The sequence below is a fragment of the Alteribacter keqinensis genome, assembly GCF_003710255.1.
Lineage (GTDB): Bacteria > Bacillota > Bacilli > Bacillales > Salisediminibacteriaceae > Alteribacter > Alteribacter keqinensis.
Genome location: NZ_RHIB01000003.1, coordinates 230,686 through 288,356, shown reverse-complemented (window position 1 = coordinate 288,356; position 57,671 = coordinate 230,686). Strand labels below are relative to the sequence as shown.

The following is a 57,671-nucleotide window of genomic DNA, read 5'->3' as shown; positions in this document are numbered from 1 at the left end:
TTTATACAAGCGGCATTGATCCGTTGCTTTTGTAAAAACGGCGGCCATTCCAGGGGAAGTTCGGTCCAGCTTTCTCCCTGATCGGCAGAACGGTAGATACCCCGGTTACAGACGGCGTAAAAAGCCCCCGGTTCTCCCGTATGGGTAAGGAGGTGCGGAACGGTTGTCCCCTCCTCTTCCGGAAGACCATCAGCGATTCGTTCCCACGGGCTTGTTCCTTCTTTTCTGAACAGGCGGTACCGTGCTGTGTCCGGCACATACGCCGTCCCAGGTCCTTCCGCTCCCGCCGCAATCACCACGTTGTGATCGGAAGGATCTGTCGCTGCCTGGACCAGATACGTAAAGTCGCCGAGCCCTTGATTATCCGTTGACCAGGTCCGGCCGGCATCCTGGCTTACGGCGAACCCTCCTCCGGCTGCTTCATAGATGACATCTTTTTCAATCGGATGGAGGACGATATCATGCACGTCGAACTGGGAGCCCTCTTTGCGATCCTCAAACGTATCTCCGCTATCAACCGAACGCATCACCCCGCCAAGTTCAATTCCAGCGAGTATCAAACCCGGCTCATGATAGTTTGTTGCTATGGCTTGGACGTGGTGGGTTTCCGGACGTGGCGGAAAGCTCCATTCAGATTTTGAAGGCAGCTCCGTTAAGGCAGGCATCCGTTTCCATGTTTCCCCTCCGTCAGCCGACCGGTACAACTCACTCGGCTCGGTGCCGGCATATAAAGTTCCGTACGTCCCCCCACCTTGCAGCGGAGCTACGTGAAGTGCCGTTACCCGTTCGTGCAAAACATCCTCTCCAATTCTCTCGAAGGTCTCTCCTCCGTTTTCAGACCGGTACAAACCGTGGTCAAACGTTCCTGCAAATATCGCTCCACTGTATGGATCCACAGCGAGAGACTGGATGTCCCCCTTCTCAAGGTCCACATCGTTTACACTCCAGGAATCCCCTTCACCTACTACATGTACAATGGATCCGTGTGATGAAAAATAGATGTTCACCATTGGCTTCGCCTCCACTTTGTTTATGAAAAACTAAAATAGCTGCACAATTAAAATAAAGATTACTAATAAGACAATATAAAACACGATAGCAACCGCGTCGCTTCCTTTCGGCTGATCCTTCTCTTTTGACACTCCATGCTCCTTCAGAAGCGCTTCGTACTTTCTCTGAAACAAATAAACGATAACGAAAAGACCGGCTGCTATGACAGCCAGATACACGACACGGTCCACAAGAGGGCCCCCCTGCACTACCTGCATGGTCACAAGAAACGCCGGTGATACCCAAAGGCCCAGAACACTGTATTTACGAAGACGGTTCACCGTCTTGCGCATGTCGTCTGTAACCGATGAATGTTTTGCAAAAATGCGGTAAATGAAAAGCAGTACCGAAAGTCCCGCCACCCCCATAGATAGCATATATGGCCACCCACCGGGATAACCTGCGGGAATGATGGCAAGCACCAGCCCGACCTGAAATAAATAATCAAACCGATTCTGTTTTCCTTCTTGAGGTGTATGAGACATTGCGACTCTCCTAACTCTATTCTCTTTTTCCAGGTAAATGAAACACCTCCACCAGCTTACCACGCTCTTTTTACGGAAACAAAACGGAGATGGTTTTTGATTTTTCATGAATCCGGCAGCCTTTAGCATGAATCTTTTCTTTATATCATGAAGTTCCCACCACTTTTCCTGAATCTATTCTTTTTTCCCTGAATCTACTGTTTTTTTCCTCAATCCACTGCTATTTTTCCGGAATCTATTTCTTTTTTCCTCAATCCACTGCTATTTTCCCGAAAATCCATTCTTAATTTTCCTCAATCCTCCACCTTATTCCCTGAATTCCCCAACACCCACCTGCACTCCCTCCTTCGCACAGAAAAAGCCGCCCCATCCCGGAGCGGCAGCCTGACTCTTACTCACGCAGTTTCATATCTTCCCTTTTCTTTACATCCTCCTCGTTAACCTCACCTTCTTCAAAGTACTCATCCTGATCATAAAAGCCTTCCATCTGCCCTTTTGACAGTTCCACTTCTTCTGCATTCCTCAGTTGTATCAGGTAGTCGTGTACCTCATCAAGCTCAGCCTGATCGAGATGATCAACGATTCTGTGAAGCTCTTGTTTATTCATGTCACTCATCCTTTACAAAACGTTGTACAGCTTCTTTTCCCAATTACCGCATCTTTCAATCCCCTCTTCTATCCATTGGAGGATTTCAAAACCTTCATCTAGAATGAAAGAAAAGAGACCTAAGACTTTAAAGGAGGCATCAGCCATGACCACCGATTTTTCAGAAAAGAAAGCAGTTGAACTCGACAGACAAGACCCCCTCTCCAAATACAAATCAGAGTTTTATATAAATGAAGATACCATTTACATGAACGGCAACTCCCTCGGCCTTCTTTCCAAACGGGCCGAACAGGCACTCTACACCTCACTTGAGGACTGGAAGAATCAAGGGATTGACGGCTGGATGAACGGGGAAGAACCGTGGTTTTATTTCTCCGAAAAGCTCGGCCGAAAAACCGCCCCCCTTATCGGGGCCAAGCCTGAGGAAGTAATCGTGACCGGATCCATTACCGTGAATATTCACCAGCTTGTATCAACCTTTTACAAACCAACAAACAAGAAGACGAAAATACTCGCCGATGCGATCACATTTCCATCAGACATCTACGCCCTGAAAAGCCAGCTTAAACGAAACGGCTTTGAACCCGCTGAACACCTTATCCAGGTAGAAAGCGAAGACGGACAGACGCTGAATGAAGATTCGATTATCGAAGCGATGACTGATGACGTCGCTCTTATTCTGCTTCCATCTGTTCTTTACAGAAGCGGTCAGGTTCTGGACATGAAGCGTCTCACAGAGGAAGCCCGTAAGCGCGGCATCATCATCGGGTTTGACCTAGCTCACTCGATCGGTGCACTGCCGCACGACCTCCATGCCTGGGGCGTAGACTTTGCCATGTGGTGCAATTACAAGTACATGAACAACGGCCCTGGCGGTGTGGGCGGTCTCTACGTCCACGAGCGTCACTTCGGCACTGAGCCGGGGCTTGCCGGCTGGTTTGGATCGGATAAAGACAAGCAATTTGATATGGCTCATACGTTTACCCCGGCTCCTGATGCCGGTGCCTATCAGATCGGCACCCCCCACGTGCTGAGCACAGCTCCTCTTCTCGGTTCTCTTGAAATGTTCCTTGAAGTGGGAATCGACTTGGTAAGGGAAAAATCATTGTCACTGACCGATTACTTTATTACACTTGCGGACCAAAAGCTTGAAGGGCTGGGTTTTACCCTTGAAAACCCTCGAGAGCCTCACCGCCGGGGCGGGCACATATGTTTGAGACATGAAGAAGCTGCAAGCATATGTAAAGCCTTGAAAGCCAAGGGTATCGTCCCGGATTTCAGATCACCAGACGCCATCCGTCTTGCACCTGTCGCTTTTTATACAAGCTATCACGATGTTTGGCAAACTGTTGAAACCCTTGCTTCTATTATCAAAAACAAAGATCACAAAACGTATTCCAACAAACGGAACGTGATTGCATAAAAAAAAGTCCGGCCAATCAGATTTCTGACAGGCCGGACTTTTTGATTATACGTCTAACGTTCACTGTCGCCGCCTCGGTCCCGGTGGGCAAGGTCATCGGTTACGCTAACGTCAGCAGCTTTTGTTTTTGAATCCTGCTCGTGGGGTCCGTCTTCCCCTTCATCTTTAGCATGCTCCATCTTTTCCGTATCTACAAGTTTCTCAAGGTATTCGTGAACAGCTTCCACCTGCTCTTCTGATAATTCATCAATCATTGTACGAACTTCTTCTTTTGTTGCTGCCATGTATAACATCCTCCTTGTTTCCATTGGGTTCAATAAAAGTGTTATACAGGGTATTCCCTTCTGCAGTGGAATTAATCTTTCTTTTACTGGTAAATTCTTTTTTTGGTCACAAAGTAGTACACAAGATACAAGCCGAGAATCGCTGCTGCCGCCCAGGCCGAAACGGCAATGGCCGGGTATTCTCCCTGCCTTTCAACGCCAATACCGATAAAGGCCCAGACAAGAACAAAGGAATAAAACGGATCACGGTTTGTGGCTGTAAACCAGATTCCAAGAGCCAGAGCCACAATCAGGAGCAGGATCGTCCACGTCACGTTTGAAAGAAACAGCCCTTCCTCAAAACCGAGGCTGTTAAAAACAACGCCTACATTCACGATCGTCGCTACCGAAACCCATCCCAGATAAACAGAGAACGGCAGGCGCATAAAAAAAGTCGTATGAGGGGTGAGCATAATCACCCTGTAGATAATGATCAGGCTGATAAGCAGACCAATCATAGCTACCATTGTCAGGAGAAAGTATTCGTAGTGAAACAACAAAAGCCACGCTACGTTAAAAAAGCAGCTGATAACAAACCAGTACCCAATGTTTGCATACGCTTCCTCATCGGCAGGCCGGGCAAAAAACTGACGGAAGACCCAGATGATCACGAGGAGATAGATCACACTCCATATGGAAAAAACATATCCTGCCGGAGTGAACAAGACATTTAACCTGTCTGAAATTTCCCCTGCCGTCTGACCGTTTATAGGCAGCGTATTGGAGAGCACATTTACAACAATCACAATAACGAGGGCAAAGACGTTCGTCCATTTGAGAATCTTTGATTGCTGGTAGTTCATCGTTTTTCCCCTTTCGCGTATTATGTTTTTACCCGAATAAAGAAAAATAAAAAGTTCCTGTAGTCATACGTTATTCTGGGTGCATGTCATCATATGCATAACATAATGTTCAAAGAAAGAAGCATGCACCGGGGCATGCTTATAATCCATTATTCATTTTCCATTTGGGCCGATTCCTCTGTTGATCCGGACGCTTTTTTCTTTGGTCCGGACGCTTCACCGTTCATCGAACGCCGTTGCCTGTTTTCTTTTTTTAGTTTCACAATGTAATGGTATACTTTACCTAATTCACGATCATCCAGATGATCGAGCATCAAACGGATTTCTTCTTTAGTATAGTACAAAATTGGCCTCCTTCCATGGCCTCGTCAACCTGGATCTTTAATTAAACGATTAGTATGCTGTACCCTCCAAAATAGAAAAACAAACCCTTCTCATCCATCATTATCCTTTAATCCAAAAGACAACCAGCTCAAAGTAATACCTCTCCTTTCCCTGCTCCCTGCTTTACTTTGCCGCTAAAAAAACATAAATACCCGAGGTTCAGACAGTGGAAATGCCGTTTCAAATACAGCAGTGAGGGAACGTGAGTAGTTAGAAGCATTTCTATAGGAGGGGTCGTTTTGAAACGAGAAGAAACACAGGCACTTATCGAAGACGTAATGGACGTACTATCAGATGAAAGCGGATTCCTCGGTATCCGCGAAGAAGAGAAGCGTACAGAAGTATGCGCTTCGGCGAAGGAAATATTGAAAACAACAGATAAGATCATTAAAAGCTACATCCGGGTCTCCCGTGAAAAAAACGGCATTGTAAGAATCCCCGCATACCGGGTCCAGCACAACAACATCAGCGGCTTTTATAAAGGGGGAATCCGCTTTAACGAAAACGTGAGCGAGTCCGAAGTGGAAAACCTGGCTATTCTTATGACAATTAAAAATGCCCTTCACCGCCTGCCTTTCGGGGGGGCCAAAGGCGGGGTTCACATCAATCCAAAAGAATATTCCGATCGGGAACTGAACCTGATCGCAAAAAAGTATGTCCAGCGATTTAAGCCGGACCTCGGACCGAATCACGATATTCCTGCACCGGATCTTGGCACAAACGAACGAATCATTGACTGGATGGTTGGCGAATACAAAACCATCCACCCCGGAGAAACGTATCTCGGTTCTTTTACGGGTAAAAGTGTGGAAAACGGGGGTGCCAAAGGGCGGCGCGAAGCTACCGGAAAAGGCACCTATCTAAGCTACCAGTGGCTTCTTAACGACTGGTTTAATGACCTTGCGGATAAAAATGAAGTGGAACGGACCGGGCAGTGGCGTACTCTTGAGTACATTCACGAAGAATACACGGAAAAAGGGCATATCGATATTGCCATTCAGGGTTTCGGCAATGTAGGAAGCGTGGCAGCCAGAGAAGCGTTTGAAGATGAAAAACTCACCCACCACGTTGTAGCCGTCTCAGACCGGGAGGTGACTCTTTACAGTCAGGACGGCCTCAACATTGAAGTCCTCGATGCGTTCGGCTACAGTCACAACCGCCTTCCCAACACCCGGGAGGAACTTACAGATCTCGGCATTAAAGCGGATATTTACGAAGCAGCCGATGTGCTGACTTTAAGTTCGGATGTGCTTATTCTTGCAGCTGTGGAAGACCAGATTCACCGGGACAACATGAAAGCAATCCCTGCCCGGATTCTTGTCGAAGGAGCGAACGCACCTTTATCCCAGGAAGCGGATCAGTACTTTGAAGAGACAGGGAAAATCGTGATCCCTGATATTCTTGTAAACGCGGGCGGGGTAATCGTGTCCTATCTTGAGTGGAAGCAAAGCAAAATAACGGAGCATTACAGTGAAGACGAAATCATTGATGAAATGGCAGCCCAGATGACGGAGACGTTTAAGCGTGTGTACGATACGTATTTTTACTCTGAGGGCGAAACCATGCGTTTTGGCTGCTTCTACCTTGCGTTGGAACGGCTCACGAGCCTTCTTTATAAGCACGGCAAGCTGTTTTAGGTGTAATGATAAAAACCGGGCCCCTTTATGGAGGCCCGGTTTTTTATGAAGAACTTTTTCGGTTTTATGGAGAACTTTGGGCTGTTTATGCAGAATTTCAGACGATTTATGGAGAACTTCCGGGCGTTTATGCAGAATTTCAAGCCACTTAAAGAGAATTCGTCACCATTCGACGACCCTCTGATTCCATCCCCTAAACCTGCAGAAGCTCCTGAATATCATCCTTATTCAGAGACGTAATCGACGTCTCCCCTGTCTGAATCACTTTGTCCATCAGCTCCCGCTTCTGATCCTGAAGCTGGTGGATTTTCTCCTCGATCGTTCCCGCAGTTACAAGCTTCACCACCTGAACCACCTTCTTCTGACCGAAACGGTGGACCCGGTCCGCCGCCTGCTCTTCCACAGCCGGATTCCACCACGAATCAAACAAAATGACTGTATCCCCACCGGTGAGGTTGAGCCCGGTACCTCCTGCTTTTAACGAAATTAAGAACAGCGGCTTACCACCGGCGTTATACTCTTCCGTCATGGCAACCCGGTCACTGGACGGCGTCTTTCCATCAAGGTAGTGATACTTCCAGCCATGCTTTTCAAGCTCCAGCCTGATCATGGCGAGCATCTTCGTAAATTGGGAAAAGATCACGACCCGTTTCCCTGAAGGGACAGCTTCCTTCAGATACTCCATCAGGCGATCAAGTTTACCCGAGTTTCCGGTGTAATTTTCCATAAACAGCTTCGGGTGGCAGCAGATCTGCCGCAGCCTCGTAAGGCCTGCCAGAATTTTCATCCGGTTCTCCTGGAACGAGTCTTCCCGGATCGCCGTCTTCACTTCATTTTTAAGCATCTGCAGCTGAGCGAGGTAAACGGCTTTCTGGCTGTCACTGAGCTCCGTGAACTGGACGTTCTCAATTTTATCCGGCAAATCGGAAAGCACGTCTTCTTTCACCCGGCGAAGGACAAAAGGCCGCACGCGTTTAGCTACGTCGGTTTCCTTCATTTCTTTAAATGCCTTCTTGCTCCGGAACAGCCCCGGCAGTACGACTTCAAAGATTGAATAAAGCTCATCCAGTGAATTTTCAATCGGAGTTCCGCTCAATGCAAACGCCTGGCTTGCCCGGATGGCTTTCACCGCCCTCGCCGTCTGGGTCCAGTCATTTTTAACATACTGGGCTTCGTCAAGAATAAACACCGAAAACACCGTTTTTATGTAGTGCTCCGTATCCCGCCGCAACAGCGGATACGAGGTGATCACAACGTCTGCTTCCTTCGCCCCTTCCAACAGGCTCAGACGCTCGGCTGAGGGTCCAGAAATCACCGCCGTGCTGAGTGACGGGGCAAACCGCTGAATTTCCTTTTGCCAGTTGTACACGAGACTCGATGGACATACGATCAGCGCCTGGCCTTCTTTTCCGTCCGCTTTTTCCGACAAAAGATACGCGATCGTCTGAATTGTTTTTCCAAGTCCCATATCATCGGCTAAAATACCGCCAAACCCATAAGTGCCGAGGGTTTTCAGCCAGCCGAATCCGACCTTTTGATACTCCCGCATGGTCGCATTCAGCGTTTTTGGAACGGTCGTATCCACTTCTTCAGGATGATAAATCCGCTCCAGCAGTTCCCGGAACCGTTTGCCTCGCTTGATGGATTCCGCCCCGGCCTCATCAAGCAAAAAAGCCTGCATGAGAGGCACCTGGCTCTGTCGAGCGTAGCCATCCATCGGCGTCGGCATCTGCTCCAGAACTTGCTTCATGTTCGCGAAGCGCTCATCCTGGAGGTTCATGTAAGCACCGTTCGAAAGCTTATAGTACTTCCTGTTTTCAGCAAGAGCCGTAAGCATGGCCTCAATTTCCCCGCCTTCAATTCCTTCAAACTGAAAAGTAATATCAAGCAGGTTCATTCGTTCATTTTTTTCCACATGAATTTTCGGATCATCCACCGGTGTATGAATAAACCGTTGGACCTCGGAGGTGGTGTACACTTCCATCATCTCCGAAAGTACCGGCAATTCCACTAACAGAAAATCGAGCACATCCTCCCACACTTCCAGATAAAGCTCTTTGCCGTTGTACTTGAAGGGCAGGCTCTCGATCTGCGATAACAGAAGCATCTCTTTTTCCACATCCCGGACGACAATCTCTTCACTGTCCGGCTGTTCAAGGTCGAATGGGGATAACGTCATGTCCCCGTAGACAAATTCGAGACGGGCTGTCGCCATGTCATCCACCATATCCACATACAGCTTTCCTGTAAGGGGTTCTGCTTTGATGAGCTGCTTTACGTCCGGGGCTACATCCACAGTTCCGACAGCCATAAGCTGAGGCAGCACAACGGAGGAGAAATCCATCATCTGCTCTTTCGGCACTGTCACCTCTTCAATATCCGCAAACTGACGGTCAATCGTGAGGAGCGTCCGCTTCTCTTCATCGGTAATAAAATAAAATGTCCCATCGAAAAACGCCACATTGTACTTTTCCCCGATTACCATCAGCTTCTCCTTGCTCGTAAACCGAAGCTGGTACTGCTGCCTCTCTTCATCCAAATACTGGAGGGTAAAATGAAGGGGGAGCTTCTCCGGATTGTACTCCACATCAAGTCCTGTGAAGTGATCCCCCGCCCCCATGTTCGTTTCTACCTTCACATCACACACCTTCAGTGCCTCAAGTGTGTCCTTTAAAAAAGAATTGGGAATCTGCATCCGCCGTTTGTCGTCATTTAAACCTGAGTTCCGGTAACCGAAAGACAGGATCTCCTCTTCCACGTGAAAGATTCTTGATAGCTGTCTGAACACACGAAGGTCCTCGTCCTTAAACGAGTAGTCGGACGGGTGGTATGTAAACAGCTTTGAAAACCGTACAGCATCGGACTGCTCCATGGCGAAAAGAAATTCCTTTATGTCTTTTACAACGTAGCGCCGTTTCGGCCCGATTTTCATTTCAAGGTCAATCGCCCCGCTATACGTCCCCCATGAGCTCGTAAGGTTCAGGGTAAACTCTACCTGGAGCTGCTCTTTTTCACTGAATGACTCCTTTTTCCGGTCGTAAACCTGATTGAAGCTTTCAATCAGACTTTTCGCATGATCCTTTCTTCCAACCGTGGCACCTGTCACCGGGGTAAGCCTGCCTCTCTTGTTCTTTCCCGCTTCGTGAAGGATCTGGAGTAAAAAGGCCGATAAATGTTTACAAAGACCCGGATAGGTATCAAAAGCCTGGCACGTGCACCTTGCGCTTGCAATGTCTATATTTCCATTGTTCACATCTACCATCACATCGTAATCGTCCATCCCGATGACGGTAGCTTCATAAACTTCTGCAACACTGGAAAAGGAAAGGTCCTCTACCGCACCATCTTCAAAGTAACGCCGGCCTCTTGAAAAAACGGTAGCTGAGCTTGAAGCATCTTTAATTCGGTCTTCCGTTAATCCTCTAAACACGGTTATCCTCTCCTGCCTGCTGGACAATCAAATTCTATGGATTTTCACTTTCATTGTAGGCTTATTCGTTCTTGAAAATACAGGATAACTCCCGGTTCCTTTCCTCATACTAAACACCAGGACAAAGGCTAAGTTTAAATTCCTTGTTTTTTCGGGAATAGTAAGACAACCCCACAAAAGAGCAGAGGTGAAAGCCATGAGTATCATCATCCGAAGAATAGTGCGCCTTTTCCTGTTCAGCTTTCTTATGAAATTAGCATCCCGCTTTATCGGGCGTGCTGTAAACCGCATGACAGGAACCGCAAAACGATAATGGATAGAAGGAAGGGTCCCCCTCATAACGGGGTGCCCTTTTTTATTACGCTTTTGTCGGAACGCGGCTCTTCAGGGGACGTTTTTTTGTCCGCACACCTCAGCGGGGAAGAACCTTTTGTTACTTACTTTTTAGCAGCATCAATTTCTTCCACGAGCAGAGACAGCTCTTCCCACCGCTCCATCGCCTGTTCAAGTTCTTCTTCTGCTTTTTGCTGTGCGGCATAAAGTTCCTGTACTTTTACAGAGTCACTGCCCGCGCTTACAATTCCTTCCTGAACCGTCTCAATCTTTTCTTCCAGTTTTGCAATGCGGTCTTCAATCGTATTCCACTCCTGCTGTTCCTTATAGGAAAGTTTCTTTGTTTTTTTACCGGCAGAAACAGGCTGTTCCGCCTTTGTCTCAACGGCCGGTTTCTCAAATGCCTGTTTTGCCTCAGCAAGTGACCCGTGCTCTGCCATGTAATCTGAATAATGGCCGAAAAAACGATCTACGTGACCCCGTCCTTTAAACATAAGAAGGCGGTCTACGACACGGTCAAGAAAATAACGGTCGTGGGAAACGGTAATGACCACTCCAGGGAACTGATCGAGGTAATCTTCCAGTATGCTCAACGTCTGGGTATCCAGGTCATTCGTCGGCTCATCAAGAAACAGAACGTTTGGCTCCCCCATCAGCACTCGCAAAAGATACAGACGACGCCTCTCTCCTCCAGACAGTCTCCGGATCACATTCCACTGCATTGGCCGCGGAAACATAAAACGCTCCAGCATCTGTTCAGCAGTAATCACGTCCCCGTCTGCAGTGTGGACAATTTCTGCCGCTTCTTTAATATATTCGATGACTCTCAGGTTTTCGTCCATTTCCTGATGATCCTGTGTATAATAGCCAATCTTCACCGTCTCACCCGTTTCCACATGACCTCCATCCGGCGCAAGGCGACCGGCTATGATATTTAACAGGGTTGATTTTCCCGTTCCATTCGGTCCGATGATGCCAAGACGCTCTCCCGGCACCACGAGATAGTCAAGGTCCGCAAACAACGTCTTTCCTCCCAGATGTTTTGTGACACCTTGGAGTTCAATGACCTTTTTCCCAAGACGGTTTGCCCCGATGGCAAAGTCAAGGTCCCGCTTCTCCCGGTCAAAAGATTCTTCCTGCATGGCTTCGGCCCGCTGGATCCGGGCTTTCTGCTTCGTTGTTCTCGCTTTTGCCCCCCGCTTCAGCCAGGCAAGCTCCCGGCGCAGAATGTTCTGGTGCTTGGCTTCCTGTATTTCCGACTGTGCTTCCCGCTCGGCTCTTTTTTCCAGGTACGTCTCATAATTTCCTTCATATGCGTACAGACTCCCGTGATCGAGTTCGAAGATATGATTGGTAACCCGGTTTAAAAAGTACCGGTCGTGAGTCACAAGAATAATCGCCCCTTTATACTGGGCAAGAAACTGCTCAAGCCATTCAATCGTTGCATTATCAAGATGGTTCGTCGGCTCATCCAATATAAGAATATCCGCCGGCTGAATCAGGGCTTTCGCAATAGCAACCCGCTTCTTCTGGCCTCCGGATAAATGTTGAATCTGCTTCGTGAAATCCGTAATCCCAAGCTTTGTAAGAACGGTTTTAGCGACAGTACTGGCTTCCCAAGCTTCATTTTCCTCCATACGTTCCTGCTGCCTCATCACTTGTGCCTGAAGCTTCTCACTTGATGGATCTTTTTCAAGCTCATGGGAAGCCTTCTCATAATCACGCATGACCCGCATAATGGTTGAATCCCCGTAATAGATTTGTTCAAGTACCGTTCGTTCAGGATCGAGTTCAGGCTCCTGAGGCAGGTATTCAATATGAAAGTCGTTGGCATGGTCCATCCTGCCCCCCTCTGAGCTCTCAATCCCGGCCAGTACTTTCAAAAGCGTTGACTTCCCTGTCCCATTTACACCTAAAAGGCCGATTCGCTGCCCTTTTTTAATGGAAAAAGAAAGGTTGTCAAACAACACTTTTTCACCATATGTTTTTGTTAATCCGTCCACAGATAAAATCGTCATCGGTTTACCCCTTTGAAGTCGTTATCATAATCATCCCTTTATTGTAGCTCATTTTTTGCCGGTTTGAAAAATCTTTTTTAAAACATTTACTTTGCCCTATTCTCAACCCTTACATTATTTAGTAGTATGGTAACTATCATAATTATTCGGAAGTATTACATATTCTCACACAACCTTTATTTTTCACTGCCAGGAGGATACCTATGAAGAGGTTACAAATCTATATGATCCTGATCGCCCTCCTGACCATTGCAGGATGCACAGCACAACCAATGGAGAGTAAAGAATCGTTCTTTAAGGACAGACAACTTGAGGAAGCTGTCAGAGATGCTCTCGGCCAGCCGGAAGGCGATCTCACAGAAACAGGTCTCAGCCAGATAAGGACCCTCCATGCTTTTGAGCGTGACATTAAAAGTCTCGAGGGGATCGATGTCCTTACGTCTCTGGAAGAACTGATCATATTTGGAAACGAAATCGAAGACATCACTCCTCTCCTCGATCTCCCGAGTATTGAGAGTGTGGATATTGAAAACAACCCTCTGAACCTTTCTGTAGGCACAGAGTCATACAGCGTTGTAAGAACCCTCATCGACAATGATGTGTTTGTTTTTATTGACGAGGAACGTTTCGCCCTCGATATGGAGCCTTCCCGCGGGATCTTTTACGAAGTTACCCACGGGGAAAAAACAGTTTACCTTCTTGGATCGATTCACATTGGGTCAGAAGAGCTTTATCCGCTCAATGATGAGATTGAAGAGGCATTTGAATCCTCATCCGCCGCTGCATTCGAAATTGACTTTAATGAACTCTCTGATGAGCGCATGATGGAACTGGCCACAGAAGCAGGAATGCTGGGTCCCGGCGAGGAGCTTCAGGATTACATTACAGAAGAAGAATTCAAACGACTGGCCTTCCTTCTCCGTCCGTTTGGTGTATCAAGCGATGACCTGTCACAATTCAAACCATGGTACGTTCAGGAATTCCTTTTATCCATCGTCTCCATGACGGCCGGATACTCTCCTGAGCTTGGGATTGACATGCACTTTCTCGAACGGGCATCTGATGATGGAAAAGAAATCATCGGCCTTGAAACGGCAGAAAGCCAATTGGCCGTCCAGGAAACACTCACCCTCGATACCCAGGGAGAAATGCTGAGTGAAACCCTCGAAGAGTATGATGAACTCGGAGATGAACTGCTGGAACTCATGGCCATGTGGCGTCTCGGTGACCACGAGTCCCTTACCGAACTCCGTTACGCAGAAGACGATGCACCGGAAGACTATCAGGAATACATCCGCATGCTTACAGATGACCGCGACCGGGCAATGACCGATAAAATTTCAGAGTTCCTCGAAAGCGGTGAACACGACACTTACTTTGTCGTTGTGGGCGCCATCCACCTCCTCGGGGAAAACAGCATCACAGACCTCCTTGAGCAAAGAGGATACGATGTTGAATTAGGTCTCGATCCACAGGAGACGGAAGAGGAAGCAGTATAAAAAAATGGAACCGCACTCTCAAACAGGGAGTGCGTTTTTTGTGTTGGACGTATCTACTTTTAGCTAAACGACTAAAAAAACAGACGAAACTGTTAATTGGGGTGATGAAGCCGTTAATGGGGCGGTGCAACCCGGTAATTGTGGCGCCGAAGCCGTTAACAGGCCGGGAGAAACTGTTAATGTGCGAGATGCAGTCCTCTAGCAGCCCGGCAGTGGTGCGATATCATCTAAACGTAAAATGTCGTCTTGGAAGTGTAAAAAACGGTGCTCTAACTGTAAAATAGCCGGAGCCAAGTGTAAAATAGCACGAGCTAAGTGCAAAAATGATGGATGTAAGTGTAAAAAGCGCAAAACTTAAGCCGCCGGGAGTAGTGAATCCCGGCGGCTTCGTTTAGCAGCCTTCTTTTTTACACTTAGCTGCCATCATTTTACGGTTAGCATCTCTCTTTTTACGGTTAGCATCTCTCTTTTCACACTTATTTCATCGTATTTTACGGTTACCCTCCACATCACCGTATTAAGCTGTCCCCGCGAAAAAACCGCCTCCCTCACTCTGAGGAAAGCGGCTTTATCTCTTTTAACTGTATAATTACACGACTTTTTGAACCAAGTCCACTACTCTTCTTTCTTCTTCCCCAGCTTCAGCTTGCTCAAATCCACATCACGGCTCTTGATATCATTCGGGTCAAGGCCATTACCGAGAGATCCGTATGCCGCAGCCCTCGTCGGGTCCACAAGCTGATCCTGCTCAAAGTAAACCCGTGGTGTTTTCCACAGCGCAATCATTGCCTTACTCATCGGCATTTCGTGATAGCGATCCGGCCACATATCTTTAATGCGGCGCTTCACAATCGGGTAATACTTCGGATTCATACCCGGGAACAGGTGATGCTCCGTGTGGTACGAAAAGTTAAAGTGAAGCACATCCACCCACTTCGGCACCGTGACCGTCAGGCTGTTCGCAAGAGGATCATTAACCGGCACAAGGGGATTCAGGCGGTGATTTGTTGAAATATACGCCATGACAATAAAGTTAGCAATCAATAGGGGCAGCAGGAATGCAAAGATCCACTTAACCGGCCCGATCCACAACAGAAGTCCGATCCATGTCGCCCAAGGAAGGATAAACTGGACCCACACCTTGACCTGCTTTTCTTTATTAAAGTCCTTAATATACGTGACAAACATATGTGAAGAATGAAGGGTAAATGTAAACGCCAGAGCGATAAAGCCCGACAGTGCCCGGATCGTAAACGGAATGCGGTACATCCAGCGCAGGAAACGGCTTTTCGCCAGCTTATTCACCGACGGCCATGCATCAGGGTCCTTATGCTCATCCTGTGTGTGGTGATGGTGCTCCATATTATGCCATTTCTTCCACAGTTCCGGACCGGTTGTCAGAGGCCAGAATGCCACAGCGCCGAGGAAATTACGGAGCCACCGCTTTCTCACAACCGTGCCATGGAGAATTTCATGGCCTAAAAAGCCAAGGGAAGCAAAGCTTGAACCAAGTACCCCTGCAATCAGAAATTTAAGCCAGATATTTAAGTCAAAAAACGCAATGGAGAAAATACCTCCAAGAGCAATCACAGCATAAATCAATCCGCCCCACAATCGTCCAGGTACAGCCTTAAACGCCTTTTTTGGCATATGCGGCGATACCCTCGCAGCATACCATCCGAATGAATGAAACTCGGCTTGTTCTGCGGGCTTATTATTTTCCATATAAACTCACTCCCCAGTGTAAATTTCAATTTTCCGATATTTCGTACTAAACCTGATCTAAACGCTTTCCTTAATCCTACCAAAGGAAAAGGTGCAAATGCAATGGTTTTTTATTACCAGGTACTAAAACTTGGTCTTAGTTTACCATGCCTCACTCTCTATTGATATGAGCATAAAGGAGCGATTAGGATTTATACTAAATGGCGGAGGTGAAGACGATGGATAAAAACAAACAGCCTTATGCCACACACAAAGAAGATGAAACGGAACAGTACCCGAAAACAAGTGTCAAAGACGCCCACTACCGGGGAGATTCCGCTGATGAACTGAGTGCACTTGAAGAAGCAAACCACGACATAGCCGCAAAAGAACTGGGCCAGCAGAACGAAAACGGAGCAGGGAACTAATATCCAACCAAAAGATGATGTCTCAATAGGTAAGTAGATTGGCAATGGCTGACGCACGCTGCTCGCCCCGCAGGAGAAACACACTCCTGCCATACTCTTTAAAAAGGGCAGCGGCTCCCCTGCTCCAAATATTTACACAAAAGGGAAAAACCAACCTTTGGGTCAACATCACAAAAAGCCTCTCTTTGGAATAAAAAGAGAGGCCGCTTTCATATCATTATTTTATTGAATTTCCCACCGGGGCTGTGCTACAATAAATGCACTTGTGTAGTTTATTACCATTTAGTTAAAATTTATCCAATTATAGTTTACTACACTTCCTCTATTGAAGTCAACTATTTTTAAAGGAGTGGTCTTGTGAGCAGCGAAAACGAGCAGCGGCTTACCGAACAAACCCGCGTCGACCGGGTCGTGAACACGATTGAACAAAAACAAAAGGTGCTCAAAGAAACCTCCACCGAATTAAAAAAAGACATTATTGATGTACGAAAAAGCTTCTGGGACGACGTTACCGTCAACCTGGACGACCCTGATGATGTAATTGAAACCCAGGCCAGCCTTAAACAGCAGGCTGAATTTTTATCTGAACGGGAACGCAGTCACGGACAGCAGTCCGAACGCATGAAAACCCTCGAGGATCTCAGGGATTCTCCTTATTTTGGCCGGATCGACTTTCAGGAAAACGGAGAACCGCAAGCAGAACCCATCTACATCGGGATCTCCTCCCTCATGGACGAAAACGATGAGGACTTCTTGATATACGACTGGCGCGCACCCATTTCAAGCATGTACTATAACTATTCCCCCGGACCGGCGGAATACGAAACGATGGACGGCACCATCGAAGGGGAAATAACCCTCAAGCGCCAGTTCATTATACGAAACGGCCAGATCAAAGGTCTCTTCAACACAGGTGTGACCATCGGGGACAAACTGCTCCAAAACCTGTTGGGCAGCGAATCAAGCCCCCAGATGCGAACCATCGTCTCCACCATTCAAAAAGAACAAAACAAAATCATCCGCAACGAGCGAAGCCGCTACCTCGTTGTGCAGGGCGTGGCCGGCAGCGGTAAAACGAGTGCCGCCATGCAGCGCGTCGCCTACCTGCTTTACGCACACCGGGAGTCTCTCACCTCCGAAAACATGGTCCTTTTCTCCCCAAACCCCCTGTTCAACAGCTACGTGGCAACCGTACTGCCTGAACTGGGTGAAGAAAACATGTGGCAGACCACCTATAACGAATACGTGCAAAAAGAGCTCGGTGCCACCTTCCGCGTAGAAGATCCCTTTGAGCAGATGGAATGGTTTCTTGAAGCTTCTGAAACAAGCGCTGACCAATACCGCAACGAGGCCGTGCAGAGAAAATCGTCACTGGCCTTCAAAGACCTTATCGACAAGTATGTAAAAAGCCTTGAAACGGACGGCATCCACTTCCAAAACGTCCGGTTCCGTGGTGAAACGCTCATCGATAAAAACGACATCCAGACGTATTTCTATTCTCTCGACGGCTCCATCTCCATTCCAAACCGGATGGATCTCACATATGAGTGGCTCATGCAGAAAATCAAAGCTGTTCAGCGCACAGAATGGGAAAAGCTCTGGGTGGAAGAAGAAATCCAGCTCATGGACAAAGAGGACTACCTGGAAGGCTTCAGAAAGCTTGAAAAGGACAAGGAGTTCAGCGGCGCTACATTCGATGACTTTGACCGCGAGCGAGAATGGCTGAGCAAACGCGTTGTCAAAAAACGTCTTCTTCCGTTGAAGCAAAAAATCAAAAAACTCGCCTTCGTAAACGTCGTGAAAACATACAGAGATTTTTATACCGAGCTCAAAAACGATCCTGATTGGGAAGCGATCGCTGAAGCGACGATCGAAAACATCCATAAGAAGAAGCTTCTGTGGGAAGATGCAACAGCGTACCTGTATTTTCTTGACCGCCTTAAAGGACGCCGGCCCCTTACCCATATCAGGCATGTGTTTATTGATGAAGCCCAGGACTACTCGCCGTTTCAGTTTGCCTATTTAAAGGATCTCTTCCCTCAGGCCAAAATGACGCTTCTCGGTGATGTGCACCAGTCCATCTACCTTCACGCCATCACGAACCCGACGCCCATCAGTGAGGGGCAGGAAGAAAAAGCAGAGCGAATCACCCTGATGCGCAGCTACCGCTCCACACAGCCGATCGTCACGTTTACGTCCCAGCTCATTGAAGGCGGCGAAGAAATCATCCCCTTTACAAGGGATGGAGAAAAACCCGCCTACATTGAAACGTCTTCCCAGCAGGAAATGCAAAAACGTACGCTCAAGCTTGTGAAAAATCTGTTCACAAAACAGCACGAAACTGTGGCAGTAATTTGCAAAACATCAAGGGAAAGTGAAGCCGTAAGCGCCTATTTAAGTGAGCACTTTGAATACGTACAGCTCATCGGCAAAGAGACACACACTTACAAAAAAGGCCTCGTTGTCATCCCGGCCTACCTTGCCAAAGGAATTGAGTTCGATGCCGTCATTCTCTACAACGCATCACACACCCATTACGCCAAAGAGTCCGAGCGCAACCTGTTCTATACCGCCTGCACCCGGGCCATGCACGAGCTTTACATCATCTCAAACGGCGGTATGAGCCCCCTGATGAAGCGAGTCGACCGGAACACCTACGAAACTATCTAATAAAGGCTGTCTCATAAGGTCGATCATTGCCTTAAGAGACAGCCTCTTACTCTATTGTTTCCTCTCCATTCAATTCCATCTAGAATCCGGACAAACTTCTGGCATATTCAAGAGGCTTTGTTAACACTTTGATCTGCAGCTCTGGATCATGATCTTGATAAGCTAAAATTAAATGGTTATGAAGAGCATTCATTTCGAGAATCCATATATTTCTCTCACTGTCTATGATAACATCCAGCCCCACGTCACCGAGATGTCCCAATTTGTCTTCTACTGCTTCACACGCCTCAATGCACCGTTCTACCATTCTTGAATATAAAGCCTCTGCCTCCTTTTTACTGAGGTTTAAGCTCATTTTCATTACTTCAGTACCAGAGGAAATGAGGGAAACATGATTCGTAACGATGACTCCCCTTTTTCCAACCTTGGCCACAACACCGGTTTCTGTCCAGTTTCTATTTCTCCCCTTTTGAATAATGACCCGGTAATCAACCGGCTTACCTTCATACATTAAGGGAACGCTTTGTTGAATCAGGTATCTTCTTTTCATCTTTTTTTCGTTAAAGATCGCCAGAACTTCTCCTATTTCCTCACATTCATGTTTAATTCCTTTACTCTCTGACAGCACGTAGCCAGCAGAAGTTTTATCCAGCTTAAAGCACCCTTTTCCCAAGTTCCCGTTTATAGGTTTTAAATAGACAGATTGATATTTATTAAGCATCTCCGTTACTTTTTCCTGCGTTGAGAAAAACATCGTGTCCGGGGTGTGGGCATAGCCGGCACTTACCAGTTTTTTATACAGCTTCCACTTGTTCATCCTTTTAGAGTTAAATATCATTACATTAAAAGATTTCCGGAGCTTTCTCAATGTTTTTTTCGCTGCCCCCGTCCTGCGGTAAACGACACTCGGTATCGGAAACACCGCCTCTTTCCAAACGTCTTCTCTTTTATCGTAATAAAGTCCGGATATCGTTTTATTGTTGAAATCAATGGCATTCTCACAAAATAAAAACACGAGACCGCCTTCTCTCATATAGCTCTGTACCGGCTCCTTCCACACAGACTCAAATCCCCGCTTTGTATGCATAGCTATTCTTCTTTCCGAAACAAGTACTCCTGTCACAGGCCCTATATGAAAGTCTTCTCCTGCAAGTTTCACCTCGTACGAGAAGGTATCCGGAATGCCTCCTCCAGGTAAAAGTGATGCTGATAAAACAACATGATTCTTTTTTACCGCATCCGTTGGCTCGACTGCCACAATGATTGAAAAAGCCCCAATATGGAGGGCCACCTCACTACCTGTAAAGGTCATTTGCTCATAATTCTCTCTTGCTAAAAGTACACAATTATTACGAAGTGTTGAATCCCAGATTATATACAACGTTATCTACTCCTCTCTACTCTATACAATGCCCGTACAAATAAAACGAAACTGTCATATGTGGAGGTGAAAACTGAGAGAGAAAAATAGGCAGAACATAATATAATAAACTTTTTCACCAGGCGGAAGCCGATGAAAAATCCCTATTCAGAAAACATAGCAATCTCTATCTGACGACACTTCTTTAAACACAGGGTTTAACGTTTTTCAGGCATAAAAAAAACAGCAGGACCTCCCCGGGCCTGCCGCTTCTTGTTTATTTTCGTTTGACATCTACCAGGCGTCCACGATTGAGCTGCTGCTGCCTAAGCTCAACACCCGCTTCTTTCGCCGCCCGTTTTAAATCACGCTCTTCCCTCGGCTGTACTAGAGAAATCACCGTTCCATCCTGTTTGTTCCGGCCCGTCCGCCCGGAGCGGTGAATGTACTGCTTCGCGTCACGCGGCACATCCATTTGAATTACATGGGTCAGCTCCTGAATATCAAGTCCCCGGGCTGCTAGATCCGTTGCCACCATCAGTGACGTGTCACCTGAACGGAACCGCTTGATCGCCTGCTCACGCTCCTGCTTTTTTGTCTCTCCGTGCAGCACACTTACATCTATCTTTTTAAAATGAAGCTTCTCACCGATTACGTTCACTTCCCCGATGTCGTTCACAAAGGCCAAGGCTTTAATCGACTGGTTTTTCACGAGGCTGTTCACTACTTCGATCTTTTCCCGTGCTTCACATACCACATACACATGCTCCACGTTCCCCGTTGCAATCTGGTCTTTTCCAACACGGACAACTTCAGGCTCACTCATCAGTATAGCCGCTTTTTTTTCCACCTGCTCAGGCACTGTGGCTGAAAACAGAAGCAGCTGACGGTCTTTCAGCGTTGACTTGATGATCTGCTCAATTGTTTTTTCATGCTCAGGAATGAGGAGCTGGTCTCCTTCATCAAGAACAACGGTTCTCACTTCGTGCATCTTCAGCTTTTTGATCTTGATCAGCTCGGCCAGACGTCCCGGCGTTCCTGCGATGATTTGCGGCTTCTTTTTCAGCTTCTCCAGCTGGCGTTTCGTGTTTGCCCCGCCGATAAATGACGCAGACTTGATGCCGCTTCCCTGAGACCAATTCTGAATCTGTTCCAGTATTTGCATCACCAGTTCCTGTGAGGATGCTAAAATAACCGCCTGCACGTCCTTCTTTTCTGGGTCGATTTGATGTAAAATCGGCAAGAGGTAGGCTAACGTTTTGCCCGTCCCGGTCGGCGATTCGGCGATCATATCTTTTTTCTCCAGAACAAGAGGTGCTGCCACTTCTTGAATCCGGGTCGGTTCAGTAAAGCCTGCTTTTTCCCAGGCAGTTTGAATAAACGGTTTTAAGTTGCTTGTATAATCGCTCATATTGTTCTCCTTTATGTTTCATCTACCCCTGAGTGTACCCTACCAGAGGGCATAGAGTAAAGAAGAGGACAGCTGTGGATGTATTAAGCTCCTTTTTTAAAATTGTTAGCTATACAAAGTATTGATGTGGCTGCTGCCTCCATGCCTTTCGCTTTCCGCGGGGGCGCCGGTGAGCCTCCGGGTGCTACGCACTCCGGGGTCTCACCCTGCCACCTGCTCCCGCAGGAGGCTCAGGCATTCCGACTGCACCACCTTCTCTGAAAAGGCGACTTCAAAGTACAGATTAGGAACAAAAAAGGTTCCGCCTACATTCCACCGACAATTGAAACCTTTTAACTATCTACCAAAAAATTGTTTTCAAAACAAAAATCCAGTCCTATCGGCTGGTAATGTTTCGTTGATTGAAGCGAATGCGTGACACTCCTGCGGGAGGAGCGGGTTCCAGGGAGACCCCGCAAGCGTGCAGCGCTGAGGAGGCTCCCGACCCGCCCGCGGAAAGTGCAATGAGCGGAAATCAACACGTAACTCTTCTGAGAAAAGTGACTTTTTCAGTGCATCGGCAGTTCTGAAGAGGCTCGGCGCCAGGCCGCGGAAAGCGAAAGGCATGCAGGCAGTACCAACAATCTTTAATAAATGTAGAAAGCCAACAACATAACAAAACAAAAAAGAATCAATAGAGGATGTGCGTGTAATGAGTATTTTAACAGTAAAGAATTTAAGCCACGGTTTCGGTGACCGTGCCATCTTCCATGACGTCTCCTTCCGTCTCTTAAAAGGCGAACATATCGGACTCATCGGAGCAAACGGGGAAGGTAAATCCACGTTTATGAACATCATCACAAGAAGTCTTGAGCCGGACGAAGGAAAAGTCGAGTGGGCCAAAAACGTCCGCGTCGGTTTCCTTGATCAGCATACCGTTCTGGAAAAAGGCCTCACCATCCGTGACGTATTAAAGAGCGCCTTTCAATACCTGTTCGACATGGAAAATGACATGAACGCTCTTTACGAAAAAATGGGAGACTCCTCTCCAGAAGAACTCGAAAAACTTCTCGAAGAAGTTGGCACGATTCAGGACATGCTCACAAACAATGACTTCTACACCATTGATGCAAAGGTCGAAGAAATCGCACGAGGTCTCGGTCTTGATGAAATCGGCCTTGAGCGCGACGTAAACGATTTGAGCGGCGGACAGAGAACGAAAATCCTGCTGGGTAAACTGCTTCTCGAAAAACCGGACATTCTGCTTCTCGACGAGCCCACCAACTATCTGGACGAGCAGCACATCGAGTGGCTGAGGCGCTACCTGCAGGAATATGAAAATGCATTCATCCTGATTTCACACGACATTCCGTTCCTGAACAGTGTCATCAACATTATCTACCACATGGAAAATCAGGAGCTTACCCGTTACGTCGGTGATTACGATCATTTCATGAGCGTCTATGAAATGAAAAAGCAGCAGCTTGAATCCGCTTATAAAAAACAGCAGCAGGAGATTGCCGGGCTCAAAGACTTCGTTGCCCGAAACAAAGCCCGAATCTCCACCCGGAACATGGCTATGTCCCGTCAGAAAAAGCTGGATAAAATGGACGTGATCGAACTTGCCCAGGAAAAACCAAAGCCTGAGTTTCACTTTAAAAAAGCCCGCACATCAGGAAAGCTGATTTTTGAAACGAACGAGCTTGTGATCGGGTATGACGAGCCGCTGTCACGACCGTTGAACCTCCGCATGGAGCGGGGCCAGAAGCTCGCTCTTGTAGGAGCAAACGGAATCGGGAAAACCACCCTCCTCCGCAGTATTTTAGGGGAAATCAACCCGATCTCAGGAACCGTTGAACGCGGAGAGCACCTTCACATCGGCTACTTTGAACAGGAAATCAAAACGTCGAACAACAAAACGTGTATCGAAGAAGTATGGGACGAGTTCCCGTCCTTTAACCAATACGAAGTCCGATCGGCTCTTGCCAAATGCGGTCTTATGACAAAACACATTGAAAGTAAAGTCAGCGTGCTGAGCGGCGGGGAAAAAGCCAAGGTCCGCCTTTGTAAACTCATCAACAATGAAACAAACCTGCTCGTACTCGATGAGCCGACCAACCACCTTGATGTAGATGCGAAAGCTGAACTCAAGCGGGGGCTTCAGGAATTCAAAGGAAGCATTCTCATCATCAGTCACGAACCTGAATTTTATGAAGACATTGTAACCGACGTGTGGAACTGCGAAGACTGGACCACGAAGGTGTTTTAAAGAATGTTGAGTATCCTCTATACCTGAGTTACTCTGTCTACAAATCAAAGAAGTTGGTGCAACCCAGCGTCACCTTTCAACATAATCAATATTTATCCTAGAATTATGAGAGAATGCTGACGGAGTTTTGATTCTTTGATGTGCTAGGTTATTGGCGTTAAAAAAGAGTGCTGGTTGGAGCGAATGCGCGACACTCCTGCGGGAAAAGCGTGTTCCTGGGAGCCCCCCGCAGACACGAGTATTGCTTCATGTGTAAACTGCGAGTTGCTTCGATGCAGACCACTTCAGAGCATAGCTGGCAGAGGAAGAAGCAGTATGTCGGGGAGGCTCCCGAACCGCCCGCGGAAAGTGCAATGAGCGGAAATTAACATTAAATTTTACAGAAACTTGTTGTAAAACAGACACTCATGCTAATTTATTCGCACCATAGGGCATGAAAATAAGCATGAGGTCTTTTTTAGGCTGAGTTATCCCATTCCTCTGATTTTCACAGCGCATCGTGCGGAGCTGAACGGAATACGCGACACTCCTGCGGAAGTGCGCGACAGGCGAGACCCCGCAGGGGCGAAGCCCAGAGGAAGCTCGGCGCGAGTCCGCAAAAAGGGAGCGTATTCCGTTCAATGAAGCTGAGTTTGAATTCTTTTTCAGGGAGCATTTAACAAAAAGAACTTTAATAATAACTTCACGCGGTTTTCATACCGCCTTATTTTGAAAGGAGTGGACCGGTGATTACCCAGGCTGAACAAACGTTACACGAATATTTTGGCTACACGTCATTCCGTCCCGGACAGAAGCAAATCATTGAACAGGTTTTCAGCGGCACACCCACTATGGGGATCATGCCCACGGGAGGCGGGAAATCCATCTGCTACCAGGTCCCATCCCTTCTCCTGCCCGGCCTGACCCTCGTCATCTCCCCCCTCATATCGTTAATGAAAGACCAGGTCGACGAGCTACACGAAGTCCAGATCAGCTCTTCTTATATTAACAGCTCACTGACGTATGAGGAGACAGAAGAACGCATCGCCGACATCCGCGCCGGTCACACCAAGCTTCTCTACGTCGCACCTGAGCGGTTTGAAGTCCCTTCTTTTGTTAACATGCTCAAAGGACTCAACGTGAGCCTGATTGCAGTCGATGAAGCTCACTGTGTATCACAGTGGGGTCATGATTTCCGCCCGAGCTACATGCGGATTCCCCAGGTGTTAAGCCAGTTCCCGAACCGGCCTCCCATTCTTGCCCTTACAGCCACTGCCACACCTGCTGTCCGTGACGACGTATGCCAGGCGTTCGGCATTGAGCAGGGCGATGTTGTACAGACAGGCTTCTCCCGTGAAAACTTAAGCTTTCACGTTTTAAAAGGGGAAGTCCGCGACCGGTACTGTGCTGATTACATTAAGAAAAATGAAGGCGAACCTGGGATCATTTACGCATCAACGAGAAAAGAAGTAGAAAGCATCCAGGAATTTTTAACCGCAAAAGGCATTGACGCCGGCAAATATCACGGCGGCATGAGCCCGAATACCAGGGCAAAAAGCCAGGAAGACTTCGTGTATGACCGCATTCAGGTGATGGTTGCCACAAACGCCTTTGGAATGGGAATCAACAAATCCAACGTCCGCTTTGTCATTCACTACCAAATTCCAAGAAACATTGAAAGCTACTATCAGGAAGCAGGTCGTGCAGGACGGGACGGAGAACCGAGTGAGTGCCTTCTTCTCTACTCTCCCCAGGACATCCGGGTGCAGCAGTTCCTGATCGACCAGTCTGACTCAAGCGATGACCGGAAGCAAAACGAATATCGGAAGCTCCATCAGATGGTCAACTACTGCCACACAGAAGGCTGCCTCCAGACGTACATCCTCGACTACTTCGGGGATAAAGACGCCGAACCTTGCGGACAGTGTAGCAACTGTACAGACGAACGAGAAACAGAAGACGTCACCCGGGACGCCCAGATGGTCTTTTCCTGCATCAAACGTATGAACGAACGCTTCGGCAAAACGATGGTCGCCCAGGTGCTCACCGGTTCCCACAACCAGAAGCTTAAAGACATGAAATTTGACCGCCTCTCGACCCACGGCCTTATGAAGCAGTACACAATTAAGGAAGTCGCCCAATTTATCGACTATCTCGTTGCAGAAGATTACCTGCGCATGACCGACGGCGCCTACCCGGTACTCATGCTCACGGAAAAAACGCTTCCTGTATTAAAAGGCCAACTCCCTGTGGAGAAGAAGGTCGAGAAGCGACCGGCTGTTATTACAGAAGCCCACCCGCTCTTTGCTGAGCTGCGGGAGCTACGGACTGCTCTGGCTAAAGAAAACAGTGTAGCTCCTTACATGGTGTTCTCTGACAAGACGTTAAAGGAAATGTGCGATAAGCTTCCTCGTGATGAAGAAGCGATGCTTCAGGTCAAAGGCTTAGGTGCTCAGAAGTTCGACAAGTACGGAGAAGCCTTCCTTGCCAAGATCCAGAGCTATCTCGAAGCCAACCCGGAAGAAACTCCGGCAAAAACAAGCACAACAGCGTGGAACAGTGGAATCGCAAAAAAAGACAAAACCCCCAGCCACCTGATTACACTCGACATGTTCAAAAGCGGAAGGACATTAGAGGAAATCGCATCCGAGCGCGGGTTTAAAGCGGTCACAGCCGGCGAGCACCTCATCCGCTGTGCAGAGGAAGGACTTGAAGTGGATTTCACCCGCCTCGTCTCGGAAAAGGAACAGCAGACGATTCTCCGTGTCATTGAAGAAATAGATCCTTCTGAAGGCCTTAAGCCCGTTAAAGAAGCTCTCCCGGAAGACATTGATTACTTCCAGATCAAAGCAGTCCTCCAAGGGTTCGTTCATGCCTGAGTCTGTCCCCGGTCATCAGCGAAGGCACTGAAAAAGTTCGATCTTTAACCTTTTCCAGTGCCTTCTAAGCAATGAGCGTAACGCTTGCACTTTTTAAAAGCCTGATACGAGTGGGTTTCTCGTAACAGGCGCGCAACCGGGTGGAGCCATTGCCATTCAAATAAAAGGTACTGAAAAAGTTGTTTTGTACTTTTTCAGTGGCCTCGTCATCAGTGGCCCGGGCTTTTGCATACCTCCTGGTTTTCACTCATACGATGGGTAATAGCAAATCGCATGAAAAAACAGGAGGTTACACATGTACCCTTACCGATACCCCCAGCACCAGGCACGCAACAACACCAGTAAGCTGAAAGTAAAAGGCGAGGGCTCCGTTTCCGCAGCACCGGACAGAGCCAACATCACTGTGGGAGCCGTCACAGAGTCCACAGAAGTAAGCGAAGCACAGCAGGAAAATGCCCAAATCATTTCGCAGGTCACATCGGCGATCACCACATTGGGTGTACCGGAAGAAAGCATTCAAACCGTGGAGTACCGCATCGATACCCAGTACGACTTTGTAGACGGAAAACAGGAGTTCCGCAGCTACCGCGTCACCCATCTGCTGCAAGTAACACTTGATGACATTACCCTCACCGGTTCTGTAATCGACGAAGCTGTAGAAGCCGGCGCCAACACGATCTCTTCCATTTCATTCTCGTTATCCAACCCTGAGGTTCTTTATAATCAGGCCCTTGAACTGGCCCTGCAAAACGCGAGGGAAAAAGCCGAAACAATAGCCGCCGAGCTCGGTGTTGCCTTAAGCACACCACCTGTTTCAGTTGTCGAGATCTCACCTTCCACCACACCAGTCCCGTTCCAGACAGCACTCTACGCCACATCAGAAGGTACACCGATTCAGGCAGGGACCTTGACCATCCTCGCGCTGGTTGAGGTTGAATACAGGTATTAACGAGCGTCCGGATGAGAACCGGCGCTTTCCATCAAAAAAAACACCGCCCTTTTCTATAAAGAGCGGTGTACTTTAATATGAAACAGGCTCCCTGAATCAGGGTACTCCACCATATCAGGTTCCTGTAAACCTTCAGTCGCGGTGGTGATAAACAATTCATCACCGTCAGGGCCGCCGAACACACAGCACGTCACATTTTTCGCAGGCACCTCAACCGTATCAATCCACTCCCGTTTCCAGGGATCAACAACAGCGACACCATATCCGCCAAAAAGAGCGATCCAAAGGTTTCCGTCTCCGTCAATCGTCATTCCGTCCGGGTGTCCGTCCTCTTCCTGGAACGTGTAAACCACCTCTTCGTTGGCCAGTGCACCTGTTTTGGCATCATAGTGGAACTGATAAACCGTTCTTGTCGGTGTATCAATGTAATACATCGTCTGAGCCCGTTTGTTCCAGGCAAGTCCATTCGAAATGGACACGTCCTCCATGACGGTCCGCCTCGTACCGTCTTCCATCCAAACGTAGAGGGAGCCTTTTTCCAGCTCCCCATTCTCATTCATCGTTCCTGCCCACAGGCGTCCCCATGGATCTTTCTTTCCATCATTGAACCTGTTTCCCGGACTTATCTCAACCCGGTCGACAACCCGGGCATCGTTTTGGGTCTTGTCCCACACATACAGGCCATCTTCAAAAATGACGTGGAGCTCATGTTCATTTTTTTCAGCTAAGGCACAAGGACGCTTCGGGGTAGGATAGTGTTTAAGGGAGTGATCCCGGTAATCAAGTTCGTAGATCCCTCTCCCCTCAATATCCACCCAGAAAAGCTTCTGCTCCTCTTTCACCCATAAAGGTCCTTCCCCGAGCTTGTTTTCACACCCAATCAGCTTTTTTGCCTTCATTTTCGCCCCACTCCTCTTCTGCTCTGTATTAATAGAGTTTACCACCAAGTGAAGGAGAAGAAACATACACACCTTGGGAACATAAAACGCAAATCAGCAGCATCGTATAACCGGAGCCTTCCCAACAGAAAATTCATCCTTTCCTTTTCACAAAAGCTCCACCCCACCTCGTTCAGTTTAATTAGAGAGGCCTTTTTTCGATTTAAATTCCTTTTTGGCTTTTCTGCCTGCTTTTATATACTGATTGATTGTTTTCATCTGATCCGGGGTAAAGCCTCTTATTGCAGGACCTCGGTTAATCTCAAAGACGTGGATGCTGCCATCTTGCATCACTCCCACATCCGTACCGAAAATCAGCTGATAGTTATAAGATGGACCAAGAACCTCTGCAGAAAGCAAAGAGACTTGTTTAATTTTCTTAAGCAGGCCTTTCTGTTTTTTCGGAGGTATATTACAGTTCCTCATCGCTTCCTTAAAGCTCATGACACTCCCACCAGTATTTGCATTGGTAATCAACTTCCCATCACCGGCCACTCTCAATTTATAACCTGTAACCGTCCATGGATCATCAATGGAATTGCGCTGGATAATGACCCGCATATCAAAAGGGTTGCCATTGACCACTGCCGTGTGGATTCTTTTTTGAATAATATAGGGTACCCTTCCAATCCGATCTCGTAAAAAATTGTATAATTCAAGTCTGGTATTAAGTGAAAACTGATCATCAAAAATTTGTACGACGTAGCTGTCATCTTGCTTTAAGACAAAATAAATATTTTTTCCCTTAAGTCCTCTGTTCGGCTTTATCACTATCTCCCCGTGCTCATCCAACATTTGATATAACCTTCTTTTACCCACCCATTTTTGTGTATGCGGAAGATGTGGAGCAAGCTCTTCAGCTCTTTTCATGGCAAGGTACATTTTATACTTGTTTCTTCGCTTTATTTTTATCGGTTTCATGCTCATCTTTGTTTCCTCCAGAAAAAGACACATTATATAGATAAGCTATGCTGGTTTATAAAAAGGTGAAAGGGTATTTGAAGGAGTTCAAAGACATTCTTTTCTATGCAAAACAAAAAGAAGCTGCCGGGTCTTATTATTACCCGCCAGCTTCTTTCTCAATGGCAATCCGTCGGTCATTATAAAGCAGAAATCCCGTATTGGCTTTCTTTTTCCTCTACAAAAGCTGAGATTGCGTCATCAAGCATTTTCAGGCCTTCATCAACCTGCTCTTTTGTAACAGTAAGAGGCGGAATCATACGGATCACTTCACTTTCGTTTCCGCAAAAATAGAAGAGTACCCCGTTCTCCAAAGCCTTATCAAGAATGTTAAAAAGAGCCTCTCCGTCCCCTTTTCCGGTTTCAGGATCTACAATCTCAATCCCGATCATAAGCCCGACAGCACGGATCTCACCAATAACCGAATGCTTCTTTTTTAGAATTTCAAATTCTGCCTTCGCATATGCCCCAAGTGTTTTTGCATTTTCAAGCAAATCCTCTTCCGCGATTACATCCTGAACCGCAAGTGCTGCTTCACAGGCAATCGGATTGCCTCCAAAGGTCGTGCCGTGACTTCCCATCGGCCACTTGGCCATCAGTTCTTTCGACGCAACCGTGGCACTTAATGGAATCCCGTTGGCAATCCCTTTCGCAATCGCCATAATATCCGGCGTTACACCGAACGTCTGGGCAGCAAACATTTCTCCCGTTCTGCCAAAGCCTGTCTGCACCTCGTCAAAAATGAGGAGAAATCCGTAATGATCACAAAGTTTCCGCACTTTCTGAAGCCAGGATGCCGGTGGAATCACGTAGCCGCCTTCTCCGAGAACCGGCTCCAAAATAACTGCAGCCACCTCTTCGGGCATCACCTGATGGTTAAACAACGCTTTAAAGTCCGCTTCCAGTTTATCCATTAAGTACTGCTCTTCATCCACCCCTTCAGGTACCGCACTCCGATCGGCAAACGGCACTTGAAAGGTACCCATATGAGGCTGAAATTTCCGATATTTGGACTTGGACGTACTCACACTCATAGCACCCTGGCTCCGACCGTGAAAGCACCCTGTAAAGGAAATCACATAAGGCTTCTCCGTTACGTGACGGGCAAGCTTCAACGCGCCCTCGATCGCTTCCGTTCCGCTGTTGGCAAAAAAGAAGCAGTCAAGATCACCGGGAAGAACGTCAGCGAGACGATCGGCCAATGTCAAAATCGACTCATACATAATCACGCCGGACGGGCCGTGAGCAAGAGAATCCGCTCCTTTATGGATCGCCTCAACGACCTTCGGATGACGGTGTCCCACGTTCGTCGTCGCAATGCCTGACGTAAAATCCAGATACCTCTTCCCATCCGCACCGTAGTAATAGCAGCCTTCTTCTTTGACCACCGGAAGATTCGGATGGTCCTTCGCCATACTCGGGGCTAAGCGGTCACCCATGTTGTCGTATTTGTCTTTCCATGTATAAGTCATGATCCATCGCTCCTTGTCAGCAGTTTAAAAGAAAAACAGATGTGCCATAAGCGCCGCAATCGGCAGCGTAATGAGTGTTCGCTGAATAAAGATCACAGCAAGTTCTGTAATAGTTAGTGGTATCTTTGAACGGATCAGCAAGATCCCGATTTCAGACATATAAATCAGCTGTGTCAGAGAAAGTACCCCAATCACAAACCGAGTCAGCTCAGATTCAATCCCGCTTCCGATCACTGCCGGCAGGAACATGTCCGCAAATCCGACGATCATCGCCGGTGCCGCAGCCTCCGCTTCCGGCAGGCGCAACAGTTCCAGAACCGGCACAAGGGGCGCTGACAAAATGTTAAATACCGGCGTAAACTCCGCCACGATCAACGCTACCGTTCCAAGCGCCATCACAAGAGGCAGCAGTCCGACCCAGATGTCTACAACGTTGCGCACTCCTTTTACAGCTACAGACTGGACACTTTTCACACTCTGCGCCTTCTCAACCCCCTGTGTGACCGCCCACTTAAACGTGGACACATCACTCGGAGTTTCTTCATTAATTTTCTGACCCACCGGTTCGTAGTACGTATCTTTTTTCCAGGACAGCGGGGGAATACGCGGACAGATCACCGCAGCCGCAAGCCCTGCCACAATAACAGTAAAGTAAAATTCAACAAAACGGTGTTCAATTCCGATCACATTTGCAATCACCAGACTAAAGGCGATGGATGCAATAGAAAAGTTCGTCGCTACTACCGCTGCTTCCCTCTTGGAATAATACCCGTCTTCATACTGCTTTGTTGTAAGCAGCACGCCGACCGTCCCGCTTCCCATCCAGGACGCCATTGCATCCACCGATGAGCGGCCCGGCAGCTTGAATAAAGGTTGCATCACCTTTCTCACAAGGGTTCCGATAAAATCCATCAAGCCGTATTCAAGCAGCAAAGGCATGAATAAACTTGCAAACAAGAACCAAACCGCAAGTACGGGTAAAAGATCATATAATACCACCCCGCCCGTAAACTCGTGGCCGATGAGTGCCGGCCCCCACTCCATCAGGGTCATGACCGCAAACACGCCGCCAACAAGCCTGAGCGTGAGCCAGAACGGAGGAACCCGGAAAACAGCTGAAATCCCGGGATACTTATCCATCACAGAAGCCGGTGCAAAGGAAGCCAGCAAACTCGCAACTCCCGAAATTGCAAGTACACCAACCAGTATAACAGGAAGGGAACCACCCAGGGCGTTTTGCATTCCGTCCGCCATAACCCCGAGTCCGATCGTTACTGTGCCGTTTATGGACATAGGAACGAGGAAAAGCAGAATTCCTATTAACGAAGGAATAATAAAGGTTAAGTACTGCCGGAGTGTATATCCTTTTGATTTTGTTTCTGCAAATTTCTCCTGATAGTGCGCATGATCTGCCTTCATAATGTTTCCCTCCAATTGTATTTATATAAATTATTAGGTATAAAAATTAATATATTCAATAGTTAATAATACTATCACACCGATGTATATACATACAATGCTATTTTTATTTTTTAGAAGGAAGTTTTTTCTAATACTCTATTTTTCAATTTTGCCTCGTTATTTTTCCTTTTAGGGAATCACACAAAAAAAGCTGCTGAAAGGGAATTAACCTTTCAGCAGCTTCTTACACTTATTTCGGTCTGTCAATTGTAAAAATCTCTCCCAATGGAGCGTACTCTTTCCCCCCAAGACGGGCGACAGGCTTAAGCTTATCAGCTTCAACCTTCCCTGACTCGCCCATCACCTCATCAGCTACATGATAATGAAGGATCCTCCCGAATATCACGTCAGTCTCACCTTCATTCCCGGTAAACGTCATATGCTTTTCAAGCTTACATTCAAACCGTACCCGTGCCTCTTTTAACCCTGGCACGTCGATAACTGTACTTTCGACCGGCGTGAGGCCTACCCTTTCAACTTCACTCTCATCGGGTGGAAGGTTGGCCGCGGTGGCATTCATTTCCTCCACGTTCGCCTCATCCGTGACATGAACGACAAATGAACCGGTCTCCACGATGTTACGGGATGTATCTTTTTTATCTCCTCCACGCTTGCCGATTGAAATCATCAACAGGGGCGGATCTGCGGATACGACATTAAAATAGCTGAACGGAGCCGCATTCAAAACCCCGTCCTTAGAAAGTGTCGTCACAAACGCAATCGGCCTGGGCACAATTGTCTGGGTTAAAAAAGCATAGTTTTCCTTTTTTGAGAGACTTGCTGGGTCAATAGCTTTCATTCTCTTACTCTCCTTTAACAGCTTTTTTGTACCACAAAGCGGCATTTTCGATCTCTTCGCGGGTGAGCTGATGTCCCTGATTTGCCCAGAACACCTCTACATCGGCACCTGCCTTTGCAAGAGAAGCTTCAAGCTCCTCTGTTTCTTCCGGCGCACAGATCGGATCATTTTTACCCGCACCGATAAAGACAGAAGTCCCGCTCAGATCAGGCAGATCGATGCCTCTTCTTGGCACCATCGGATGAAGAAGTGCTGCACCGAAAAGCGCGTCTTTAAAGTGGTAAAGAAGGCTTCCGGCAATGTTCGCCCCGTTCGAGTAGCCCACCGCAATCACCTTGTCACGGTCAAATCCGTGCTCTTTCGCCGCCTCATCCAAAAATGCATGTAGCTCTTTTGTACGAAACAAGAGATCCTCTTCATCAAACACACCTTCACGGAGTCTGCGGAAAAACCGCGGCATCCCGTTTTCCAGCACGTTTCCCCGGACACTTAAAACAGATGCTTCTTTATCAATCATGTCTGCGATCGGCAGCAGATCCCGTTCGTCTCCTCCGGTTCCGTGCAGAAGCAGCAACGTATAAGGATTGTTCTCGCTTCGCTTTTCGAAAATGCTTTTCATTTTATCCACCTCTATTTTGGAATGGTTATTGGCAGTACAATATTTTCGATTTTTTCCCGTGCCGGTTCAAGCCACGGAGGCAGCTTCAGGCTTGTGCCCAGCTCAGGTTCTTTTTCATCCCACCCAAAGCCGGGCGGGTCAGTAGCAATCTCAAAAAGCAGACCACCTTTATCTCTAAAGTAAATAGCCTTAAAATACTGACGGTCCATTACTTCTGTCGGCCGGTAGCCGTGCTCCTTCACATGACTTTGCCAGTTGAGCTGATCCTCATCATCAGCCGCACGCCAGGCAATGTGATGAACGGTTCCCACCCCCAGATTTCCCATGTCGGTAATGGACGTATCCAGATCAATGATGTTACCGAGATCCCCCTCTGCTTCATACCGCACAAAGTTGCCCTCGGTCCCGACCTCTTTCAGCCCCATCACATTCGTAAGGAGCTCCCCGGTACTGTCCGGGGCTCCGGTATAAAGAACGGCACCGCCGAATCCTTTAATCGCCTGCTTTTTTGTAATGTCCTCATAAGACCAGTCACTCTCCGGCCCCTGGTCCCGGGCTCCGATTTCAAGCTTTAGTCCGTGAGGGTCGGTAAAACTGAGGGATTGTTCCCCAAACCGTTCCGTTTTGTCGTAGTTGCACTCTTTTCGAGTGAGTCTTTCTTCCCAGAAAGGGAGCGCTCCGCCAGGCACCACAAAGGTGGTCACACCTACCTGACCGGTTCCTATTTTTCCTTTTGCGGCTTTATCCCATGGAAACGTGGTCATAATTGTGCCCGGCGATCCTTCGCGGTCCCCAAAGTAAAGATGATACGTTCCCGGATCGTCAAAATTCACCGTCTTTTTAACAAGACGAAGTCCCAGAACATCAACATAAAAATCAACGTTCTCCTGAGGATTCCCTACAATTGCCGTTATGTGGTGAATACCTTGAATCGGTCTGTCCATAAGGCCCTCCTTAAGTGTGAATGTCCATGCTTTCAAAAAGTAAGTAACTATCTATGTATTATAATATACCCCTTTCACGGTGATTTCAAATCATTTGATTTAGTCTGCTCGAATTGAGAAGTGCCATTCCGGAGGGAGGATGATTTTTATGGAGAACTATTACCCATTTATGCAGAGTTTCATAGTGTTTATGAAGAACTTCCATCCATTTATAAAGACTTTCCGCCCGGTTATGCAGACTTTCCAGGCAGATAAAGAGAATACAACACTATCCGTCCCGCCACCACTCAAATAAAAAAAAGCCTGTTAAGGCCTTTGGCGGTAAATATATTCTTTTATCTGCTTAATATCTCTTTGGGCTTCGTCAAGGCTTTTCAGGCTTTCCGCTTGCTTTTCAATCACAGAGATATAGCGTTGTTCCCGCTCATTATTCATCTTGAATACCCAACGAACGCCATAAATGGCCGTGCCGAGCAGCATGACAAAGAGCAAACCGAATATTCCCAGACCTGTTTGAATGCCGTAGCTGATTAATGAATCCCACATAGCGTTCTTCCCTCCTATGAATCTAGTATTTATAATCTATGTACTACCAGCATATGCAGGTGGACAGGTTTGTTACGGGCAGTATGCCAGCGTCAAAATTCATATTTTTTCAACCTTTATTAACGCCTCCTGCTATTTAACTACTCAAAAAGAAGCGCCTCCTCAGTTGTCGCCTGAGAAGACGCCCTTGTTTATGATGTTGTCTGCATTTCCTGTTTGAGCTGGCTGTGATAGAGACCGTGATAGAATCCTTCCTCTTCCAGCAGATCATCGTGGGATCCTTTCTCCACGATCTCTCCATGGTCGAGAACGATAATCTGATCAGCATTTTGAATCGTATTCAGGCGGTGGGCAATCACAAAACTCGTACGCCCTTCCATCAGCCGTTGAAGAGCTTCCTGAATTTTTATTTCCGTCACCGTATCAATACTGCTGGTGGCTTCGTCCAGAATCAGGATTGACGGATCGGCGAGGATTGCCCTGGCTATGGCCAGAAGCTGGCGCTGTCCCTGACTGATGCCACCGCCGTCCACACTCAGCTTCGTATCAAAACCATCCGGCATTTTTTCAATAAACGATCGTGCATTGGCGAGGCTCGCCGCCCTCTCCACTTCTTCATCTGTTGCATCAAGGCGCCCGTACCTGATGTTCTCCCGGATCGTTCCTTCAAACAAAAACGAATCCTGAAGCACAAAGCCCATATGCTGCCGGAGATTCTCCCGTTTCACGGTAGTAATATCCTGACCATCGATTGTAATTTCTCCATCAGTAGCTTCATAAAACCGGCTCAGGAGATTAATGAGCGTTGTTTTCCCAGCCCCCGTCGGCCCTACAAAGGCGACCGTCTCACCAGGGGCTGCTTTAAAACTAAGGTCATTGATCGTGTCATCGTTTCCTTCATAAGAAAACGACACGTGATTAAATCGAACAGCACCGGCAACCCCGGCAAGCTCAAGGGCCTCCGCTTCATCACTCGCCTCTTCTTCCTCATCGATAATGTTAAACACCCGCTCAGCACCGGCAACCGCAGATAACAACAGGTTAAACTGGTTGGCCAGGTCGTTTAACGGACGGGTAAACTGGCGGGCATACTCTGCGAAAATGACGATGACCCCGATGGAAATCATCCCGTTTAACGCAAGAATCCCCCCGACAAAAGCAATGACTGCAAAGCTCAGGTTGTTGAGCATGTTCATGAGCTTCGGGATAAAGCCGGAGAAAGTCTGGGCCCAGAACGCCGTACCGCGGAGCTTTTCGTTTTTCTCCATAAAGTCTGCGATCACTTTTTCTTCCTGGGAAAAGGTCTTTACGATCCGCTGGCCGCTCATCGTTTCCTGAATGTAGCCGTTCAGTTCCCCAAGGTTTTTCTGCTGAGCTTTAAACAGCTTGCTTGTGCGTTTCGTAATCCACTTCATGCCAAACACCATCGAAGGTATGATCAGCATTGTAATGAGTGTAAGCAGAGGACTGAGCCAGAGCATGACGGCTACTGTTCCTACAAGAGTAAGGACACTGGAAACAATCTGGATCACCGAGCTGTTCAGTGTGTTACTGACGTTTTCCATATCGTTGGTGACACGGCTCATCAAATCACCGTGCTGGCGTTTATCAAAAAACGGAATCGGCAGCTTATGAAGGTGCCGGAACAGCTGGGTCCGCATTTTAAAAACTGTATCTTGGGCAATCCGGATCATCCACATATGCTGCTGCCAAACCGACAGGGAATGAAGCACATAAACAACGGCAAGGGCAATAAGCATATAGCCAAGAGCACCGATATCGTTTTCCACAATGTAGTTATCAATGGAGACCCCTACAAGGAAAGGTCCGAGAAGAGCCATAGCTGAACTTAATACAATCATCAAAATCACGTAGGTGAGAAGGCCTTTACTCTCAGCAAGGTACCGTCCGATCCGCTTCACCGTGCCCCAGAAGTTATCGGCTTTCGGTTTTTGAAACGAATAAGCCCCGGCTTTTTTTGTTTCAATTTTATCGAGGTCAATTTTTTTATACTGGAAAGGCTTTTTCAACTCGTTAAGCATGGCCGGACCTCTCCTCTCCAAGCTGTGAATGGTAAATCTGCTGATACAGGGTAGAGTGCTCGAGCAGCTCGGCGTGGGTTCCTTCTGCTGTCACTTTGCCGTCTTCCAGCAGCAGTACTTTATCCGCATTCATGGTGGTGCTCATCTTCTGCGTAATCAGAAGAGTCGTGCACTCGTAAGTATCGAGAGCGTCTAGGAGTCTCGCTTCGGTTTTCATATCAAGGGCACTGGTGCTGTCGTCAAGGAGGAGAATTTTCGGCCTCCGGATCAGCGCCCTTGCAATGGACAGGCGCTGTTTCTGGCCTCCGGAAAGGTTGACCCCTTTTTGCCCGAGTTCCGTGTCATACCCGTTCGGCAGCTTTTTTACCGTCTCATGAATCTGGGCATTTTTTGCCGCTTCCACAATCTCCTCCATGGAGGCGTTTTCCTTCCCCCACAGGATATTGTTTTTGATCGATCCGGTAAACAGCAACGCTTCCTGCGGCACAAATCCGATCTGCTTTCTCAGTCTCTCCATTGTCATGTTGCGGATGTCCGATCCGTCAATATAAATCGTTCCTTCATTCACGTCATAAAGACGGGGAATGAGCTGGAACAGGGAAGACTTACCCGAGCCGGTAGCCCCCATAATCGCCACCTTTTCCCCCGGATTCACCTGGAAGGAAAGGTCTTTCAGTACCGGTGTTTCTGTTCCCGGATAATGAAAGGACACCAGGTCAAAGGCAATCTTCCCGTCCTGGATTTTTTTATCAGCACTCGCATCTTTTCCGTCAACAAGATCAATCTCTTCATCAAGAACATCCGCCACACGCTGGGCTGACGCTTTTGCACGGGAAAAAATCATAATAATCATAGAGAAAACGGTCATCGCTCCACTCATCCTCGTGGTATAGTTCACGATTGCTACAACTTCCCCGACTGTCGCGCCTCCGGTGTTCACCTGGAAACTTCCGAACCAGAGAACAGCCATAATACTCAGGTTCATAATGAGAAGAATGATCGGCATTGTGATTTCCACTGTACGAAGAGCAGATACGGTCCGGTCCTTCAGCTCACCGCTCGCCTTTGTGAACCGTTTATTTTCATGGTGACGGCGTGTGAACGCTTTAATCAGGCGGATGCCTGCCAGGTTTTCCTGAACCACGCCATTCACATTGTCCACGCGCTTTTGAACTTCCTTAAAAAGACGACCTGCTCTTTTCATGATCGAAAGAAGGAACGCAAGAAGGAGCGGCACACCGATCACCAGGATAAGTGCCAGCATGGGATTGACGATAAACGCCATAATGACACTTCCGATAACGAGAAGAGGAGCACGGAGCATAATCCGAAGGCTCATAAACAGCGTATTCTGCAGCTGGGTCACATCATTTGTCATCCTTGTAATCAGAGATGACGTGGGGTATTTACTGAAATTCGAAAACGAGAAGGCCTGAATTTTTCGAAACAGGCTGCTGCGAAGTTCGTACCCTGCTCCCTGGGCTGTGTGGGCCGCAAAAAACGAGTTTGTGATCCCTGCTGCAAACGCTACGAGGGAAAAAACAATCATAATGATGCCCCAGTACATCACCTGGGACAAGTCTCCCTGCATGATGCCGTCGTCAATAATACGGGACATAAAATAAGGATGTAATAATTCTACTGCCAGCTCCACCAGGGTGAGGGTGAGCGCCACCGCAATCGGCAGCCGGTATGAGCGTAAAAAGGGAAACAAAGTTCTCATGTTGCGATCCTCCATTGACTCAGTCAGTAACCATGTGTATTCCGTAATGGGAAAATTCAGAAATTACTTTCCGTAAAAAGTTCGTTAATCTAAAGTTTATCACAATTTGACTATTTCGGGTAACGAAGCGATTCGTTTTCTTCCTATTCTATTCCCGTTTTAAACAAGAACCTACCTCGCTTTTGGAGGATAGCCGAAAAAACGTCATCATCCAGCCGTTATTTCGGCTCATTTTATCAGAATCGACTGATTATTCTAACTCAAATCAGCATAAGACACCGTTCAACAGTTGGCATCAATATTGCATTAATTGTAAATGGTTACATAATTTGATTTTTGGAGGGGTTTACATGATTTACAGCAATCCGAATACGGATGGTTCAAAGGTTCAATTTAAGTCAAAGTACGACAACTATATTAATGGAGAATGGACTGCTCCGGTTAAAGGAGAATACTTCGAGAACGTTTCACCGGTAACCGGCCATGTTTTCTGTGAAATTGCTCGTTCGACCTCTGACGATATCGATTTGGCTCTCGACGCTGCTCATGCCGCAAAAGCAAGCTGGGGGCAGACATCTGTAACTGAGCGTTCCAACATCCTTCTTAAAATAGCCGACCGCATGGAAGAAAACCTTGAAATGCTCGCAGTAGCAGAGACTTGGGACAACGGGAAAGCGGTTCGTGAAACACTGAACGCCGACCTGCCTCTTGCAATCGACCACTTCCGTTATTTTGCGGCTGCGATCCGGTCCCAGGAAGGCACAAACAGCCAGATCGACAACGATACTGTCGCGTATCACTTCCATGAGCCGCTTGGGGTTGTGGGGCAGATTATTCCTTGGAACTTCCCGCTGTTAATGGCTACGTGGAAGCTTGCACCGGCTCTTGCAGCAGGAAACTGCGTTGTACTAAAGCCAGCTGAGCAGACACCGGCCTCGATTTTTGTCTGGCTTGAGCTCGTTCAGGATCTTCTGCCAAAAGGTGTACTGAATGTTGTAAACGGCTTCGGTGTTGAAGCAGGAAAGCCTCTTGCTTCAAGCGACCGCATTTCGAAAATCGCCTTTACCGGTGAAACAACAACAGGCCGTCTGATCATGCAGTATGCTTCTGAAAACATTATTCCGGTCACACTTGAACTTGGCGGAAAATCACCGAACATCTTCTTCCCGGACGTCATGGACGAAGATGATGCATTCTTAAATAAAGCAGTCGAAGGTTTCGTGATGTTTGCTTTAAACCAAGGAGAAGTTTGTACGTGTCCTTCCCGTGCCATCATACACGAGTCCATTTACGACAAGTTCATGGAGCGTGTGGTGGAGCGGGTAAAGCAGATTAAAACAGGCAACCCGCTTGATACGGATACGATGATGGGGGCCCAGGCTTCACAGGAGCAGCTTGAAAAAATTCTCTCCTACCTTGATATCGGAAAACAGGAAGGTGCCGAGTGCCTTGTCGGCGGTGAACGCAACCAGTTAGACGGAGAGTACAAAGACGGCTACTACGTTCAGCCGACGATCTTCAAAGGCGACAACAAAATGCGTGTATTCCAGGAAGAAATCTTCGGTCCTGTTGTATCCGTTACAACGTTCAAAACGCCTGAAGAAGCGCTGGAAATTGCCAACGACACCCTTTACGGTCTTGGTGCCGGAGTCTGGACGCGAAACATCAACACAGCGTACCGCTTCGGACGTAACATCGAAGCAGGACGTGTATGGACAAACTGTTACCACGCCTACCCGGCTCACGCTGCATTTGGGGGATATAAGAAATCCGGTATTGGACGTGAAAACCACCATATGATGCTCAACCACTATCAGCAGACAAAGAACATGCTTGTCAGCTATAGTGAAGACGCTCTTGGGTTCTTTTAAACCAACCTCTTACGAAAACGGTTGAACCGCAACATTGCGACAGAGTTCTGCCCGGCCGCAGGGGAATTGTGGAAAAGAAAGTCTAATCTTGATAACCACCAAGGAGGTTACCGCATGATCGAACGCGTGACGGCTACAGACGACGCTCTTGAGCTTATTGACAAACTGAAAGACAAGTTCGGCCCGCTCATGTTTCACCAGTCCGGCGGGTGCTGTGACGGAAGCTCTCCCATGTGTTATCCGGACGGAGAGTTCCGCGTAGGACAATCTGACGTCAAGCTTGGTGAAATCGGCGGAAGTTCCTTTTATATTTCCAAAGACCAGTATGAATACTGGAAGCATACACAGCTCATCATCGACGTAGTCAATGGCCGCGGCGGGATGTTCTCTCTCGAAGGGCCTGAAGGGAAACGGTTTTTAACCCGTTCCCGCGTGTTCACCGAAGAAGAACGGGAGCAGTTAAAGTTATAAAATGAAAGCACCCTTGGTCCGTATTTCGGGCAAAGGGTGCTTACCCTTTTTTCCATCAAATTATGAGGTGATAGGAAATGAACTTTTACAAGGATGACCCGTTAATTCAAAGCATCCTGAAAGACTCACTGGCACCCGATTTTTTTGAATGGGCAGATAAGGAGCTCAGTGCGTTTGGAGAAAAATGTGCCACGGTGATCGAGGAACGGGCACGGCATACTGACCGGGAAGGACAGCCTAGACTGGTCCGTTATGATGCCTACGGTAATGAACAGCCCTATGTGTGGGTGAATGAAGGATACAAGCAAACGGTAAAAGAAACCTACAACAAAGGCATTGTCGGCTATATACATAAACCCATTCCGGAACTCAGCCACAAAGGGAACTACCTGTACTCTTTTGCCCAGGGGTACCTGTTATCCCAGACAGAGCCGGGCTTTTACTGCCCGGTTACCCTCACAATGGCTACCGCCTATCTCGTGGAACAGTATGGCGATGCTGAATTAAAGGCGAAGTATCTTCCCCACATCCTTTCCACCGGAGACGATGAGCTCTATGAAGGAGCAACATTTCTTACCGAGCAACAGGGAGGATCGGACGTTGGCGCTAATGAAACCCGGGCGATTTACGATGAAGAAAAAGGATGCTACCGCCTGTATGGCTTAAAGTATTTTGCCAGTAACGCGGGCATGTGCGGGGTGGCGGCGGTGCTCGCCCGTCCTGAAGGTGCTCCGGCCGGCACCAAAGGATTATCGCTCTTTTTAGTCCCTTGGAAAAAGGGGTCAAGTAACACGTCGGGGATAAAAGTGAGACGCCTGAAGGACAAGCTCGGTGTCCGTGCCGTTCCTTCGGGCGAAGTTGAGTTCGAAGGCGCTGAAGCATACATGATCGGGGAAAAAGAGCGGGGCTTCTATTACATGATGGAAGCACTGAATCTGTCCAGAATCTGTAATGCTGTGGCGTCTGTCGGGATAATGCGCAGAGCGTATACAGAGTCTTACTCCTACGCGAGTGAACGGAACGCCTTTGGGAAAAAGCTGATGGATTATCCGATGATTCAGGACAGCCTCGTGAAGATGAATGTAAAGCTGGAGGCAGAAGTCCGCACGGTGTTTGAGCTGGTCAAGGAATTTGATATGTGGTACAACGACCGGTCATCTATTCCTGAAGACGGTATGCTCCGCCTTATGATCGCATTGATTAAGGCGGAAACGGCGGAAGAGGCTATTCATTTTTCCCATGAAGCCATTGAAATGCACGGCGGAAACGGCTATATTGAGGACTTTGTGACCTCCCGCCTTCTCCGTGATGCCCAGGTGCTTACGGTGTGGGAGGGGACAGCGAATATTCTCGGTCTTGAAGTGCTGCGCCTGTTTACCAAGTTTGATGCCGGAACCCGTTTTGCCGAACGAATGGAAAAAGAGCTGAGTGCCTGCTCGGATGGTATTGAAAAGACAGAGTTGCTTCAGTGTCTTTTCTGGCTGCAGGAGGAGATCAGTGATTTGGAAGATATGGATGAGGCTGAGAAGACACGGCGGATCAAGCCATTGCAAAAGAAAATGGTGTCAACACTCGAAGCGGTTACTCTTTTGAAGGCGGCTGAGAAAAGCGGGAATAAACGGAGCCAGAAGGCTGCTCAGGTCTATGTTGAGCACTTCCTCTATCCGTTATGGGGAAACAGTCAGGAACCCTGGTCATTACAGGACGGTTTAACGATTCTGTCTGCAAAAGCTGCGGTGGAGAAGGGGTAAAATACAGAAGGTGTCTAAGTAGAATGATAATGGCTCTGCACGCTGTTCTCCGGCAGGAGAAAAACCACTCCTTCCGGCCTCTTTAAAGAAGGCAGCGGCTCTGCTCATTGCTTCGAGATTGACCCAAGGGGTCAATCTCTATTTTTCGTTAAGCCAGTACCGAAGCTTTCGTTCTGTAAGGTCGAGAAGTTCGGCAGCTCTTTTACGGTCGCCACTCGTTTCTTTCAGCACCGTTTCAATCCGGGCCTGAATAAGCTCCTTCTCATACAATCGGACTGCTTCCAGCAGCTCTGGAACGGTACAGTCTGATTCATGGTTCAGGAGGAGCCTTTCATCCAGCCGGCTTTCTGGCAGAGCCAGGTCACCCTCGTCAATGATTGTTTGTTGCGCTGGGAGAGTAACCGCCGTTTTTATCATCACATGGTTAAGTTCCCGGATGTTGCCGGGCCAGGGATGACTTTCGAGCCGCTTAAGAGCTTGATCGGTCAGGGTTCTTTCCGGAAGCCCTTCCTTTTGAAAAAGAGAAACTACCAGATCCGGAATATCCCTGAGTCTTTTCGATAAAGGAGGCATGGTGATTTTCCCCACATCGAGACGGAACATCAAGTCTTCCCGAAACGCCCCTTCCTCCACTCTTTTTCTAAGGGGCCGGTGGGTAGCCGTGATGACACGAGCTGTCATTGGCAGGGACCCTTCCGCCCCGATCCGGTAAAATTCCTTTGTCTCGAGGATCCGGAGAAGTTTCACCTGAATAGCTTCTGATGCTTCACCGATTTCATCAAGGAAAAGTGTTCCACCTGCTGCCTGCTCAAACAACCCTTTCCGGTCCCTGTGGGCGCCTGTAAATGAGCCTTTTTCATGGCCGAACAATTCACTTTCAAGAAGTGAATCTGCCATAGCCCCGCAGTTAACCGCTACAAAAGGGCGGTCCCACCGCTCGCTTGCGTGATGAAGAAACCGTGCCATCAGCTCTTTCCCCGTCCCCGTCTCCCCTTCAATCAACACTTGGTAATCCGTCTTCGCCCAGCGGAAAGCGAGGTCCAGTACTTCTTTCATGACCGGACTTTTCCCTACATACATCCCCACTCCCGCCGACAAATCCACCGGAGTTTCATCAAGTACCGTCATATCGCTCTCATTAGTCAAACGATCACCCCATCATTAGAAAGCGCTTTCGTTTGTATTCGATAAAAGTACCAAAAATCCTTCCTCCGCCAAAAAACGAGCAAACAAAGGTCAGACAGCAAAACACCATGTTCAGGGGTCTGACCCCATATCCATCAAGTTAAGGAGTGGCACTTCATATCGAAGCAAAAGTGTTAGATATGTGACCGGAATGTCCTTCGCTTTCCGCGGAGATGCCGGCGAGCCTCCTCAGGCTTCGCCCTGCGGGGTCTTACCATGGCCCCCACTTCCGCAGGAGTCTTCGGACATTCCGGTCACATTCGTGTTCTACGCCAAAAAATCTCATTGGAGTGGCTTACAGGCAGGGGCTGGAGTGTATACCTCCTTTTACAAAATAAAAGGAGGTACTTTTCAGGGGAAAAGCCGTTTTAAAGAAATGAAACAAGCCTTCCGTCCCACTTTTTCTAAACACTCTCTTGATAAGATCGCAAAAGATTGCACGTTTGTTGGAGTCTGACCCCGTAGCGCTTACTGTTTACAGACACAAAAAAGCTCCTGTTGCAAAATTCGTTCCCGCTCTTCTGCAAAAGGAGACTGACATGTGTAAAAGTATAGGCCATAATCATCTCATTTGATGATGCCTCGATAAAATCCCATTCCTGGACGGGTCTCAATTACGCCCCAATTCTCACCGAAACGAAAGTGGCAAACGTTTAAACCAGTATATTTTTACTGACTGCTGTGCAACGCTATTGGGTCTGCCCCCTGCCTCAAATAGTGTGTAATTATCCTGTCTTGGTGAGGTCGGATTGGTTTGTTTGTTGTTTTCCCACCGCGAAACCTTGATATTCAGTCGCATGAATGAACGGCAGCCAGCACAAGTTGTTAAACAACTCAGGGTCATGAAACCGGATTGTCTGGTACTGAGCAATAAAGTTTACTTCCATAAATCTGACCTTCTCATTTTTATCGATCCCAACATCCATTCCAACGTCTGCAAAATGATCATTTGGAAACGTTTCATCAAGGGCATAGCAGAAACGTTCACAAAAATCACTGACCTTCTTTACAAGCTCCTGCTTCTTACTTTTCGGATATCCGGAAAATACTTTATCTATCATGAAAAAGCTGCCTCCTTTTGACCGGTTTGTGATTTTCTGTTTTTTACCGGCTACCCGGGCCATCATCCCGCTGCATACCCACTTATCCTGGTCCCTCTTTTGCACATACACTCTCAAATCAAATGGACGCCCGTTTTTTTTGATAAACTTCACCCATTCCTGAGCGAGATACCTTCCACTCTTAAAATTGATTGTTTTTAGGAAGGTTAAAAACTCCCTTTTTGAAAAAACGGAGTAATTGCACCTTTTTAACCCCCTGTAATCATATACATGATAGGTTTCGTCCACTTTTTTAACAAAGAAGATTCCACTTCCTTTTTTTCCATTCTTAGGTTTTACAATAATGTCTCCAAGCCGGTCAAGCTCAGACAATACATCCTTTTTGCTTTTCAGCTCCACGCTTTGAATAATATTACTCTCTAATCCCTTTGTTTTGCCAACCTTTGTTTCAACTATGAGCTTATTATACACATTGGAATTGAATACAAGGCCCCCACGCTCATTGTATTCTTTAAGGATCGTTTTTCTTCGCTTTTTTGACATAGCACATCGCACGAATAACACTTCGGGTAAAGGTATCATTGTCTCAACCCACTTCTTGTTATGATATACCTTTCCTTTTGTGAACCCCTCTTCCGGGCTAAACAACTCAAGCGTGATAACGGCAAAAAGCCCCCCCAGCCTGGAGTAAATATCCGGTTTTCTCCGCTTTCGGGTAAACCGGTCGTTACGAACAAGAATACCGGTTACAGGTCCTAGTTTCAGTGTTTGGTCATTCATCAGCATTCGATAAGGTAGTCCTTCAATAACAAACATCTTTTTTATTAATGCTGAAGAAACCAGAACTGTGTAGGGCTTAAGCTCAGTCCCGTTTTGTAATTCATCTGTCTCTTCCTCTACCTCCTTCACTGCAAGAGGGAGTTTAATCAGCCCGTGTTGAATGAATTCAGCCTCATTGTACTGGGAAATTAGATTGCCCGGCAGGTGAATTTCATACTCAGACGACTGAAATGTCTGTATATTAACCCAATTAGATTTCACTCGATCACCTTCTCATAAGAAATAACTTCTTATAATCAGTTTATGAAATGAGATCCTTTTCTGTATAACCATATATCCAGAAACGATAAAAAAAGAAAGTCTGTCTCATAAGGCCTGAGACAGACAATTGCTAAGATGCTTTCTTATCCACCTTAAACCCCTGCAGCTTTGTTGCATGAATTAAGGGCTGACAATTTATTTTTCTGTAAATCTCCTCGCTGATTTTCTGGAACCCCTTAAATTGCGGATGAAAGTTGACCTCAATAAAATGAAGCTTCTTCCGTTTATCAATGGCAATGTCAATACCTAAATCTGCAAAACATTCAGAAGGGTAGTTTGTTTCAAGTGTTGTACATATTTTCAAACAAACATCAACAACCTCTTCTTCTAAAGCACGTCTCCTTACCTCTGAGCTCGAAGACAATGCTTCAGAAAGCGATAGAACCGATCCACCTTTTGATATATTGGTAATCTTCTCCCCTTTTTGTGCCACCCTGCATTCAATTCCCGCGCACATCCACGACCTGTCGTCTTTATGCATGTGAACCCTGAGGTCAAAAGGACTTTTATTATAGGTTAAAAACCGGATCCACGGCTGAACCAAATGTGGCTTCCTTTTGAAATTAATGGTATCCAGCAGTTCTGCTAATTTTTTTCTTGAAATAACAGAGTACACTTCTGTATCGCTTTTATTTTTTCTATAGTAATAAACGAGATATTCATTCCTCTTTTTTCTCTTAATAAACATAATACCGTTTCCTTGAACACTCCTTACAGGTTTAAGTACAATTTTCTTATGTGCTGATAATGCTGAGAAGACATCTTTCTTATCCAGTACAGTCCTGCTTTTGATGACATACTTTTGGAGTTCACTCCTTTGCAGCACAGCATTCTCCACTTCTGCTTTGTTGTACCTGTTAGAATTGTAAAATACTCCTCCAAGAGCTTGGTATTTAGTAATTAATTTGACTTTTTTCTTTTTTTTCATTAAAGACCGGTTAAAAATGACCTCGGGGAGCGGTACGGTTTTTAATACCCACCTACTTTTACTGCTGTCATAAACCTCTCCAGTCACTATTCCCTTTTCCCAATCAAATTGACTAGGACTGACCAGTATGCCCCCCAGATGGGGATACACTTCTTCTCTTAAGTTTAACTCTTCCTGGCTTCTGATCATGATGCCGGTTACGGGGCCGAATTTAATGGTATCCCCTCTCGTAGTAAGTCTGTATGGGATATCCTTCAATAAATACAAATCATTCACCAGTGAAGCTGAAACATCAATGATAAAAGGATTCTCTTGAGTGCCTTTCTGACTGTCGTCAGTTAACTTTGCTTTTACAGTGCCATTCTTTTTTAATAATCCGTGCTGAATTAGAGATAAATGTTCCAGGTGAGTAAAGATTATATTTGGAACACGTATGATTGGGTATTCCCTGGCTGTTTCATTTATTTTTACCCAGAAACAATTCATTTTTTCACCTTCCCAACGCCTGCAGTTTAGTACAAGATATCTTATGTTGGGTCAACTCGGTTGGTATACTCAGATAACTATTTTTCAGCTGGTTATTTCATTGTTCTCTTTCCTCCGTTTATGCCTTGGGGGCAGACCCTGTGTGAAAAGGGATTACATATTAACGGGTTCTCCGGACTGACATTTTTACCTCATTTTTACATAAAATGCTTCTGATTTCCTGTGATGGAAAATTAGGAGATAATCAGATGGTCTTATTTATTCGATTCTCGAAGGAAATGGATGTCGAAATAACGAAACCGTAGTCGACACTATTTTCAGGAGGGATTTTATATTATGAACCGAAACATCATGAAACTCGTTTTTGCAAGTGCGCTCACGCTTGTCCTTTTACTGGCAGCCCTGCCCTTTCAGCAGGCTGGTGCAGTCGGAAACGGACCGAACATCAACCCGAACCAGTCCATCAACAAAGACCGGGTAAAGACGTACGAAGAAATGTCTGATTTTCTCTACCATGTTACAGACCGCTCTGACCGTCTCGAACTGGAAGTGATCGGTCAGTCCGTAAAAGAACGTGACCTCTTTTTAGTAAAATTCGGAAATAACCCTGACAATCCAACGATTGTTTTCCTTACCCAACAGCACGGTAACGAAGAAATGATCACGGAAGGCGCTCTTCATGTCATTAAAAACCTGAGCGGAAACAGCCGTCACGTCCGCGAGCTTGAAGAAAAGGTAAACGTCTTGTTTGTGCCGCGCATTAACCCTGACGGGGCTGAGGGTGATGTGAACTTTGACATCAGTGATTACACAGCAGGGGGAACGTCCACCCGTTTTAACGCCAATGAAGTGGATTTAAACCGTGACCACAATGACCGTACTCAGCCTGAAACCATTGCGCTTCATGAGAACGTTCTGCAGAAATACGATATTGATTATTTAATTGATTTCCATCACCAAGGGACATCACCGGTCCTCGATGACCGCTATGTATCCGGTTCCATGCTTTATCCAACTAATCCTGGTGTAAGTGAAGAAACTGTGATCGGGTCCAAGCAGCTTGGAAGTGTCATCTATGACGCTGTAACTGCTAAAGGATGGGGCCACCTTGCTAAATACCCTGGCGGGGATGCAAACACCATCGCCCGTAACGGCCTTGCTTATGAATATGACTTTTCTACCTTACTATTTGAAATGCGCGGCATGACGGATAACAGCCGTGAAGAAGCTGTTCTTGGCCAGAAGAGTAACGGATACTTAATTAAACAGGCTGTCGTATCCATGGAAGCAGCGATGGAAGCCATTGCTGACGGATCGATTCACGATGCAGATATCAACTTCTGGGATGACCTTCCTTATCAGGAATACAGAGATCAGGAAGAAGGGCAGGAATAAAACGAAAAACCAGGCGCTAATATACAGGGCGTCTGGTTTTCGTTCATATTTCGGGAAAGCCGTTATATAGTATTCTTAGTTTTAAAGGTGTTGAGTTTTCTTTTGACTTAATTAAACCTGGCTGCTATCTCTCATTACCGTCCCCTGATGAAAAAACATCTGCCAGCGTCCACTTTCAAACCTCCATACAGAACTTCGTAATGACCTGACCTTTCGTGTTTGGTCATCACATACATACGTTGCCAGAACATCATTCTCCCCCAAAGAATGCAAAGAGAAGCCGGATAGAGTCATCTCTCTTACCCCTACTCCCCCTTCACCAGTACAATCTTTTTTATAAAATACCACTCCCGAACTTCCGTGCTCAAAGAAATCATCATGAAGAAGTTCATTTATTTTTACCGGGTTCGTACGTACGGCAGGACTGAGAAGAGAAACTTCCAGCTCTTTTATACGCTCTTTCAATTGAGTGTTTTCTTTCACCATATTTATCACCTTTCATTCTTTTATGTAAATCAAAGCTTATATGAGGTCAGTCTGCTTTAACTTATGGTCATGGGAATGCCCCCTGAAAATTTAACTTCCTATGAAAAATGTACGTTTCTACCAGGAGAAACGTACATTCTCTTAATCGTCATTTTTCATAGAATACAGCATAAAGACCGAAAGGGGGTGAAGCGAATGGGACTTTTAAATTTTTGCTGTGCCGAAGTTACTGCTGATATTTCATTATTAGGAACAGAAATTGCTGCTGATGTAAATTTAGGTTTGTTCACCTTTCCAGTTGATGCTGCTGGTGTAGGAGTTATTGAAGTATTAGGAGTGGTTGTAACAGTAGAGTGTCCAAGCATTGATGCTGTAGTAGATATTACAATAGCACCTGGTCTTACAGCTGAACTAACAATTAATACTACAGAGGGAGCTTGTACGCCAGAGTAACTCTCTCATTTAAAGTTTGACAATCGTATTAAATTGATGAGTAATCAGTGGTGTCCTATAATAGTGTTTTTACTTTATAGGACCCTCTGACTCTGAAAATAAACGTAGCTACTCTCCTCTTTAAAGCCCGATGCAAAATTGATAAGAGCGTGGATTGAACAGGATCGCCAGTTGCTTCGGAGAGGCTGTTCTTTGTAACTAAAAATAGTATATATTTTTTAACTCCGAAAAAACGAGAAGAAATCACTATGATTACTTCTCGTTTTCATTATGTGTTTCTATTCTTACAGAAAAAGGTACGGGTATTTATGACAGCTTTTTATCGATTATTTTCGTAGAGAGAATTTACTTAACCTCACACCTATCATTTTTCCACCCCAGCCCCCGGCTTTGATAATTTATCCACTGCCATTTCCCGCAGCCTGAACTTCTGGATTTTTCCCGAAGCTGTCATCGGGTATTCATCCACAAACTCAATGTAGCGGGGGATTTTGTGCTTGCTTATTCTGCCATCAAAGTAGTTCTTAATTTCATCAGCCGTCGCCGTTTCTCCTTCTTTTAGAACGATCCATGCGGATACTTCTTCCCCGTACTTCTGGTCAGGGACCCCGACAATCTGAACATCCAGTACTTTTGGATGCTGATAGAGAAATTCTTCAATTTCACGGGGATATATATTTTCCCCGCCACGGATAATCATGTCTTTCAGTCTTCCTGTTACTTTTACATAGCCGTCTTCGTCCATCACAGCCAGGTCACCTGTCCTGAGCCACCCGTCCTCTGTAATCACCTCTTTTGTCGCAAGAGGATCTTTATAATAGCCTTTCATCACGTGGTATCCACGAGTGCATAATTCCCCCTGCTGTCCGCGTGGTGCTTCTTCATCTGTGCCCGGATATACAATTTTCACTTCTACATTTGGAAGGGCCCGTCCGACAGTCTCCGTCTTTCGTACAAGGGAATCATTTACCCTGGTCTGTGTAATAACAGGGGATGACTCTGTCTGACCGTAGGCAATGGTCATTTCTTCTGCTCCCATTTTATCAATGACACCTTTCATGACTTCCACCGGGCAGTTGGAACCAGCCATAATCCCTGTTCGAAGGTGTGTAAAGTCATGCTGGTCTATGGCTTTTTCATTCAGTTCAGCGATGAACATCGTCGGCACCCCATGGAGAGCGGTACATTTCTCCTTAGAAACCGCTTCCAATACTGCTTTTGGGGTAAACTCCTGTACCGGGACCATGGCAGCACCAGCATTCACACACGCGAGTGTACCGAGAACACAGCCAAAACAGTGGAAGAACGGAACAGGGATACACATCCGGTCTTCGTTTGACAGATTCATGCACTCAGCAATATTCGCCGAGTTGTTAACCAGATTACTGTGCGTCAGCATAACCCCTTTCGGAAATCCTGTCGTACCCGATGTATACTGCATATTAATGACATCATCCGGCTCAAGGCTTTCCATTCGTTCGTTAAGATCATCATCCGAAATCTCTTCAGCTTTTGCCAAAAGGTCAGGCCAGCTCCACATACCGGGATGCTTTTCCTCGCCCATAAAAATCACGTTCTTTAAGTATGGCAAGCGTTCAGACTGCACCTGCCCGGGTTCAGACTCTTTCAGCTCAGGTACAATCTCGTAAAGCATATCAAGGTATGATGCTCCTTTATATTCATCCATCAGGATAATTGTCGTGGCATCAGACTGTTTGAGCAGGAACTCCAGCTCAGCGGTTCGGTAATTCGTGTTAACGGTTACAAGAACAGCTCCCATTTTTCCCGTAGCGAACTGAGTTGTTACCCATTCCGGTTTATTTGAAGACCAGATTGCCACATGTTCGCCACGCTCTATGCCGAGCTTCATAAGTCCCTTCGCAACTCTGCGGCACTCTTTATCAAACTGTTCATATGTAAGACGAAGCCCCCGGTCAGGATAGACCAATGCATCGTGATGGGGCTGTTTTGCAACTGTGTCTTCCAGAAGTTTCCCTACTGTTGAATGAATCATTTCTGCCATATCGAACGCCTCCTATTAAATTAACCTGTTACTGTGATTATAGAGGTTGAATGAGCGCTTGGTCAATCAGATTTCAGAATGTTTCGTCTGTTCTGGAGTTGAATTATTTGTTTTCCTGTTCTCCTTGCCCAGATCTATCCATGCTTTGCATTATGGTCGTTCTTATTTTGTTCCATAAACGATCCATTTTCGTTTGGTTCACTTTTCATGAAGGAAGGCGATGACATTTCATTTTATATACCCCTGACACTGTGCCGCATAAAGAAGTGGCTGCCAGCTGATTTTTTTATACATGAGCCTGTTAAAACGCCGAAAACCTTTAAACGCAGGTGAAAAGTTGACTTCAATAAAGCGGATCGTATAATCTTTTTCCAGACCAATATCCATACCAACGTCCGCAAAGTGATCATCCGGTAAAGCTTGATCTAAATGAGTGCAAAACATATCGCAGAAATGAAGGATCCTCTCCTTAACCATGTCCCTTGTTTCTTCGGAACAATTTCCCATTGCCTGGCTGAATGAGATCGCTTTTCCTCCCTTCGATACATTCGTGATCTTTTCTCCTGCTCTGGCAACCCGGCATTCTATTCCATTGCATATCCAACTGCCTTCATCTTTCTGCATGTGAACTCTCATGTCAAAAGGGGCTCCTCTGTACTGCAAAAAGCTGATCCACTCTTGCATTATATATCTTTTACGCGTTGCTAACTGGTTCAAGTACGTCTGCAGTTCCTGGTGGCTGACTACCTGCTGACGTGCTTTTCTCGTTTTCCTGTAATCGTAGATCTGATAAATATCAGTATCTTTCTCTTCAATGAAGATTACTCCTTTTCCCCTTTTACTTTTTGAGGGCTTGAGTACAACCTTTTTTTTGTCTTTCAAAAAATGAATAACACTGTCGGCGTTTTCAATCAAGGTACTTGTAATAAAAGCATCTTTTAACTCTATTATGCCACCTAAATGGTGTTCGATCTCATACTTGTCATGACGCCTTGTGTTAAACAAGATTCCCCCCATTCTGCGATACTCATCCAGCAGCAAATGCCGGTATTTTTTCAAAGTCCCTCTTACATATATCACTTCCGGTAAAGGAACCGTTCTTCCAATCCACACTCTGTTTTTGTGATCATACACTTTTCCTGCCACGGTTTTATTAACGAGGTTTATACTCTTTCTGTTTAAAAAAACCAGTATTCCTCCAATAACGTGGGTTATTTCCTTTCGGGCCGTCCCACTTACCCGATCAGATTTATCCACTATAACCCCTGTAACCGGTCCGATTTTGAGTGTACTGCCAATAACAATTGCCTGAAAAGGCAGATCCTCAATAATGTACAGGCTCTTAATCATTGAACGGGGCATCTCTATCATTAATGGCGATTCCCTGGTCCCTTTCTCCTCTTCTTCAACGTCCCGTATCTTAAACTTACATGGCTGTGTCAGCAACCCATGTTGAACATACGCCAAATGACTGAGCAGATGATCAAACTTCCTTGGAAGCTGTACATCACTTTTCTCACACTCTACATTCCTGATTTTAATCCAAATTGAAAACATCTGTCTCCCTCTCTGTCTCATGTAGTTAACCTCTTTCTATTCTATGACCGGTTCATTTTTTTGGCCGAGCATTCACCTAACAGAGAGGAATCTGTGCGAGCTTACCCACAGTTATGCACAGCCTCCATAAAAAAAGAGAGCGATTCATGAGGTATAATGCCGTCTCATGTATCGCTCTCTGAATAAAAGCGCAGCCGCCACTCTCTATTATGAGCAGCGAGCAAGTCTTTTTCAGTTTGATTCTGACTTTAACCGGACGTCACATGCTCTTACGAAAGGCAAGGATATTATTGTATACGCTCTCATCTTCCATCCCCATGAACATGTTAATCATAGGTTTGAAGTTTGCTTCGATAATCCACAGGCGTCCGTATTTATCAATTGCCAAGTCAAGACCAATCTCTTTATCTTTTTTGTAATACTTTTGCAGATGCCTTGCAAGAATAATAGACAGATAGTCAATTTTTTGATTTAACCGTTCGACGGATACACGACCTTCCAATGAAGATTCGCCAATCGCTTCTTCTAATGTTTTAACTTGGATGCAGGCGTTAGAAATAATGTAGTCTTCAAAAGTAACCTTTACGGCTTTTCCGGAAACAACCCAATTCTTTGACCTTTTTTTTCTTTGCAGCATGATCCTCATATCAAATAGTTGGTCATCTATCGTAGCCAGAGGAATGTACCGTTGAATGACGTTTTTTTTCCGGTCTTTTATTCTTTCTACGTAGAATAGCATTGACTGAAAGTTATCAAATGTTTTTGAAGTATTGCCTATATGAACTTCATATTGTTTTTTCCCAAAAAAATAGTTCCTTCCCAGGTCAGAAATCTTGATAACCCCTTTGCCAAGTTTTCCTACATTCGGTTTAATAATGACCTGCTTGTGTCTACCAAGCATTAACAATAATCTCTCTCTTGTATAAAGACACGTTTCTGGAAGATAGTTCGCCAGAAAACGATTTTTTTTCATAATTTTATATTTGGTATATTTTGATTTAGACCTTCCCACACTTTCACCTCCTTTCTACTTTTCAACTCTACTTCCAGCATATTCTCATCATCCTGCTTCGCTACCGGCAAACACATATATTTCTCTTGCAGAATCTGCAATTCAGCTGTTGTAACGAAGAAAGCTGAACTACAACCCGGCGCAAAAAAAAAACCTCCCTTGGAAGGTTCAACTCTCTTATTATGAAGCAACAATGAATCCCTGCTTTGACGTTGAATAATAGATTAGCCTTTGGCAAATGTCCTGGTAAGATGACAGGAAGATTTTTTTAAATCCTTTAAATAATGGACGGCAGTCCGCCTCGATAAACCATACTTTTCCCTCGCTGTCTATTCCAATATCCATTCTAATATCTGCAAAACAGTCGTCGGGGTACGCCTGATCGATAGCCTCACCTATCGCTTTACATACTGCTATGAGTGGAACTTTCAATTTGCCGGTATCTGGTTCTGATTCCATAACGGTTTCAAAAGGAAGAGGCTTTCCACCCTTAGCAAGGTTTGTAACCCTCCAAACCCAGCCTTTATCGTTTTTCTGCATATGAAACCGCATGTCAAAAGAATTACCTTTGTAAGTTTTAAATTGTATCCATTTTTGAACGATAAAACGCCCACTATCAAGGTTCCGCTCCTTCATAAAGCTTATTAGTTGATTAATGCCACCCATTTCCTTATATTTTGTAATCAGTTCATCCGAAAACTTTGACCCTGATAGATAACATCAGGTAACGGAACGGTAGCCAACTTCCACTCTGTCTCGTTTCCTGTATAAACCCTGCCTTTTACTGTTTTACTTTCCCAATCAATATTACTCTTTTTAAACACAGTAAAGATGCCACCGGTTCTGTGATAATTTCTTACCCTGTTCATCCCTGTGGGTTTGTCACTGGAGACAGTCATACCGGTCAGTGGACCAATTTTTATCGAAGATCCCTGAAAAATAACCTGATATTTAACACCTTGAAACAAATAAAGCTTTTCCATAATCTTTTTTGAAACGCTGAGAGTCAAAGGACTATCAATTTCTCCACTTTCTCCTGACCCTTTTTTTGTTGTGATTTCGCAGGGAACATGCAGCAAGCCATGTTGAATACTAGTATGGGTATAAAATTTCTCAACAAATTCCTTCAGGTACAGCAATTTGGTTATACTCACATTCACTTTCTATCATTTTTGCCCATAATACTGTCGTCACTTTGTGCACCTCCGTCTTCTATTTCCTTCTATAGTCTATGAGTCAAGCTTTGAAATGCCGTAGTTATAAGACTAGTTCGTTAAAAAAGGTTGGAAGTACGCACCTGACTGTCGTATTTGCTCCCATCGAACAACAAAAAACGCTTCCTTTATATACTGCATAAAGGAAGCGTTCGTAAAATGATTTATGTTCCGCAAAAAGTACGGTAGGGGCGATTAGAAGGTACCGGAGGACTTGTACATTCCTTATCCGGATTTTTTTCATAAGGCTTCGACAAAACATCAAGAAGGCGAAGCATAACACTGAAATTTCTTCACCAGCAGCTTCCAGAGCCTCTTCCACCTTGTGGTTGCGAGGAATAATTGCAGGGTTGGTTTGCTGCATTAATTCCCGGGAAGACTCTTTTGAACCTTCCTGCCTGTTCAACCGTGCCTGCCACTGCCTATGCCATTCATTAAATTCTTCAGAGCAGGACAATTCATCTACAGGCTGATCAAATGAAAGGGCACGGAAGGTATTCGTATAATCAGCTTTGTTTTTCTGCATGACACTCAGAAGTTTCTCAACAAGAGATTCCTCTTCTTTTTCTAGTTGTACATTTACTTTAAAAACAGAATTATGTGCAGTCCATTAAAGACGGTCAGTTTAAATAAAAGGAGACCACCTAAACAGTAGCCCTTACATTCTTTTGCGATACGAACGGATCTCCTTGTATACACTTTTATCTTTCAAATGTCGGAACATATTAATCATAGGTTTGAAATTCGCTTCGATAATCCACAGGCGTCCGTTTTTATCAATCGCCAAATCAAGACCAATTTCTTTATCTTTTTTGTAATACTTTTGCAAATGCCTTGCAAGAATAATCGACAAGCGGTCAATTTCTTTACTAATTTTATCTTCAGATGAAGAATTTCTCAAAGAAGATTTCCTGATCGCTTCTTCTAACGTTTCTATTTGGATGCAGGCATTTGATACAAAATATTCTTTTAACGTAACCTTTACTGCTTTACCAGAAACAACCCAATCCCTTGACCTCCTTTTCCTTTGCAGCATGATACGCATATCAAATGATTGGTCATCTATTAAAGGCAGAGGAATGTACCGTTGGATAACATAACTTTTTCTGCTTTTTATATGATTCAAGTGATTAAGCATTGATGGAACACTATCAAAAAACTTTGAAGTATTTCGTATACGAACTTCATATTGCTTTTTTCCAAGATTATATTTTTCCCCAAGGTCAGATACCTTGATTACTCCTTGTCCAAGCCTTCCTACATTCGGCTTAATAATGACCTCCTTGTATTTACTCAGCATGCGCAGCATTCTCTTTCTGGTGTAAAGAGTTGTTTCGGGAAGGTAGTTTATCAGAAATTGATTCTTTTTCATTATTTTATATTTCGTATATTTTGATTTCGATCTTCCCACACTTTCACCCCCTTTCTTCTTTTCTACTCTACTTCCAGCATATTCACCTCAACCTGCTTCGCCACTGATAAACACATACATTACCCTTGCTCAATCTATAATTCAGCTGTTGTAACGAAGAAGACTATACTACAACCCGACT

The 57,671-nt window shown here is 46.2% G+C and carries 45 protein-coding genes and 1 pseudogene (1 of these 46 running past the window's edge); 14 read left to right on the top strand and 32 right to left on the bottom strand.

Annotated elements, in window-relative coordinates; genetic code table 11:
- The 3 genes from EBO34_RS16590 to EBO34_RS16580 form a co-directional block, all read right to left on the bottom strand.
- On the bottom strand, positions 1-1,010 hold the 5' portion of the coding sequence (locus tag EBO34_RS16590) for a WD40/YVTN/BNR-like repeat-containing protein (RefSeq protein ID WP_122900650.1). 10 nt of this gene lie to the left of the window's left edge; only the first 1,010 of its 1,020 coding nucleotides appear in the window; its start codon is at positions 1,008-1,010; its stop codon lies beyond the left edge, outside the window.
- Positions 1,011-1,040: 30 nt separating this feature from the next.
- Positions 1,041-1,535: a hypothetical protein gene (locus EBO34_RS16585; RefSeq protein ID WP_122900649.1), complete on the bottom strand. Its 495-nt coding sequence runs from the start codon at positions 1,533-1,535 to the stop codon at positions 1,041-1,043.
- 391 nt (positions 1,536-1,926) lie between these two features.
- Positions 1,927-2,142, bottom strand: a complete 216-nt coding sequence (locus EBO34_RS16580; RefSeq protein ID WP_122900647.1) for a hypothetical protein — start codon at positions 2,140-2,142, stop codon at positions 1,927-1,929.
- Between the two features lie 145 nt (positions 2,143-2,287).
- On the opposite strand from EBO34_RS16580, the gene kynU reads away from it, so the two are divergent.
- A complete protein-coding gene (gene kynU, locus EBO34_RS16575; RefSeq protein WP_122900645.1) occupies positions 2,288-3,565 on the top strand; it encodes a kynureninase in 1,278 nt (425 codons plus the stop codon).
- Positions 3,566-3,618: 53 nt separating this feature from the next.
- On the opposite strand, the gene EBO34_RS16570 is transcribed toward kynU, so the two are convergent.
- The 3 genes from EBO34_RS16570 to EBO34_RS16560 form a co-directional block, all read right to left on the bottom strand.
- Positions 3,619-3,849: a hypothetical protein gene (locus EBO34_RS16570; protein ID WP_122900643.1), complete on the bottom strand. Its 231-nt coding sequence runs from the start codon at positions 3,847-3,849 to the stop codon at positions 3,619-3,621.
- An 83-nt stretch (positions 3,850-3,932) separates the two neighbouring features.
- Complete coding sequence (locus EBO34_RS16565) at positions 3,933-4,691, bottom strand: TspO/MBR family protein (RefSeq protein ID WP_122900641.1); 759 nt, start codon at positions 4,689-4,691, stop codon at positions 3,933-3,935.
- A gap of 149 nt (positions 4,692-4,840) precedes the next feature.
- On the bottom strand, positions 4,841-5,035 hold the full coding sequence (locus EBO34_RS16560) for a hypothetical protein (RefSeq protein WP_122900639.1): 195 nt from the start codon (positions 5,033-5,035) through the stop codon (positions 4,841-4,843).
- Between the two features lie 279 nt (positions 5,036-5,314).
- On the opposite strand from EBO34_RS16560, the gene EBO34_RS16555 reads away from it, so the two are divergent.
- Both EBO34_RS16555 and EBO34_RS20490 read left to right on the top strand, forming a co-directional pair.
- The gene (locus tag EBO34_RS16555) at positions 5,315-6,712 is read left to right on the top strand and encodes a Glu/Leu/Phe/Val family dehydrogenase (protein WP_122900637.1); all 1,398 of its coding nucleotides are present in this window, start codon (positions 5,315-5,317) and stop codon (positions 6,710-6,712) included.
- 45 nt (positions 6,713-6,757) lie between these two features.
- Positions 6,758-6,952 (top strand): hypothetical protein, encoded by a 195-nt coding sequence (locus EBO34_RS20490; protein WP_142996802.1) that lies wholly within the window; start codon positions 6,758-6,760, stop codon positions 6,950-6,952.
- Here the strand turns inward: EBO34_RS20490 and EBO34_RS16550 are convergent.
- Both EBO34_RS16550 and EBO34_RS16545 read right to left on the bottom strand, forming a co-directional pair.
- Positions 6,906-10,142, bottom strand: a complete 3,237-nt coding sequence (locus tag EBO34_RS16550; protein WP_122900635.1) for an SNF2 helicase associated domain-containing protein — start codon at positions 10,140-10,142, stop codon at positions 6,906-6,908. The two genes, EBO34_RS20490 and EBO34_RS16550, sit on opposite strands and share 47 nt — an antisense overlap.
- Positions 10,143-10,579: 437 nt before the next feature.
- Positions 10,580-12,493, bottom strand: coding sequence for an ABC-F family ATP-binding cassette domain-containing protein (locus EBO34_RS16545; RefSeq protein WP_122900633.1), 1,914 nt, complete (start codon positions 12,491-12,493; stop codon positions 10,580-10,582).
- A gap of 203 nt (positions 12,494-12,696) precedes the next feature.
- Between EBO34_RS16545 and EBO34_RS16540 the strand changes: the two genes are divergently transcribed.
- Positions 12,697-13,992 carry a TraB/GumN family protein gene (locus tag EBO34_RS16540; protein ID WP_122900631.1) on the top strand — a complete coding sequence of 432 codons (1,296 nt, stop codon included), beginning with the start codon at positions 12,697-12,699 and terminating at the stop codon, positions 13,990-13,992.
- Positions 13,993-14,607: 615 nt separating this feature from the next.
- On the opposite strand, the gene desB is transcribed toward EBO34_RS16540, so the two are convergent.
- Positions 14,608-15,717, bottom strand: a complete 1,110-nt coding sequence (gene desB / locus EBO34_RS16535) for a Delta(10) desaturase DesB (RefSeq protein ID WP_122900630.1) — start codon at positions 15,715-15,717, stop codon at positions 14,608-14,610.
- Between the two features lie 218 nt (positions 15,718-15,935).
- Between desB and EBO34_RS16530 the strand changes: the two genes are divergently transcribed.
- Both EBO34_RS16530 and helD read left to right on the top strand, forming a co-directional pair.
- On the top strand, positions 15,936-16,124 hold the full coding sequence (locus tag EBO34_RS16530) for a hypothetical protein (protein ID WP_122900628.1): 189 nt from the start codon (positions 15,936-15,938) through the stop codon (positions 16,122-16,124).
- Positions 16,125-16,481: 357 nt separating this feature from the next.
- Positions 16,482-18,794: an RNA polymerase recycling motor HelD gene (gene helD, locus EBO34_RS16525; protein WP_122900626.1), complete on the top strand. Its 2,313-nt coding sequence runs from the start codon at positions 16,482-16,484 to the stop codon at positions 18,792-18,794.
- A 79-nt stretch (positions 18,795-18,873) separates the two neighbouring features.
- Here helD and EBO34_RS16520 read toward each other — a convergent pair whose 3' ends face one another.
- Positions 18,874-20,175, bottom strand: a complete 1,302-nt coding sequence (locus tag EBO34_RS16520) for a YheC/YheD family endospore coat-associated protein (protein ID WP_122900624.1) — start codon at positions 20,173-20,175, stop codon at positions 18,874-18,876.
- A gap of 256 nt (positions 20,176-20,431) precedes the next feature.
- Positions 20,432-21,565 (bottom strand): DEAD/DEAH box helicase, encoded by a 1,134-nt coding sequence (locus tag EBO34_RS16515; RefSeq protein WP_122900622.1) that lies wholly within the window; start codon positions 21,563-21,565, stop codon positions 20,432-20,434.
- 691 nt (positions 21,566-22,256) lie between these two features.
- Between EBO34_RS16515 and EBO34_RS16510 the strand changes: the two genes are divergently transcribed.
- From EBO34_RS16510 to EBO34_RS16500, 3 genes are all read left to right on the top strand, one after another.
- Positions 22,257-23,813 carry an ABC-F family ATP-binding cassette domain-containing protein gene (locus EBO34_RS16510; protein WP_122900619.1) on the top strand — a complete coding sequence of 519 codons (1,557 nt, stop codon included), beginning with the start codon at positions 22,257-22,259 and terminating at the stop codon, positions 23,811-23,813.
- Between the two features lie 725 nt (positions 23,814-24,538).
- Complete coding sequence (gene recQ, locus EBO34_RS16505) at positions 24,539-26,671, top strand: DNA helicase RecQ (protein ID WP_122900618.1); 2,133 nt, start codon at positions 24,539-24,541, stop codon at positions 26,669-26,671.
- Between the two features lie 295 nt (positions 26,672-26,966).
- Positions 26,967-27,620, top strand: a complete 654-nt coding sequence (locus EBO34_RS16500; protein ID WP_236784562.1) for an SIMPL domain-containing protein — start codon at positions 26,967-26,969, stop codon at positions 27,618-27,620.
- Between the two features lie 53 nt (positions 27,621-27,673).
- Here EBO34_RS16500 and EBO34_RS16495 read toward each other — a convergent pair whose 3' ends face one another.
- The 10 genes from EBO34_RS16495 to EBO34_RS16450 form a co-directional block, all read right to left on the bottom strand.
- Positions 27,674-28,519 carry an SMP-30/gluconolactonase/LRE family protein gene (locus tag EBO34_RS16495; protein WP_183163921.1) on the bottom strand — a complete coding sequence of 282 codons (846 nt, stop codon included), beginning with the start codon at positions 28,517-28,519 and terminating at the stop codon, positions 27,674-27,676.
- Positions 28,520-28,696: 177 nt separating this feature from the next.
- Entirely contained in the window at positions 28,697-29,485 is a 789-nt protein-coding gene (locus EBO34_RS16490) for a YheC/YheD family protein (RefSeq protein WP_183163920.1), read from the bottom strand.
- Between the two features lie 173 nt (positions 29,486-29,658).
- Entirely contained in the window at positions 29,659-30,990 is a 1,332-nt protein-coding gene (locus EBO34_RS16485; protein ID WP_122900612.1) for an aspartate aminotransferase family protein, read from the bottom strand.
- Positions 30,991-31,014: 24 nt separating this feature from the next.
- Positions 31,015-32,409, bottom strand: coding sequence for a YjiH family protein (locus EBO34_RS16480; protein ID WP_122900610.1), 1,395 nt, complete (start codon positions 32,407-32,409; stop codon positions 31,015-31,017).
- 232 nt (positions 32,410-32,641) lie between these two features.
- Positions 32,642-33,250, bottom strand: a complete 609-nt coding sequence (locus EBO34_RS16475) for a flavin reductase family protein (protein ID WP_122900608.1) — start codon at positions 33,248-33,250, stop codon at positions 32,642-32,644.
- 4 nt (positions 33,251-33,254) lie between these two features.
- Positions 33,255-33,869, bottom strand: coding sequence for an alpha/beta hydrolase (locus EBO34_RS16470; protein ID WP_122900606.1), 615 nt, complete (start codon positions 33,867-33,869; stop codon positions 33,255-33,257).
- 11 nt (positions 33,870-33,880) lie between these two features.
- Complete coding sequence (locus EBO34_RS16465) at positions 33,881-34,813, bottom strand: ring-cleaving dioxygenase (RefSeq protein WP_122900604.1); 933 nt, start codon at positions 34,811-34,813, stop codon at positions 33,881-33,883.
- Positions 34,814-35,119: 306 nt separating this feature from the next.
- Positions 35,120-35,359 (bottom strand): BhlA/UviB family holin-like peptide, encoded by a 240-nt coding sequence (locus EBO34_RS16460; protein WP_122900602.1) that lies wholly within the window; start codon positions 35,357-35,359, stop codon positions 35,120-35,122.
- Between the two features lie 191 nt (positions 35,360-35,550).
- A complete protein-coding gene (locus EBO34_RS16455) occupies positions 35,551-37,401 on the bottom strand; it encodes an ABC transporter ATP-binding protein (RefSeq protein ID WP_122900600.1) in 1,851 nt (616 codons plus the stop codon).
- On the bottom strand, positions 37,394-39,124 hold the full coding sequence (locus tag EBO34_RS16450; RefSeq protein WP_122900598.1) for an ABC transporter ATP-binding protein: 1,731 nt from the start codon (positions 39,122-39,124) through the stop codon (positions 37,394-37,396). The genes EBO34_RS16455 and EBO34_RS16450 overlap by 8 nt, the downstream gene beginning before the upstream one ends.
- A 350-nt stretch (positions 39,125-39,474) precedes the next feature.
- Here EBO34_RS16450 and adh point away from each other — a divergent pair, with 350 nt between their 5' ends.
- From adh to EBO34_RS16435, 3 genes are all read left to right on the top strand, one after another.
- The gene (adh, locus tag EBO34_RS16445; protein WP_122900596.1) at positions 39,475-40,995 is read left to right on the top strand and encodes an aldehyde dehydrogenase; all 1,521 of its coding nucleotides are present in this window, start codon (positions 39,475-39,477) and stop codon (positions 40,993-40,995) included.
- Positions 40,996-41,109: 114 nt separating this feature from the next.
- On the top strand, positions 41,110-41,466 hold the full coding sequence (locus tag EBO34_RS16440) for a DUF779 domain-containing protein (protein WP_122900594.1): 357 nt from the start codon (positions 41,110-41,112) through the stop codon (positions 41,464-41,466).
- A 77-nt stretch (positions 41,467-41,543) separates the two neighbouring features.
- A complete protein-coding gene (locus tag EBO34_RS16435; RefSeq protein ID WP_122900592.1) occupies positions 41,544-43,217 on the top strand; it encodes an acyl-CoA dehydrogenase family protein in 1,674 nt (557 codons plus the stop codon).
- Between the two features lie 138 nt (positions 43,218-43,355).
- Here EBO34_RS16435 and EBO34_RS16430 read toward each other — a convergent pair whose 3' ends face one another.
- The 3 genes from EBO34_RS16430 to EBO34_RS16415 all read right to left on the bottom strand — a co-directional run bounded on the left by EBO34_RS16430 (position 43,356) and on the right by EBO34_RS16415 (position 47,978).
- Positions 43,356-44,363: a sigma 54-interacting transcriptional regulator gene (locus EBO34_RS16430; protein WP_142996801.1), complete on the bottom strand. Its 1,008-nt coding sequence runs from the start codon at positions 44,361-44,363 to the stop codon at positions 43,356-43,358.
- A 764-nt stretch (positions 44,364-45,127) separates the two neighbouring features.
- Positions 45,128-46,504 carry a YheC/YheD family protein gene (locus tag EBO34_RS16420; RefSeq protein WP_122900586.1) on the bottom strand — a complete coding sequence of 459 codons (1,377 nt, stop codon included), beginning with the start codon at positions 46,502-46,504 and terminating at the stop codon, positions 45,128-45,130.
- Positions 46,505-46,634: 130 nt separating this feature from the next.
- Positions 46,635-47,978 (bottom strand): YheC/YheD family protein, encoded by a 1,344-nt coding sequence (locus EBO34_RS16415; protein ID WP_122900584.1) that lies wholly within the window; start codon positions 47,976-47,978, stop codon positions 46,635-46,637.
- 336 nt (positions 47,979-48,314) lie between these two features.
- Between EBO34_RS16415 and EBO34_RS16410 the strand changes: the two genes are divergently transcribed.
- Complete coding sequence (locus EBO34_RS16410) at positions 48,315-49,373, top strand: M14 family zinc carboxypeptidase (protein WP_122900582.1); 1,059 nt, start codon at positions 48,315-48,317, stop codon at positions 49,371-49,373.
- Between the two features lie 111 nt (positions 49,374-49,484).
- Here the strand turns inward: EBO34_RS16410 and EBO34_RS16405 are convergent, their stop codons facing one another.
- On the bottom strand, positions 49,485-49,859 hold the full coding sequence (locus tag EBO34_RS16405) for a nuclear transport factor 2 family protein (RefSeq protein WP_236784554.1): 375 nt from the start codon (positions 49,857-49,859) through the stop codon (positions 49,485-49,487).
- A 195-nt stretch (positions 49,860-50,054) separates the two neighbouring features.
- Between EBO34_RS16405 and EBO34_RS16400 the strand changes: the two genes are divergently transcribed.
- Positions 50,055-50,312, top strand: a complete 258-nt coding sequence (locus EBO34_RS16400; RefSeq protein ID WP_122900580.1) for a hypothetical protein — start codon at positions 50,055-50,057, stop codon at positions 50,310-50,312.
- 364 nt (positions 50,313-50,676) lie between these two features.
- On the opposite strand, the gene EBO34_RS16395 is transcribed toward EBO34_RS16400, so the two are convergent.
- The 7 genes and pseudogenes from EBO34_RS16395 to EBO34_RS16360 all read right to left on the bottom strand — a co-directional run bounded on the left by EBO34_RS16395 (position 50,677) and on the right by EBO34_RS16360 (position 57,529).
- Positions 50,677-52,326, bottom strand: a complete 1,650-nt coding sequence (locus tag EBO34_RS16395; protein WP_122901394.1) for an AMP-binding protein — start codon at positions 52,324-52,326, stop codon at positions 50,677-50,679.
- A 237-nt stretch (positions 52,327-52,563) separates the two neighbouring features.
- Positions 52,564-53,892, bottom strand: a complete 1,329-nt coding sequence (locus EBO34_RS16390) for a YheC/YheD family protein (protein WP_183163918.1) — start codon at positions 53,890-53,892, stop codon at positions 52,564-52,566.
- A gap of 259 nt (positions 53,893-54,151) precedes the next feature.
- Complete coding sequence (locus EBO34_RS16385) at positions 54,152-54,904, bottom strand: YheC/YheD family protein (protein ID WP_122900576.1); 753 nt, start codon at positions 54,902-54,904, stop codon at positions 54,152-54,154.
- A 180-nt stretch (positions 54,905-55,084) separates the two neighbouring features.
- A complete protein-coding gene (locus tag EBO34_RS16375; protein ID WP_346725809.1) occupies positions 55,085-55,570 on the bottom strand; it encodes a YheC/YheD family protein in 486 nt (161 codons plus the stop codon).
- Positions 55,571-55,587: 17 nt separating this feature from the next.
- Positions 55,588-56,058: a hypothetical protein gene (locus tag EBO34_RS16370; RefSeq protein ID WP_142996799.1), complete on the bottom strand. Its 471-nt coding sequence runs from the start codon at positions 56,056-56,058 to the stop codon at positions 55,588-55,590.
- A gap of 224 nt (positions 56,059-56,282) precedes the next feature.
- Positions 56,283-56,686, bottom strand: a pseudogene (locus tag EBO34_RS16365) (protein adenylyltransferase SelO family protein); the annotation flags it as partial.
- Positions 56,687-56,776: 90 nt separating this feature from the next.
- Positions 56,777-57,529 (bottom strand): YheC/YheD family protein, encoded by a 753-nt coding sequence (locus tag EBO34_RS16360; protein WP_122900567.1) that lies wholly within the window; start codon positions 57,527-57,529, stop codon positions 56,777-56,779.
- Positions 57,530-57,671 lie beyond the last annotated feature (142 nt).

What these genes read in the sequence shown, in the direction of transcription:
- EBO34_RS16585 (WP_122900649.1), bottom strand. Translation starts at nt 1,535, where the DNA reads ATGTCTCATACACCTCAAGAAGGAAAACAGAATCGGTTTGATTATTTA.
- EBO34_RS16510 (WP_122900619.1), top strand. Translation starts at nt 22,257, where the DNA reads ATGAGTATTTTAACAGTAAAGAATTTAAGCCACGGTTTCGGTGACCGT.
- kynU (WP_122900645.1), top strand. Translation starts at nt 2,288, where the DNA reads ATGACCACCGATTTTTCAGAAAAGAAAGCAGTTGAACTCGACAGACAA.
- EBO34_RS16490 (WP_183163920.1), bottom strand. Translation starts at nt 29,485, where the DNA reads ATGAGCATGAAACCGATAAAAATAAAGCGAAGAAACAAGTATAAAATG.
- EBO34_RS16410 (WP_122900582.1), top strand. Translation starts at nt 48,315, where the DNA reads ATGAACCGAAACATCATGAAACTCGTTTTTGCAAGTGCGCTCACGCTT.
- EBO34_RS16500 (WP_236784562.1), top strand. Translation starts at nt 26,967, where the DNA reads ATGTACCCTTACCGATACCCCCAGCACCAGGCACGCAACAACACCAGT.
- EBO34_RS16460 (WP_122900602.1), bottom strand. Translation starts at nt 35,359, where the DNA reads ATGTGGGATTCATTAATCAGCTACGGCATTCAAACAGGTCTGGGAATA.
- EBO34_RS20490 (WP_142996802.1), top strand. Translation starts at nt 6,758, where the DNA reads ATGAAGAACTTTTTCGGTTTTATGGAGAACTTTGGGCTGTTTATGCAG.
- EBO34_RS16580 (WP_122900647.1), bottom strand. Translation starts at nt 2,142, where the DNA reads ATGAATAAACAAGAGCTTCACAGAATCGTTGATCATCTCGATCAGGCT.
- EBO34_RS16465 (WP_122900604.1), bottom strand. Translation starts at nt 34,813, where the DNA reads ATGGACAGACCGATTCAAGGTATTCACCACATAACGGCAATTGTAGGG.
- EBO34_RS16455 (WP_122900600.1), bottom strand. Translation starts at nt 37,401, where the DNA reads ATGCTTAACGAGTTGAAAAAGCCTTTCCAGTATAAAAAAATTGACCTC.
- EBO34_RS16485 (WP_122900612.1), bottom strand. Translation starts at nt 30,990, where the DNA reads ATGACTTATACATGGAAAGACAAATACGACAACATGGGTGACCGCTTA.
- EBO34_RS16395 (WP_122901394.1), bottom strand. Translation starts at nt 52,326, where the DNA reads ATGATTCATTCAACAGTAGGGAAACTTCTGGAAGACACAGTTGCAAAA.
- EBO34_RS16530 (WP_122900628.1), top strand. Translation starts at nt 15,936, where the DNA reads ATGGATAAAAACAAACAGCCTTATGCCACACACAAAGAAGATGAAACG.
- EBO34_RS16540 (WP_122900631.1), top strand. Translation starts at nt 12,697, where the DNA reads ATGAAGAGGTTACAAATCTATATGATCCTGATCGCCCTCCTGACCATT.
- EBO34_RS16495 (WP_183163921.1), bottom strand. Translation starts at nt 28,519, where the DNA reads ATGAAGGCAAAAAAGCTGATTGGGTGTGAAAACAAGCTCGGGGAAGGA.
- EBO34_RS16405 (WP_236784554.1), bottom strand. Translation starts at nt 49,859, where the DNA reads ATGGTGAAAGAAAACACTCAATTGAAAGAGCGTATAAAAGAGCTGGAA.
- EBO34_RS16450 (WP_122900598.1), bottom strand. Translation starts at nt 39,124, where the DNA reads ATGAGAACTTTGTTTCCCTTTTTACGCTCATACCGGCTGCCGATTGCG.
- EBO34_RS16480 (WP_122900610.1), bottom strand. Translation starts at nt 32,409, where the DNA reads ATGAAGGCAGATCATGCGCACTATCAGGAGAAATTTGCAGAAACAAAA.
- EBO34_RS16415 (WP_122900584.1), bottom strand. Translation starts at nt 47,978, where the DNA reads ATGAATTGTTTCTGGGTAAAAATAAATGAAACAGCCAGGGAATACCCA.
- EBO34_RS16375 (WP_346725809.1), bottom strand. Translation starts at nt 55,570, where the DNA reads ATGGGTGGCATTAATCAACTAATAAGCTTTATGAAGGAGCGGAACCTT.
- EBO34_RS16565 (WP_122900641.1), bottom strand. Translation starts at nt 4,691, where the DNA reads ATGAACTACCAGCAATCAAAGATTCTCAAATGGACGAACGTCTTTGCC.
- EBO34_RS16570 (WP_122900643.1), bottom strand. Translation starts at nt 3,849, where the DNA reads ATGGCAGCAACAAAAGAAGAAGTTCGTACAATGATTGATGAATTATCA.
- desB (WP_122900630.1), bottom strand. Translation starts at nt 15,717, where the DNA reads ATGGAAAATAATAAGCCCGCAGAACAAGCCGAGTTTCATTCATTCGGA.
- EBO34_RS16470 (WP_122900606.1), bottom strand. Translation starts at nt 33,869, where the DNA reads ATGAAAAGCATTTTCGAAAAGCGAAGCGAGAACAATCCTTATACGTTG.
- EBO34_RS16435 (WP_122900592.1), top strand. Translation starts at nt 41,544, where the DNA reads ATGAACTTTTACAAGGATGACCCGTTAATTCAAAGCATCCTGAAAGAC.
- EBO34_RS16475 (WP_122900608.1), bottom strand. Translation starts at nt 33,250, where the DNA reads ATGAAAGCTATTGACCCAGCAAGTCTCTCAAAAAAGGAAAACTATGCT.
- EBO34_RS16390 (WP_183163918.1), bottom strand. Translation starts at nt 53,892, where the DNA reads ATGTTTTCAATTTGGATTAAAATCAGGAATGTAGAGTGTGAGAAAAGT.
- EBO34_RS16515 (WP_122900622.1), bottom strand. Translation starts at nt 21,565, where the DNA reads ATGAGCGATTATACAAGCAACTTAAAACCGTTTATTCAAACTGCCTGG.
- EBO34_RS16545 (WP_122900633.1), bottom strand. Translation starts at nt 12,493, where the DNA reads ATGACGATTTTATCTGTGGACGGATTAACAAAAACATATGGTGAAAAA.
- EBO34_RS16440 (WP_122900594.1), top strand. Translation starts at nt 41,110, where the DNA reads ATGATCGAACGCGTGACGGCTACAGACGACGCTCTTGAGCTTATTGAC.
- EBO34_RS16400 (WP_122900580.1), top strand. Translation starts at nt 50,055, where the DNA reads ATGGGACTTTTAAATTTTTGCTGTGCCGAAGTTACTGCTGATATTTCA.
- adh (WP_122900596.1), top strand. Translation starts at nt 39,475, where the DNA reads ATGATTTACAGCAATCCGAATACGGATGGTTCAAAGGTTCAATTTAAG.